General features: G+C 67.6%; 47 protein-coding genes (1 of these 47 running past the window's edge). 19 read left to right on the top strand and 28 right to left on the bottom strand.

What is annotated here, in order from left to right:
* From A9G05_RS00235 to tssA, 16 genes are all read right to left on the bottom strand, one after another.
* Nucleotides 1-399 carry the 5' portion of a PP2C family serine/threonine-protein phosphatase gene (locus A9G05_RS00235; RefSeq protein WP_069559234.1) on the bottom strand. It extends 327 nt beyond the left edge of the window, so 399 of the gene's 726 nt are visible here — the first part of the coding sequence; the start codon lies at nt 397-399; the stop codon falls past the left edge of the window.
* Entirely contained in the window at nt 396-3911 is a 3516-nt protein-coding gene (gene tssM, locus A9G05_RS00230; RefSeq protein WP_069559065.1) for a type VI secretion system membrane subunit TssM, read from the bottom strand. The genes A9G05_RS00235 and tssM overlap by 4 nt, the downstream gene beginning before the upstream one ends.
* A gap of 15 nt (nt 3912-3926) precedes the next feature.
* Complete coding sequence (gene icmH, locus A9G05_RS00225; RefSeq protein WP_069559064.1) at nt 3927-4796, bottom strand: type IVB secretion system protein IcmH/DotU; 870 nt, start codon at nt 4794-4796, stop codon at nt 3927-3929.
* A gap of 4 nt (nt 4797-4800) precedes the next feature.
* Entirely contained in the window at nt 4801-6132 is a 1332-nt protein-coding gene (tssK, locus tag A9G05_RS00220) for a type VI secretion system baseplate subunit TssK (RefSeq protein ID WP_069559063.1), read from the bottom strand.
* Between the two features lies 1 nt (nt 6133).
* On the bottom strand, nt 6134-6619 hold the full coding sequence (gene tssJ, locus A9G05_RS00215; RefSeq protein WP_069559062.1) for a type VI secretion system lipoprotein TssJ: 486 nt from the start codon (nt 6617-6619) through the stop codon (nt 6134-6136).
* Nucleotides 6620-6624: 5 nt separating this feature from the next.
* The gene (gene tagH / locus A9G05_RS00210) at nt 6625-7812 is read right to left on the bottom strand and encodes a type VI secretion system-associated FHA domain protein TagH (RefSeq protein WP_069559061.1); all 1188 of its coding nucleotides are present in this window, start codon (nt 7810-7812) and stop codon (nt 6625-6627) included.
* A gap of 20 nt (nt 7813-7832) precedes the next feature.
* On the bottom strand, nt 7833-7970 hold the full coding sequence (locus A9G05_RS00205) for a type VI secretion protein (protein WP_069559060.1): 138 nt from the start codon (nt 7968-7970) through the stop codon (nt 7833-7835).
* Between the two features lie 56 nt (nt 7971-8026).
* Nucleotides 8027-9538, bottom strand: a complete 1512-nt coding sequence (locus A9G05_RS00200; RefSeq protein ID WP_069559059.1) for a sigma-54-dependent Fis family transcriptional regulator — start codon at nt 9536-9538, stop codon at nt 8027-8029.
* Nucleotides 9539-9548: 10 nt separating this feature from the next.
* A complete protein-coding gene (gene tssH, locus A9G05_RS00195; protein WP_069559058.1) occupies nt 9549-12143 on the bottom strand; it encodes a type VI secretion system ATPase TssH in 2595 nt (864 codons plus the stop codon).
* A gap of 14 nt (nt 12144-12157) precedes the next feature.
* Nucleotides 12158-13174, bottom strand: coding sequence for a type VI secretion system baseplate subunit TssG (gene tssG / locus A9G05_RS00190; RefSeq protein ID WP_069559057.1), 1017 nt, complete (start codon nt 13172-13174; stop codon nt 12158-12160).
* Nucleotides 13138-14925, bottom strand: a complete 1788-nt coding sequence (tssF, locus tag A9G05_RS00185; RefSeq protein WP_069559056.1) for a type VI secretion system baseplate subunit TssF — start codon at nt 14923-14925, stop codon at nt 13138-13140. Before tssF ends, tssG begins: the two co-directional genes overlap by 37 nt.
* Before the next feature lie 63 nt (nt 14926-14988).
* On the bottom strand, nt 14989-15261 hold the full coding sequence (locus A9G05_RS00180) for a PAAR domain-containing protein (RefSeq protein ID WP_044412074.1): 273 nt from the start codon (nt 15259-15261) through the stop codon (nt 14989-14991).
* Nucleotides 15262-15273: 12 nt separating this feature from the next.
* Nucleotides 15274-15681, bottom strand: coding sequence for a type VI secretion system baseplate subunit TssE (tssE, locus tag A9G05_RS00175; protein WP_069559055.1), 408 nt, complete (start codon nt 15679-15681; stop codon nt 15274-15276).
* 10 nt (nt 15682-15691) lie between these two features.
* On the bottom strand, nt 15692-17167 hold the full coding sequence (gene tssC, locus A9G05_RS00170; RefSeq protein WP_044411975.1) for a type VI secretion system contractile sheath large subunit: 1476 nt from the start codon (nt 17165-17167) through the stop codon (nt 15692-15694).
* 30 nt (nt 17168-17197) lie between these two features.
* A complete protein-coding gene (gene tssB, locus A9G05_RS00165) occupies nt 17198-17698 on the bottom strand; it encodes a type VI secretion system contractile sheath small subunit (RefSeq protein ID WP_069559054.1) in 501 nt (166 codons plus the stop codon).
* Nucleotides 17699-17730: 32 nt separating this feature from the next.
* Entirely contained in the window at nt 17731-19287 is a 1557-nt protein-coding gene (gene tssA / locus A9G05_RS00160) for a type VI secretion system protein TssA (protein WP_069559053.1), read from the bottom strand.
* Nucleotides 19288-19746: 459 nt separating this feature from the next.
* On the opposite strand from tssA, the gene A9G05_RS00155 reads away from it, so the two are divergent.
* Nucleotides 19747-20265: an Hcp family type VI secretion system effector gene (locus tag A9G05_RS00155; RefSeq protein ID WP_069559052.1), complete on the top strand. Its 519-nt coding sequence runs from the start codon at nt 19747-19749 to the stop codon at nt 20263-20265.
* A gap of 53 nt (nt 20266-20318) precedes the next feature.
* On the opposite strand, the gene A9G05_RS00150 is transcribed toward A9G05_RS00155, so the two are convergent.
* The gene (locus A9G05_RS00150; RefSeq protein ID WP_069559051.1) at nt 20319-20975 is read right to left on the bottom strand and encodes an endonuclease I family protein; all 657 of its coding nucleotides are present in this window, start codon (nt 20973-20975) and stop codon (nt 20319-20321) included.
* A 376-nt stretch (nt 20976-21351) separates the two neighbouring features.
* Entirely contained in the window at nt 21352-22251 is a 900-nt protein-coding gene (locus A9G05_RS00145; protein WP_069559050.1) for a LysR substrate-binding domain-containing protein, read from the bottom strand.
* Between the two features lie 103 nt (nt 22252-22354).
* Here A9G05_RS00145 and A9G05_RS00140 point away from each other — a divergent pair, with 103 nt between their 5' ends.
* From A9G05_RS00140 to A9G05_RS00125, 4 genes are read left to right on the top strand one after another with little or no spacing between them, the layout of a single operon-like run.
* Nucleotides 22355-23053 carry an MOSC domain-containing protein gene (locus A9G05_RS00140; protein ID WP_069559049.1) on the top strand — a complete coding sequence of 233 codons (699 nt, stop codon included), beginning with the start codon at nt 22355-22357 and terminating at the stop codon, nt 23051-23053.
* Complete coding sequence (locus tag A9G05_RS00135) at nt 23050-23289, top strand: hypothetical protein (RefSeq protein ID WP_044411998.1); 240 nt, start codon at nt 23050-23052, stop codon at nt 23287-23289. The genes A9G05_RS00140 and A9G05_RS00135 overlap by 4 nt, the downstream gene beginning before the upstream one ends.
* Nucleotides 23282-24478 carry an acetylornithine transaminase gene (locus tag A9G05_RS00130; RefSeq protein ID WP_069559048.1) on the top strand — a complete coding sequence of 399 codons (1197 nt, stop codon included), beginning with the start codon at nt 23282-23284 and terminating at the stop codon, nt 24476-24478. Before A9G05_RS00135 ends, A9G05_RS00130 begins: the two co-directional genes overlap by 8 nt.
* A gap of 1 nt (nt 24479) precedes the next feature.
* Nucleotides 24480-25184 (top strand): type 1 glutamine amidotransferase, encoded by a 705-nt coding sequence (locus A9G05_RS00125; RefSeq protein ID WP_069559047.1) that lies wholly within the window; start codon nt 24480-24482, stop codon nt 25182-25184.
* 296 nt (nt 25185-25480) lie between these two features.
* Here A9G05_RS00125 and A9G05_RS00120 read toward each other — a convergent pair whose 3' ends face one another.
* Both A9G05_RS00120 and A9G05_RS00115 read right to left on the bottom strand, forming a co-directional pair.
* Nucleotides 25481-26275: a carbon-nitrogen hydrolase family protein gene (locus A9G05_RS00120; protein WP_069559046.1), complete on the bottom strand. Its 795-nt coding sequence runs from the start codon at nt 26273-26275 to the stop codon at nt 25481-25483.
* A gap of 12 nt (nt 26276-26287) precedes the next feature.
* Nucleotides 26288-27970: an NAD(P)/FAD-dependent oxidoreductase gene (locus A9G05_RS00115; RefSeq protein WP_069559045.1), complete on the bottom strand. Its 1683-nt coding sequence runs from the start codon at nt 27968-27970 to the stop codon at nt 26288-26290.
* 400 nt (nt 27971-28370) lie between these two features.
* Between A9G05_RS00115 and A9G05_RS00110 the strand changes: the two genes are divergently transcribed.
* Nucleotides 28371-29261, top strand: a complete 891-nt coding sequence (locus tag A9G05_RS00110) for a fimbrial protein (RefSeq protein ID WP_165666055.1) — start codon at nt 28371-28373, stop codon at nt 29259-29261.
* A 4-nt stretch (nt 29262-29265) separates the two neighbouring features.
* Here the strand turns inward: A9G05_RS00110 and A9G05_RS00105 are convergent, their stop codons facing one another.
* Together A9G05_RS00105 and A9G05_RS00100 are read right to left on the bottom strand one after the other, a co-directional pair.
* Nucleotides 29266-29736, bottom strand: a complete 471-nt coding sequence (locus A9G05_RS00105) for an Lrp/AsnC family transcriptional regulator (RefSeq protein ID WP_069559043.1) — start codon at nt 29734-29736, stop codon at nt 29266-29268.
* A gap of 73 nt (nt 29737-29809) precedes the next feature.
* Nucleotides 29810-30784, bottom strand: a complete 975-nt coding sequence (locus A9G05_RS00100; RefSeq protein ID WP_165666053.1) for a fimbrial protein — start codon at nt 30782-30784, stop codon at nt 29810-29812.
* Nucleotides 30785-30991: 207 nt separating this feature from the next.
* On the opposite strand from A9G05_RS00100, the gene A9G05_RS00095 reads away from it, so the two are divergent.
* A complete protein-coding gene (locus tag A9G05_RS00095; RefSeq protein ID WP_083272473.1) occupies nt 30992-31990 on the top strand; it encodes a fimbrial protein in 999 nt (332 codons plus the stop codon).
* Between the two features lie 122 nt (nt 31991-32112).
* Nucleotides 32113-33081 carry a fimbrial protein gene (locus A9G05_RS00090; protein ID WP_165668206.1) on the top strand — a complete coding sequence of 323 codons (969 nt, stop codon included), beginning with the start codon at nt 32113-32115 and terminating at the stop codon, nt 33079-33081.
* Between the two features lie 6 nt (nt 33082-33087).
* Here the strand turns inward: A9G05_RS00090 and A9G05_RS00085 are convergent, their stop codons facing one another.
* Both A9G05_RS00085 and A9G05_RS00080 read right to left on the bottom strand, forming a co-directional pair.
* Nucleotides 33088-34122, bottom strand: coding sequence for an AraC family transcriptional regulator (locus A9G05_RS00085; RefSeq protein ID WP_069559039.1), 1035 nt, complete (start codon nt 34120-34122; stop codon nt 33088-33090).
* 8 nt (nt 34123-34130) lie between these two features.
* Complete coding sequence (locus tag A9G05_RS00080) at nt 34131-35048, bottom strand: GGDEF domain-containing protein (protein WP_069559038.1); 918 nt, start codon at nt 35046-35048, stop codon at nt 34131-34133.
* Between the two features lie 892 nt (nt 35049-35940).
* On the opposite strand from A9G05_RS00080, the gene A9G05_RS00075 reads away from it, so the two are divergent.
* The 6 genes from A9G05_RS00075 to A9G05_RS00050 all read left to right on the top strand — a co-directional run bounded on the left by A9G05_RS00075 (nt 35941) and on the right by A9G05_RS00050 (nt 44498).
* Nucleotides 35941-38469, top strand: a complete 2529-nt coding sequence (locus A9G05_RS00075; protein WP_069559037.1) for a TonB-dependent receptor — start codon at nt 35941-35943, stop codon at nt 38467-38469.
* A 54-nt stretch (nt 38470-38523) separates the two neighbouring features.
* Nucleotides 38524-40452, top strand: coding sequence for a phytase (locus A9G05_RS00070; protein WP_069559036.1), 1929 nt, complete (start codon nt 38524-38526; stop codon nt 40450-40452).
* A gap of 72 nt (nt 40453-40524) precedes the next feature.
* A complete protein-coding gene (gene tolQ / locus A9G05_RS00065) occupies nt 40525-41229 on the top strand; it encodes a protein TolQ (RefSeq protein ID WP_069559035.1) in 705 nt (234 codons plus the stop codon).
* 8 nt (nt 41230-41237) lie between these two features.
* A complete protein-coding gene (gene tolR / locus A9G05_RS00060) occupies nt 41238-41684 on the top strand; it encodes a protein TolR (protein WP_044412031.1) in 447 nt (148 codons plus the stop codon).
* Nucleotides 41681-42502, top strand: coding sequence for an energy transducer TonB (locus tag A9G05_RS00055; RefSeq protein ID WP_069559034.1), 822 nt, complete (start codon nt 41681-41683; stop codon nt 42500-42502). Before tolR ends, A9G05_RS00055 begins: the two co-directional genes overlap by 4 nt.
* 37 nt (nt 42503-42539) lie before the next feature.
* Complete coding sequence (locus A9G05_RS00050) at nt 42540-44498, top strand: PhoX family phosphatase (protein ID WP_069559033.1); 1959 nt, start codon at nt 42540-42542, stop codon at nt 44496-44498.
* Nucleotides 44499-44581: 83 nt separating this feature from the next.
* Here the strand turns inward: A9G05_RS00050 and A9G05_RS00045 are convergent, their stop codons facing one another.
* A complete protein-coding gene (locus tag A9G05_RS00045) occupies nt 44582-45118 on the bottom strand; it encodes a tetratricopeptide repeat protein (protein WP_069559032.1) in 537 nt (178 codons plus the stop codon).
* Between the two features lie 205 nt (nt 45119-45323).
* Between A9G05_RS00045 and A9G05_RS00040 the strand changes: the two genes are divergently transcribed.
* From A9G05_RS00040 to A9G05_RS00030, 3 genes are read left to right on the top strand one after another with little or no spacing between them, the layout of a single operon-like run.
* Complete coding sequence (locus A9G05_RS00040; protein WP_069559031.1) at nt 45324-46613, top strand: FAD-binding oxidoreductase; 1290 nt, start codon at nt 45324-45326, stop codon at nt 46611-46613.
* 43 nt (nt 46614-46656) lie between these two features.
* Nucleotides 46657-47214 (top strand): helix-turn-helix domain-containing protein, encoded by a 558-nt coding sequence (locus A9G05_RS00035; RefSeq protein ID WP_069559030.1) that lies wholly within the window; start codon nt 46657-46659, stop codon nt 47212-47214.
* 51 nt (nt 47215-47265) lie between these two features.
* Nucleotides 47266-48615: a glutamine synthetase family protein gene (locus A9G05_RS00030; protein WP_171902693.1), complete on the top strand. Its 1350-nt coding sequence runs from the start codon at nt 47266-47268 to the stop codon at nt 48613-48615.
* 234 nt (nt 48616-48849) lie between these two features.
* Here A9G05_RS00030 and A9G05_RS00025 read toward each other — a convergent pair whose 3' ends face one another.
* Nucleotides 48850-49758, bottom strand: coding sequence for a LysR family transcriptional regulator (locus A9G05_RS00025; RefSeq protein ID WP_069559028.1), 909 nt, complete (start codon nt 49756-49758; stop codon nt 48850-48852).
* Between the two features lie 110 nt (nt 49759-49868).
* Between A9G05_RS00025 and A9G05_RS00020 the strand changes: the two genes are divergently transcribed.
* Both A9G05_RS00020 and speB read left to right on the top strand, forming a co-directional pair.
* On the top strand, nt 49869-50942 hold the full coding sequence (locus tag A9G05_RS00020) for a polyamine ABC transporter substrate-binding protein (protein WP_069559027.1): 1074 nt from the start codon (nt 49869-49871) through the stop codon (nt 50940-50942).
* 43 nt (nt 50943-50985) lie between these two features.
* Entirely contained in the window at nt 50986-51948 is a 963-nt protein-coding gene (gene speB / locus A9G05_RS00015) for an agmatinase (RefSeq protein WP_069559026.1), read from the top strand.
* A gap of 763 nt (nt 51949-52711) precedes the next feature.
* Here the strand turns inward: speB and A9G05_RS00010 are convergent.
* Together A9G05_RS00010 and A9G05_RS00005 are read right to left on the bottom strand one after the other, a co-directional pair.
* Nucleotides 52712-54274: an acyl CoA:acetate/3-ketoacid CoA transferase gene (locus tag A9G05_RS00010; protein WP_069559025.1), complete on the bottom strand. Its 1563-nt coding sequence runs from the start codon at nt 54272-54274 to the stop codon at nt 52712-52714.
* A gap of 136 nt (nt 54275-54410) precedes the next feature.
* Complete coding sequence (locus A9G05_RS00005) at nt 54411-55796, bottom strand: GntP family permease (protein ID WP_069559024.1); 1386 nt, start codon at nt 55794-55796, stop codon at nt 54411-54413.
* Nucleotides 55797-56273 lie beyond the last annotated feature (477 nt).

Genomic DNA, 56273 nt, shown 5'->3' with positions numbered 1-56273 from the left:
CTGGTAGAGGCAGCCCCAGCGCCACAGGTAGCAGCGGCTGTCGCCGGCCCACACGCAGGCGGCGCGACTGCCCTCCACCAGCAGGGCGGCCACTGTGCTGCCCATGATCCGCCGCTGGCCGTCGGTGACGGTGAGTTCGTCCGCCAGCCTGCGGTTCAGCCAGTGCAGATGGCGGCGCAATTGCTGCAAGCGGTTGGCGAAGTCGCCCGTGGCAGGCAACTCGGCCAGGCTCTCCACCACCAGGCGGCTGGCGCGGTCGCCTGCGTGGTGGCCGCCCATGCCGTCAGCCACCACCCACAGGCCCTGGTCCGGGCTGTCCAGGAAGGCGTCCTCGTTGCGTGCCCGCACCTTGCCAGGGTGGGTGCGGGCAGCGCTGGTCCAGGTTGCGCCTGGCATCAGAGGCTCACCGGCAGGCGGAAGGCACGCAGCATGCCCAGGTCGAAGGGGTTCGGTGAACGCTGGCTCTGCACCAGGTAGTGAGCCCGCAGCCCGTCCACTTCCGCCTTGAGCATCAGCACGTCGCGGCCGCTGTGGTACTCGGTCTGCATCTGGTCGAAGAGGCGGAACAGCGACCAGGGGCCGGTGTTGCGCTCGACGCCGATGCGCCGCCCACTGAGCTCCTCCAGCACCAGGCTGCTGCGCCCTTCCTCGGCCTCGGTGGGCCACTTGAAGGACATGGGCACGATGGGCCCATGGCGGTACTCCATGAGCCGGTCGCCAAAGCGGAACTCCGCGCGGCTCAGGGCCGGATCGATGGAGTAAGGCTCCAGGCGGAATCGCACCTGCGGCTCGTTGGGGTTGTCGGCGAAGAAGCTCAGGCGGATGGCCTGGGCGTTGGCCATCTGGTCGAGGAAACCGCGGGCGATGGGCAGGCTGCCGCCGTCCACCGAGCGCACGCGGTACTCACCGGGCGTACCGATCACGAAGGGCTTGAGGTAGGTGTCGAAGAAGCGATCCGCCAGGCCCTGGGTCTTGAAGAACTCGCGGAAGTCGCTCAGGGCGACGTCGCTGTGGCTGCGCGGGTTGAACGGATAGCGCTTGTCCAGGGCCTTCAGGTAGAAGCCGTACAGCTCGCTCTGGTAGCGCTGGTTGAGGTACTGGTGGGCGCCGCTGAGGATCAGGTGCCAGCTTTCCCCCGCCATCATCGCCAGCCAGCCGCCAATCGGCTGGGGCAGCCGCGAGGCGCTGCTGCGCAGGTTGGCCAGGGCATCGCTCTGGCCGCCCATGCGGTTGCGCGCGAGGTCGAAGGCGGCCTGCTCCGGCTGGCTGGAGCGGGCCAGCGTTGCCAATTGCAGCTGCAGCTCGTTGAGCGCCCGCATGACCGGGACCAGGTCGGCTGCGGCACCGCCGTTGTCGTCCAGCAACAGGTGCAGGGCTTCGAAGCGGCGCTCCATGGTCAGTCGCGCGGTGTCCGGCAGGTTGCTGGCCAGGGCGTCCCGGGCCTTCTCCGCGACGGCGGCGACCTTGCCCAGGGCGCCGTCGGCCTTGGCCCCGTCGGCAGGTGCCTCGGCGGTGGCGTCGGCGATGCCGGGCAGGCGGGTGTGCTCGCGCACCTCCACCAGCAGTTGCAGCAGCGGCGAGTTGGCTGCGGTCAGCCCGGCCAGTTGCTCGGCGCCCTGGTAGGTGTCCAGCAGGGGCTCCAGCTTCAGGCGGTTGATCGCCTCGCTCCAGTGGTTGGCGTAGTCGCGGAAGTACAGCTGCTGCAGCTCGACCATCAGGCGACCGAGGTCCTGCACGCTGAGGTTGCCGCCTTCGCCCATCACCCAGTTGTCCCGCAGCAGCTCACGCACCGTGGGTAGGCCCTTGGCGGAGAAGAACTGCTGGTAGCCCTGGCGGGTGTAGAACCCCGGGATGCGGTAGTCGGTGCCGGAGAACAGCGCGCCCTGTGGCCCCAGGCGCTGGGCGAAGCTGTACTCCGGCAGGCTGCGGGCCTGGTCGCGGAGTACGCGGTAGACCACGGCTGCCAGGGATTCGCTGCGCAGGCGTTGCCGGGCCTGGGCCACCAGGGGCTCGTTCAGCGGGTGGACGAAGGGGCGCGCCAGCAGGCGGTCGAGGTGCTCGGTCAGCGCGGCCTGGGTCGCGGCATCGCCGCCGTAGCGCAGCGACCATTCGGCCTGCAGCTGGCTCTTGAGGAAGGCGGCGTCGCGCCGCTCCGGCAGGTTCAGCATGAGGTAGGCACGCAGGCTGGCCAGCAGGCGTTCGCGGTTGCCCAGGCTGGCGCGTACCTGGCCCTCCAGGCTGGTGGCGATGCGCGGCAGCAACTGCTGCTCCAGGGCGCGGCCGTAGGCGTCGTCGAGTACGGGTTGGCTGCGTCCGCCCTGGTAGAGCCCGTTGTGTTCCAGCAGCGAGCGCTCGGCGGCACTGGGGAAGACGCGGGTGGCAGCGAAGCTGTGGTCCAGCAGCGTGAGGACGGCGCGGGCGTCTTCGCGAGGGTCGAGCAGGGCCTGTTGGGTCTCGATCACCCGACCATGGTCGCGCACGGCCTCCAGGCGCTGGTGGTTGCTGCTGAAGCCCGCCGCCCAGGCCAGGCCGAACAGCGCCACGCAGCCGAACGCGCTGGCGTAGAGCCCGCGCTGGCCCCAGTCGATGCGGCGCTTTTCGCGCGGATCAAGCCCGGCCAGGTCGGCCTCCGGGAAGATCACCTGGCTGAACAGTTGGTGGATGAAGCGCGCACGCCCCCCGCGCAGGGTGGGCAGGGCACTGCTGCGCAGGCCCAGGTTGGCGCCGACCCGGGCGGTGCTTTCGTCCAGCTCCTGGAGCAGATGCGGCGCGCTGGTGAAGTAGAAACCGCGCAGCAGGCTGGCGCGCTGGTAGCGGTTGCCGGTGAAGGCCATGTCGATGAACACGCACAGCGGCTCGCCGATCCGCCCGAGCTGGGTGGGGAAGTCGAGGATGCGCCCCCGGCGGCCGGTGTCCCGCTCCTGGTGCATGCGGGTGATGACCTGGCTGGTGAGGCGCCGCAGCAGGGCTTCGAACTCCTGGCGCACCACCTGGCCGCTGGTGCCGTTCTGCCCCTCGCGGAAGGTGGCGCCGAGGACCTGGTCGCTTTCCTCGCGGGAGAGGTGGTCGAAGAACTCTTCGAAGCCGGGCAGGGTATCGGCTTTGCCGAGCACCAGGTAGACGGGCACTTCCGCATGCAGGCGCTGGTGGATCTCCTGGAGGCGCTTGCGGACCTGCCGTGCCAGGTCGTCCAGGGCCTGCTCGTCGCCGCTCGTCAGCAGGTCGATGGGCAGGTTGACGATCACGCCATTGAGCGGGCGGGTGCGACGGCGCTTGCGCAACAGGGCCAGCAGACTGTTCCAGGCGCCGCCGTCCACCTCCGGGTCGCCCTGGGTGAGGTAGCGCCCGGGGCTGTCGATCAGCACGCCCTGCTCGGCGAAGTACCACTCGCAGTAGCGGGTGCCGTGGGTGTCGCGGGTGAGGGTGCGGTCGTTCTGGTTGAGCGGCAGGTCCAGGCCGGAGAAGTCCAGCAGGGTGGTCTTGCCACTGCCCTGGGGGCCCAGTACCAGGTACCAGGGCAGGTCGCGGCGGCGCTGTTCGCCCTGGCCCTTGTACAGGCTGGAGCGCTGCACGGTACGCAGTGCGTCCTTGAAGCGGGCGGTGAGTTCGCGTTGTTCCTCGCTGGCCTCCTCCTCACGGCGCAGTTGCTCCTGGCCGTCCTCGGTGGCTTGCTGCGCCTCGCGCTTGCGGGTACCCCGCCAGGTGCTGAAGACGATGAACAGCCCCCAGCAGAGGAACAGCACGGCGATGCTCAGCAGTCGGCTGCCGGCGTCTTCCCACGGCTTGTGATCGGCGATGCCGAGCAGGGGCCCGGCGAACCACACCAGCAGGGCCAGCATCAGCACCAGCAGCAGGCTCCAGACCCAGGTCCGGCGCAACACGGCGCCGAGCTTTTTGAAGAAATCTTTCATGACACGGTCCCTGTGTTACGGCGTGAGGTCCAGCGGGCCGGAGGCGGCCGGGAGGAAGGGCTGCAGCACGGCTTCGCGCTGATCGTCGAGCACCCAGGCGAAGCCGGCGTAGATGGCCAGCAGGCAGGCCAGGGTGAGGGCCACCACCAGCCAGGCCGGGACGCTGTGTACCAGTCCGCGCCCAGGCTCCTGCATGCCCTGCCACTGGGGCGACAGCTCGCGGGGCACGTCGCCGCGCAGGTGGCGGATCTGTCGGTAAAGGCTGTCGCGGATGGCCTCCAGCTCGAGCATGCCGCGGGCCGCTACCCGGTACTTGCCCTCGAAGCCCAGGGCCAGGCAGAGGTACATCAGCTCCAGCATGGCCAGGTGCTTGACCGGGTTGCGGGTCAGGCGGTCCAGCAACTGGAAGAACTTCTCGCCGCCGAAGGTTTCGTTGTGGAACTGGCTGAGCAGGCTTATCTGTGCCCAGGTGCTCTGGTCGCCCCAGGCGGTGGTGACCACGGCTTCATCCAGCACGGTGCAGAGCACGTAACGGGCGGCCATCACATCGCCGTTCTCCAGGCCTTCCTGCAGGGCGTGCTGCTCGAACTGGCGGACGCCGTCGGCCAGTGCCTGGTTGAGGACGGCGAGGTCCTCCCCCTGCTGGCTGTGCTTGAGCCGCACGATCTCCGACAGCAGGCTGGCGGCGGCGGAGACCAGCGGGTTGAGGCTGATGTTGAAGGCCTCCGCCGGTCGCAGCCGGGCGGCATGCACCATGCGGCTTTCCAGCTGTTCGAGGCGCGGGGCGTCGGCCAGGTCGGTGAGGGGGCCGCGATGAGGGGCGTCGCTGCGGCGGTCGAGCAGGACGGTGCGGTCGTCCTGTGGATAGTCCATTTCCTTTTGCATGCGCTCAGTTCCTGATGGCCCAGAACTTCAGGTCCAACCCGGCGAATTCGCCGGATACGTGGAAGGCGAAGCCGCCGGAACGCTCCAGTTGGCTGCGCTCCTCCGCGGTGATTTCCAGGACGAAGTAGGTCTTGTTGGCGTGGAAGGGGATCTGCCGGGGCGCCACGGGCAGCGGGCGCACGCGGATGCCCGGCAGGTGCAGGTTGACCAGTTGGCGGATCTGCTCCACCGCGCCGGCCTTGAGGTGCGAGGGCAGGTTCTGGCGCAGTTCCTCGGGCTCGCATTGCGCGCTGGCGGCGAGCACGAAGGAGGAGGTGGAGAGCAGCGTGTGGTCCTTCAGCGGCGACACGAGGATGCCGTACTGGCGCTGCTGCAGGCCCAGTTCGATGGCGTGCTGCTCCAGCACCATGGACAGGGCCTGGCGCAGGGCATCCATCAGGGCGCGGAAGCTGGCGCCCTGGTCGTTGTGCTGGTAGCGGCTGTCGAGGCGGGCACGCTTGCTGTCGCTGGAGAAGGTGGTGATCTCGCCCAGCATGGCCAGCAGGGTGCGGTACAGCTCCTCCGGGTGCACGTGCTCCTGCTCGAGGTAGTGCCGGAGCAGCAGGTCGGTGCGGTTGATCAGCTGCAGCATCATGAAGTCGCCGACCTCGGCACCGGCCACCTGGCCGTTGGAGCGGATGCGCTCGGCGAGGGTGTCGCCCCGGTGGCCGAGCATGCCGATGACTTCCTTCAGGCAGGACAGCAGGTAGGCGGAGCCGGCCAGGTGCAGGTGGCTGGGGATGAAGGCCGGGTCCAGGGTGATGCGCCCTTCCGGGGAGGTGTCGAGCACGTCGCAGAGTTTCAGCCTTACGTAGGCTTCGTCGTTGCGCTGTTCACCGAGGAGCAGGCGGAAGTCCGGGCGGGCGCAGGTGATCTGGGTGCTGGAGTCCTCGCCGGCGTTGGAGTCGGCCACGTCGAGGTCATGGCCGGTGTAGCGCGCCAGGACGTCGGCCTGGTCGCTGCGGCGGGCCTCGATGTGGTTGCCGGTGACCAGCGGCAGGGCCAGGTACACCGGGGTCTGGTTGGTGTTGGGCGGGATGTCCAGCGCCAGCGGCTCGCTGCGGCTGCGCAGGTCGAACAGGCTGCCGTCGGGCATCACGCCGGCGGCCTGGCTCAGCACCAGCTTGCCGGTGGCGAGGAACTGCGGGTCGATCTCCAGGTGGAAGAAGCCCCAGCAGTAGCGGCTGAGCAGGCGCGTGCGCTGGCGGATCTGGTTGTCGTGGTAGCGGTCGTTCTGCTGGAAGTGCTGGGGGCGCAGGAGCATGCCTTCGCGCCAGATGACCTTGTGGGTGTGCATATCAGCGCACCTCGCGGTTGGGCAGGTCGTGGGGTTCGAACAGGCCGCTGCGCTCCAGGTGCAGGGTGACCCGGGTGCGCTCTTGCGGCGGCACGGCGATCACGTAGCGCCAGCGGGTCTCCGGCAGGTCGCGGTAGGCCGCGAGCAGGGCCACGTAGCGGCTGTCCTTGTCGATGCTGAGCTTCAGTTCGCGGCGCTCGCCGGGGCGGATCTCCAGTTCTTCGCTGGCCACTATGTCGAGGGCGAGGGTTTCCCGGGCGCGCTCGTAGAGGCTGAAGAAGTCGGCGTTCTCGAAGGCTACCGGGTGCTTGAGTTCCAGCAGACGCAGCACCACGGGGGAGGGGCGGCCGTCGAGGTCGGGGTTCAATTGGTCGCTGGCCTGCAGGTCGAGGTCCAGCTTGGTCAGCTCGGAGTAGGGCGACAGGGCCGAGCAGGCGCTGAGAAGCGCCAGCACGGCCAGGAGGGTGAAGGATTTGAAGCGGGTCATGGCGATCATTCCCTTGGGTTGCCGTGAAGGGTGGCGATGAGGCGGACCTGTTCCTCGTAGGCCTGCGCGAAGTCGCGGGCCAGCAGGCGCTCGGTCCAGTCGTCGTCGTGGCGCAGGCGCTGGTGGTAGCGCTGGTAGGCACGCCAGCGCCCGCCAGCTCCGCTCAGCCGCGAGAGGCGTCCGTCCCGCTCCAGGCGCAGGGCCAGCGGCTCGGGTGCGAAGTGGTCGAGGGTGGCGCGGACGGCTGCGCGACTGGCGCTGAGCAGGGCCACCTGGTGGGCCTGCAGGTCGCGGAAGGCCCGTGCCACCGCCAGCCGTGCGTTGGGCGCGCCGGTCTGGCCGGGGGCGAGCAGGGCGCCGAGGCTGTCGCGGCCGTCGAGGGGCGTGCGCAGGGGGCCGAGGTCGGTGTTCTGCACCGAGGTGAGGGGTAGGCGCAGTTCGTTCTTGATCTCCGCACGGGTCCTCAGGCTCTGCTGCAGGCCCTGGACGCACTGGCGCAGCAGGTGGGCGGCCTCCAGGGCCATGGCTTCGCGCTCGACCGCGTCGAGCCGGGCGAGGTCGACACCCAGGGCATCGCCCAGGCGCTCCCAGAAGCTGACCGGCACCTCGGCTGCAGCAATGGGCGCTGCAGGGGGCTCGGTTGGGGGCACCAGCTCCGGCAGGGGCAGGCTATCCCGCTCGATGGGCGCATGGTCGTGGGGCTGGCGCAGGGGCTCGGGGGGGGCCTGGAGCAGGCCGTGGAGGTCGTCCCGGTCTGCTTCTTCTTCCTGGTCGAGGCTCGCCAGGGGGTCGAGCTCGAGGAAGGAGTCGTCGGGGATGATGCTGCCGGCCGGGGTCGGCCGCCCGATGTCCTCCAGTGGAACGTCCTGGGTGGCCACCAGACGGGCCTGGATGTCGAAGCTGCCCATGCAGAACACGGTGCCGTTCTCGATGGGGTGCGCCTCACCCTTGGGCAGGTGGGCCCCTGACGCTTTGAGGCGGATGCCGTTGCTGCTGGTGTCGGTGAGGAAGTAGCGCCCGTCGCGGTAGGTCACCCGGGCGTGGCGGTTGGACAGGTGGCGCTGCTGGTCGGGGATCACCCAGTCGCAGTCCTCGGCACGGCCGAGGCTGCCGCCTGCGCGGAGGAAGCGTCGCCGACCGGAGGTGGTCGGGACGAACTGCTGGGCGCCAACGATTTCTAGAACCAGTTCCATGGCGTGTCGCTCCCTGGCGGTCAGTTGCCGCGGTTGAGGATCTGCGGGGTGCCGAGCGGGCGGTAGTCGCCGTCGTCGAACTTGTAGTTGCCGCCGCAGCCGGCCAGGGCGATGCACAGCGCGAGGCCTGCGAGGGCACGTAGGGTGAGGGGGAACATCGGGCATCCTCCTTCGGAAGTCGGGGGTGAGTGGGGTGTGGGCATGGCCGGGCTCGTCACAGGTCCGCTGTGCCGATGCCGAGGCGCTCCATGCGGTAAAGCAGGGTGCGGCGGGGCAGGCCCAGTTCGCGGGCGGCCTGTGCACGGTTGCCATCGTGGTGACGCAGGGCCTCGATCAGTTGGCCGCGTTCGTAGTGGTCGAGGCGTTCGCGCAGGCTCAGGGGCTGCCCGCTGGGCAGGGGCGTGCCACGCAGGCTGAAGTGGGACGGCAGCAATTCGCCGTCGCAGAGCAGCACGGCGCGCTCCACCAGGGCCTTCAGCTCGCGCACGTTGCCGGGGAAGGGGTGCCGGGCCAGCCGCTCCAGCGCCTCCTCCGACCACAGGCAGGGCGAGCGCTGGAGAAAGCGGCAGGCCTGGTTGGCGAAGTGGCGGGCGAGGTGGGGGATGTCGTCGCCCCGCTGGCGCAGCGGCGGCAGTTCGATGGGGAACTGGCAGAGCCGGTAGAACAGGTCTTCGCGAAATTCGCCGGCGGCGATCATGGCCTGCAGGTCGCGGTGGGTGGCCGCGATGATGCGCACGTCGATCCGGTGCGGATGGGGCGTGCCCAGCGGGCGGACTTCGCCTTCCTGCAGCACCCGCAGCAGCTTGGCCTGGAGCGCCAGGGGCATGTCGCCGATCTCGTCGAGGAACAGCGTGCCGCCGTTCGCCGCATCCAGCAGCCCTTCGCGGTCCGCGTCGGCGCCGGTGAAGGCGCCCTTGCGGTAGCCGAACAGTTCACTTTCCAGCAACTGCTCCGGTAGGGCCGAGCAGTTCTGCACGATGAAGGGGGCCTCTCGCCGGGGGCCGTGGTCGTGGATCGCCCGGGCCACCAGTTCCTTGCCGGTGCCGGTCTCGCCGTGGATGAGTACGGTGTAGGGGCTGTGCAGAACCTTGCCGATCAGGCGGTAGGTCTGGCGCATCACCTTGCTCTCACCGATCAGACCGAAACCGCGCGCGCAGGGGCGGGGCGTTGCACTGCGAGAGCCGTCGCCACGGGCGGTGGGCTGCAACCGCTGGAACAGGTCGAGCTGGGCCAGCATGAGGCGGCCCATGCGCTCCAGCGAGCCGGTGAAGGCCGCCAGGTCGCGGGCCTGGCGGGTGGCGCAGAGCAGCAGTCCGCGTATGGCGCCCTGGTGCGCCCGCAAGGGCAGGCACAGCAGCGCCCGCCAGGGGCCGCCTTCCTCGGGGAGGAAGCTGGTGTCGTGCAGGCCGGGGTTGAGTTCGGTCAGGGCCAGGGGCTGGCCCTGGCACAGGCTGTACTGCAGCAGCTGCTGGTCGTGGTAGTCGGCGGGCAGGGTGGCGCGGTCCCGGGGCTGGAGGCGGGGTTCGAGGTATTCCGCCGTCAGCCCCAGGTGCGTACGCGCCGCGTCCAGCAGGTAGAGCTGCGCCAGTTCGCAGCCGCTCAGTTCGGCGGCGGCACCGACGAAGCTGCCCAGCAGTTCGTCGCTGTCGCTCAGCCCGACGAGTCGGTCGTACTGCCCGAGCAGGGTTTCGGCGTAGTCGAGCGGCTGCGGCATCTGCGCGAACATGCCCATCTCCTCAGCACAGCTCGCAGACGATGGCACCGTGCTCGCCCAGGCGGGCGTGGGCGCGGCTGACCGGGGTGCCGGTGGCCATGGCTGCGAGCAACTGGTCGGCCACCTGGGGCAGCAGGCGGGACTCCACCACCTGGTCGATCAGCCGGGCGCCGCTCTCGGCCTGCTGGCAGAGGCTGGCGATGTGCGCGACCAGATCCGGGCAGTGGCTGAATTCCAGTTGGCGGCGCTGCAGGCGGGTGCCCAGGCGTTCGAGCTTGAGACCCACCAGTTCTTCCAGCAGCGCACCGCTGATGGGGTAGTAGGGAACGACCCGCATGCGGGCCAGCAGTGCCGGCTTGAAATGCCGCACGAGCTGCGGGCGGATGGCCTCTTCCAGCGCCTCGGGCGTGGGCTGTTGACCGTCGGCGCAAAGGCTGTCGATGCGCTCGCTGGCCAGGTTGGAGGTCATCAGGATGAGGGTGTTGCGAAAGTCGATCTCGCGCCCCTCGCCGTCGTTGGCGATGCCCTTGTCGAAGATCTGATAGAAGAGGTTCAGCACGTCGGGGTCGGCCTTTTCCACTTCATCGAGCAACACGACGGAGTAGGGTTTCTGGCGCACCGCCTCGGTGAGCATGCCGCCTTCGCCATAGCCGACGTAGCCGGGCGGGGAGCCGATCAGGCGCGAGACGGTGTGCTTCTCCTGGAACTCGGACATGTTGATGGTGGTGAGGAAGCGCTCGCCGCCATACAGCAGGTCGGCCAGGGCCAGTGCTGTCTCGGTCTTGCCCACCCCGCTTGGGCCCACCAGGAGGAACACGCCGACCGGGGCGTCGTGCCGGTTCAGGCCGGCTGCGGTGGCGCGCACGGCGCGGTCCAGGGCCTGCACGGCCTGGTCCTGGCCGCGAATGCGCTGGCGCAGGTCGTCGGCGAAGCTCAATACCCGGGCGTTGTGCTCGCGGGCCAGTTGGGCGAGGGGGATGCCCGTCCAGTGGCTGATCACTTCGGCCACCAGCCGCGGACAGACCTCGAAACTGACGAGCGACTCGGTGGTCTGCAGGTCCCGCAGGGCGCTGTGGGTATCCTGCAACTGTGCCTCCAGTTCAGCCAGGCCCGGCGCTTCGGCGGGTACCGTCTCGTCACCCTGGCGCAGCCGGGCGATGCGCTGGCGCAGGTCGAGCAGTTGCTCGGCGAGGGTGCGCTGGTGGTTCCAGCGGGCCTCGAGGGTTTGCAGTTCGTCCTCACGCTGGTGGAGGCGTGTGGCCAGGTCGTCGAGGGTTGTGCCGTCCACCGGCAGTCCGGCGTCCAGGTCGCGGCGCAGGGCCTGGTGCTGTCGGGTGTCCTCGGCCTGCTCGCCGCGCAGGCGTTCGAGGGCCTCGGGGGCGGCCGCGAGGCTGATGCGGACACGGGCGCAGGCCGTGTCGAGGACGTCCACGGCCTTGTCCGGCAATTGGCGGCCGGCGAGGTAGCGGGCGGAGAGCTCGGCGGCGGCGACCACGGCGTCATCACGCAGGTAGATGCCGTGGCTGCGCTCGTAGACGCGGGCGAGCCCGCGCAGGATGGTCACCGCTTCGGGCACGGTGGGCTCGTGGAGCTGTACGGGTTGGAAGCGTCGGGCCAGTGCCGGGTCCTTCTCGAAGTACTTCTTGTACTCGGCCCAGGTGGTGGCGGCGATGGTGCGCAGCTCGCCCCGCGCCAGGGCCGGTTTGAGCAGGTTGGCCGCGTCGGAGCTGCCCGCTTGGCCGCCCGCGCCGATCAGGGTGTGGGCTTCGTCGACGAACAGGATGATGGGCATCGGGGCGTTGCGGACCTCGTCGATGACGCCCTTCAGGCGTCGTTCGAACTCGCCCTTCACGCTGGCGCCGGCCTGCAGCAGGCCGAGGTCGAGGGACAGCAGCTCGACATCCTTGAGGGCGTCCGGCACTTCGCCATTGGCGATGCGGCCGGCCAGGCCCTCGACCACGGCGGTCTTGCCCACGCCGGCCTCGCCGACCACGATCGGGTTGTTCTTCCGGCGCCGGGCGAGGATGTCGATCATCTGGCGGATGGCGGAGTCCCGGCACAGCACCGGGTCCAGCTTTCCTTCCCGGGCCTGCTGGGTCAGGTTGTGGGTGAAACGCTTGAGCAGCGATTCCCCCGTGGACGGGGCACTGGCCGTGCCCGGCTCCGCCTGCTGGGCGCGGGCGAAGTCCCGCAGCCGTTCGGCGCTGATGTGGCCGAGCAGGGCGTGGTAGCGCGTTCCAGCGTGGCGCAGCGGGTTCTGCAACAGCGCCAGGAGCAGTGCAGCCTGGTCGATCAGGCTGCGGTGCAGTTCCAGATTGGCCACCAGCAGGGCGTCCTGCAGCCACTGCACCAGCTCGGTGGCGAACACCGGATTGCGCGAAGCGCTGTGCTCCGGGTTGGCTTGGAGCGCGGCGACCAGCTCGGCCGTGTCGACCTCGCCGTCCTGCAGGGCGCGGTGGATGAGGCTGCCGGTACGCTCCAGCATGGCCAGCAGAAGGTCCTCCACCAGGATGCGGCTGCCGCCCCGGCCGACGCAGCGCTCGGCGGCGATCTCCAGGTCACGGCGGGTGTCGGCGTCCAGGGCCTGGACGAGTTGTTGCAGGTCGATATTGATCATGGGCTCATCGGTCCTTAATGAGTGCGGCTGCGCAGCGAGACGATGCCGTCGGCACGTTCGCGGCCCAACCAACTGGTCCAGCCGAGGCGGCAGGGGTTATCGGCGCCGACCCGCAGCTCGCGGATGGCGTCGTGGCGCAGTTCCAGGCGGAGGTCGTAGTCCAGCGGGTCGCGCAGGGTGAAGCGCACCAGGGCACAGAGGGGCTGGTAGCCGGTGCCGATGGGCAGGAATTCGTGGAAGCGTTCCCAGTCCAGTTGGCGGATGTGGATGCGGAACTTGCCACCGCGATCGCGCACCCGTTCCCCCAATACCAGGTCTTCACCCAGTTGGCTGTTGGCCTGGCCCAGGCGGTTGAGCTGCTCCTGGAGGATGTCGACGCTGCGTTCGATGCATTGCTCGATGAACAGCTCGGCATGCTTGAAGTAGTAGCGCAACACGGCCTCGATCAGCGCGGCCGAGTGGGCGCGCAGGCTGAGCAGCCCGAGGTAGGGCAGCAGGCGCTTCCAGTTCAGCTCCTCGGCGCTGCGCAGTTCCTCGCTGCCGAGGCCGATCAGGGCGAACAGCCGCTCGGAAAAGGCATCCCGGGCACCACTCTGGAAGCGTGCCCGGTAGCGGTACTTGCGCCAGATCGGTAGCAGCAGCCGCTGCAGACGGTGATGGAACAGGTCGAGGAAGTCCCGGGTGGGGTTGTCGTCGTCACCCTCGTCCAGTACCTGCTCGGCATAGAAGGCAGGCAGTGGCGAGCCCGAGCCGGAGAGGCGGACGAGGTTCAGGCAGATACGCGCTCGCGTTTCGCCCCCTTCTTCGAAGAAGGTCAGGCTGTGGATGTCGGTGCCGGGGAAGCCCAGGCTCGGGTTGGCCTGGAACTCGATGCGATCGTAGAGGCGCTCCTCGTCGATCTCCTCGTCCGTGCCATCGGCCTGGTGCAGGTGTTCCATTGCCAGGAGCACGGCTTGGAACAGCGCGTATTCCCGGATGCCCTGGCTCAGGCGGCTCAGAGCAAGGGTTGCTGGCCCATGCGTGGTGTCCATTGGTACACCTCTCCCTGTGTGCTGCAGACCCGTAGCTCGTGGTACGAGTTGAGGCTTGCGTAGAGTGCGAAGAATTCGTTGAGCACCGAGGCGAAGACGAACAGGTCGCCGTCGCAGATGTAGCCCTCGGGATCGATGCTCATTTCGGTGCGCAGGCCTCGGACCGGCAGGCCGCGGTGGAGCCTGTCCACATGCTGGTGGCGGATCGACTTGAGGCCGTTGAGCAGGCGTTTGCTGACCTTTTCCGCGTGCTGGTCGTAGTAGCGCGGCAGGTCGTAGGTTTCGAGGATCACCTTCAGCGCGTCGACGTTGGCCAGCGAGAGGTAGTTCAGTGACATGTTGCTGATCAGCTTCCAGAGGAACTCGCGGTTGATCGGCGGGGCGTAGCTGGCGGTCACGGCGGTGATGTTGCGGAAGGTGAGGAAGTCAGGCGCCCCCTCTCCCGGATGGCAGATGTCTCCCAGGCGCAGGCGGCGCGGCAGGTTCTGGTTGGTGCAGGTCAGCTCCACGGAGAGGGTTTCCTGCTCCTGGCCGCTGCGCGCACCGAAGCTGAGGTAGGTGTCCAGTCCGTCGTGCAGCAGGGAGCTGCGCTGGCGCACGCTGTAGTGCGGCCGGGGCATCGGCACGTCGAAGCTGGCGTCGTGCTCGAAGGATTCGAACTGTACGTAGTCGCGATGGCCGACCCCGCCGGGCAGCCAGCCGCTGACGGTATCGACGGAGAACACGCCGCAGTGCTGTGGGTCGTACTCGGCCGGGAGGATCAGGTATTCGTCCTGCTTGCTGTCGAGACGGATGGGTAGGGCGTCGTGGCGGAACAGGTTGGCTACCGGGGTGCAGTAGAGCCTCAGGTTGTCCAGGGTCGGGCGCAGGCGCTGGATGCCGCTGCGGCGGATGTCGAAACGCAGCTCCAGGCCCTTGGTCTGCTCCAGCTGCTCCTTGGGCAGGCCGCCGAGGCAGGCCAGGCCGGTGAGGTCGACGAAGAGGAACTTGTCCTGGAAGGCGAAGTACTCCTGCAGGTAGCGGTAGCCGCGGAAGGTGTTCAGCGGGTAGGGGATCAGCGCTTCTTCCTCGGCGAAGCCCACGGGGTGAATGCTGGTGGATGGCAGGCGCAGGCCGATGGGCTGGCCGCGCTCGTCCTGTAAGGCAACGTTGTTCGCATCCAGCGGCACCAACTCGATGTTGTCCAGGTCATGTACCAGCCCGAGGTAGAGCGTCTGGCTGATGTAGCGCTCGCCCGCCAGGTGCAGGCGCAGCCGGTCGAAGGGGGGGGTGCCCAGGTGGCCGTCGTCGATCAGCACCAGGCGCAGGCTGAGCAAGGCGCCATCCCCGGTGATGGAGTAGCTCAGGCCATCGGCCCGCAGGGGCAGGATCTCGGTGGGGAAGCAGGTCTGGAAGCGGCAGCGCACACCATCCACCGGGTTGCTAGCCACGCAGGTCTCACGGGGCACCACCAGCGATTCACCCGCGCTGGCATATGGATCGAACTGCAGGATGCTGAACGCTGGCAGGGGGCGCATGTAGTTCGGCCACAGCAGGTGCATCAGCGAATGGGTCAGCTCGGGCAGTTCGTCGTCGAGCTTCTGCCGCAGCCGGCCGGTGAGGAAGGCGAAGCCCTCCAGCAGGCGCTCCACATCCGGGTCTCGCCCCGCCTGGGCGAGGAAGGGCGCCAATGCCGGGCTGCGCTCGGCGAAGCGGCGCCCGAGCTGGCGCAGGGCGGTCAGCTCGCTTTGGTAGTAGTGGTTGAAGGACATGGAGGACTGTGTTCCCGGTGTTCCTGGGCGAAGACTGGCGAAAGGGCCAGGGCGCTGTATTCGTCAGCCGATCAGTACGGTTCCCGAACCGCTGAGGACGACGTTGCCGTGACTGCCGATGCTTCCCACGGTGGCGGCAGGGCGCCCATTGATCAGTACGGTGGCGGAAAGGTTGGCCGCCATGGCCCCGCCGCAGGCCGACGGGTCGCCCTGGCGTGCGGCGGGCAGGCCGTCGAACAGCACGTCGGGTGATCCAACGGCGATCGGGTTGATCAGGTGGAACGGGATGGGACATGCCGTCGGGTCGGACAGGCGTGCGGCGGGTTTGCCGGACATGGGGGTATCTCCTTACTGGACTTTGACCTTGCCGCTGCCGTCGAGGTGGGCGGCGAAGCTGACCTGCCGCCGGGTGCCGTCGATGTTCAGCGTACCTTCGATGGAGAAGGACAGGTTGAGTGGGTCGTGCCGACGCGGCAGTGCTACCACGCGGACGCCTTGCAGTCGGGGTTCATAGGCCTCGATGAAACGCTCGATGGCGGCACGGGCCTGGTTGAGGGCGTCGTGCAGGCTCATGCGCATGTCGTTGAGGTCGGGCAACCCGTAGTCGGGCAGCGTTTGCACGCTGCCCGCTCGGGTGCTGAGCATTTTGGCCAGATGGTCGGCCACGGACGACATGACGGCGACTTCGCGGCTCAGCCCGACACGTTCGTGTGCCTTGCCGCCCAGTCGTTCGAACAGGCTGCCGTAACCGTCCATCTGCCGCCCCTTACTCCTTGTCCAGCTTGCCGACCAGGGACAGGGTGAAATCCGCCCCCATGTACTTGAAGTGCGGTCGGATGCTGAGGCTCACGCGGTACCAGCCCGGTTCGCCTTCGACATCGGTGACCAGCACCTGGGCTCCACGCAGCGGACGGCGGCTACGGACTTCGGAGCTGGGGTTCTCCTGGTCGGCCACGTACTGGCGAATCCACTTGTTCAGCTCCAGCTCCAGGTCGGAGCGCTCCTTCCAGGAGCCGATCTGCTCGCGCTGCAGCACTTTCAGGTAGTGGGCCAGGCGGTTGACGATGAACAGGTAGGGCAACTGGGTGCCGAGCTTGTAGTTGAGTTCGGCGGTGCGGCCTTCTTCGCTGATGCCGAAGAACTTCGGCTTCTGGGTGGAGTTGGCGGAGAAGAATGCGGCGTTGTCGCTGCCCTTGCGCATGGTCAGGGCGATGAAGCCTTCTTCGGCCAGTTCGTACTCGCGGCGGTCGGAAACCAGGACCTCGGTGGGGATCTTGGTTTCGATCTCGCCCATGCTCTCGAAGTGGTGCAGCGGCAGGTCCTCGACGGCGCCACCGCTCTGCGGACCGATGATGTTCGGGCACCAGCGGAACTTGGCGAAGCTGTCGGTGAGGCGGCTGGCGAAGGTGTACGCGGTGTTGCCCCAGAGGTAGTGCTCGTGGTCGTTGGCGACGTTCTCCCGGTAGACGAAGGTCTTCACCGGGTTCTCTTCCGGGTCGTAGGGGTTGCGCAGCAGGAAGCGCGGCAGGGTCAGGCCGACGTAACGGGCGTCTTCCTGTTCACGGAAGCTCTGCCACTTGGCGAACTGCGGGCCCTCGAAGTGGTCCTTCAGGTCCTTGAGGTCGGGCAGGCCGGTGAAACTCTCGATGCCGAAGAACTTCGGCCCGGCGGCGGCGATGAAGGGCGCATGGGACATGCAGGCGACGCTGGCGACGTACTGCATCGTCTTGATGTCGGGGGCGCTGGGGTTCATGTAGTAGTTGGCGATGATCGCGCCGACCGGCTGGCCACCGAACTGGCCGTATTCCGCGGTGTAGATGTGCTTGTAGAGGCCGGACTGGACCACTTCCGGGGAGTCCTCGAAGTCATCCAGCAGGTCCTGCTTGGAGACGTTGAGGATTTCGATCTTGATGTTCTCGCGGAAGTTGGTGCGGTCGATCAGCAGCTTGAGGCCGCGCCAGGAGGATTCCAGTGCCTGGAACTCCGGGTGGTGGAGGATCTCGTCCATCTGGCGGCTGAGCTTGGTGTCGATCTCCGCGATCATGCGGTCCACCAGGGCCTTCTTGACCGGCTCGCCCTGATTCTGCGGCTTCAGCAGTTCTTCGATGAAGGCAGAGACGCCTCGTTTGGCGATGCCGTAGGCTTCGTCCTCCGGGGTCAGGCTGGTTTCGGCGATGATTCGGTCGAGGATCCCGTGTTCGGCGGCCTTCGCCGACTGTTCCTGTGCTGCGCTGATACTCATGGTTCGCGTCCTTTCAATCTGTTCCGGTTGTTACTCGTCCTGGCTGGTATCGAGACCCAGCTCACCCAATACGCGGGTGCGGGACTCTTCGTCGGCCAGCACGCCTTCGATCGCCTTGCGGAAGGTGGGGGCGTTGCCCAGCGGGCCCTTGAGGGCGACCAGGGCGTCGCGCAGCTCCATCAGTTTCTTCAGCTCGGGCACCTGTTCGACCAGGTTGGCGGGGTTGAAGTCCTTCATGGAGTTGACCGCCAGGCTGATGCCCAGCTCGTCGTCTTCCTTGTCCTCCTGGAGGCGGTTCGGCACGTTCAGCGTGAGGCTCAGCTCCTGCTTGGCGAGCACTTCGTCGAAGCTGTTCTTGTCGATGCCGATCGGTTTGCGGTCCTCGACCTTGCGGTCGTCTGCGCGCTGGGTGAAATCCCCCAGCACGAGCAGCTTGAGGGGCAGCTCGATTTCTTCCTGGGCGTTGCCCGTGGCGGGTTTGAAGGTGATGTTGATGCGTTCCTTGGGGGCGACCGAGCCTTCTTTGGCCATGGTATGTCTCCTTTGCGTGGGGGCCCGAGGGCCTAGTCGAGTACCACCTCGAGATCGAGGTGGCACAGCCTGCGGTGAACCTCGTCCTTGCGTTCGCGCACACTGTGGTTCTGTGGCAGCAGCTCGCAGCAGCTATGCAGGAGGTTGAGCACCCGCAGGACGAGGTCGGGTTCCCAGGCGTGCAGGCCACTGTCCTGCAGGTCCTGGTCGAGGTTTTCGAGCTGGATACGGGCCAGCTCGTATTTCTTGGCGTGGTAGCAGAGCCGGGCCATGGCCAGTTGCCAGAAGAAGCGCTGGCGGCCGCCATGGGCTGATTGCAGGCCGTGCTTGAGGCGCTGGGTGGCGGCCTTGAGGCCGTCCTTGCGCAGGATGGCCTGGGCCTCCTGCAGGGCCTGCTCCCAGGCAGGCGCATCGTGGCCGCTGGTGGGCGTCGGGGCGGCATCGACGGTCTGCAGGTGAGGCAGGACGTGTGCGCTGATCCAACTGCGGGTAGCGGGATCGGCGAACGGGCTGCCATCGTGGAAGCGCAGTTCGACGATGCCCGGCAAACGGTGCAGGAACAGTGCGCACTGCAGTTCGACTTCGAGCATGGCGGCCTCCGCCCCCAGGCCCTGAAGGCATTCCCACGCCATGTGCTGGCCGTCCAGCCAGAAAGGCGCGCGGGCGATGCTGCCTTCCAGTTCGGCGAGCAGGTCGGCGTACTCGCCCTTGGCCAGCCGATCCCGGTAGTTCTCCAGCTTGTCCTTGGGCAGGTTGCGCAGGGGCGTGATCTGTTCGGTGTTGCGCTCCGGGAGGCTGTCGATCGCCAGCCAGAGCAGCGTGCGGTTAAGGCGCAGGGCGCGGATGTCGGTGGTGTTCTGGCGCAACCACCAGGTATTCAGGGGGCGGGCGGCGTCCTGCAGGGCGCGCAGGTTCTTCTGTGCGTCCCGCTCGTTCTCCACGGCGCTGGGTGAGGACAGCAGTTGGCTGGCCACCTGCTTGACCTGGGCCACGGTGGCGCTGACTGCGTTGTTCTCCGGTTGGCCTTTCGCAGCTTGGTTCACCCGCTCGTCGAGCCGGCGGCACAGGGGCAGGAGCAAAGGAGCATCCGCTTCCAGGCGCTTGCTCAGGCAATGGTCCAGGCGGGTGAGGGCGCTCGCCAGGTCGCGGAACAGGGGGAGTTGCTCCTTGATCGGCACAGCTTCGTCGAAAACCGGCTCCAGGCGTGTGGTCAGCCAAGCCAGGGCCGCCGAGCGAGTGCGCGGTTTGCGCGGGTGGAGGCCGTCCCAGCGCTCTTCACAGAGATGCAGCAGCAGGAGCAGTCCGGCATGGAGGCCCTGGAAGGATTCACATTGATAGAGGGCCCATGCCAGCCAGGCGGCTGGGCGCAGATCCTTCGACTGGGTGCGGAGCAACGCTTCGCTCTGTTCCCGGATCATCTGCCAGTCGATGGGCGCGCTGGTATGCAGGGAGGCTGCCTTGGCCAGCTCGTTTTCCAGGGCTTCGAATTCCGGCGAATAGCGGACGTCTTCACCCGCAAAGCTCTCCGCCGAGATAGGCGTGGCAGCCAGTTCCTGATAGTGCGCGCTGAGTTTGCCGGAGTAGCTCATCCTTGCTGGACTCCAATTGAAGGGGACTTCCTGTGGGGCAGTTAAGTGTCGCTGGGATTGCAATACCGATGGATAGACGCTCGGTCGTAGCCAATTGCCATCTTCAAGGGCGATCGATTATGGAGGGGCTTGGAAGAAGTGTGTTCGACATTGTTTGTAGGAAATAGAGACAGGTATTGAGCGTAGCGTCTCTGTAACTTCTTGACTGTTTGTAAGTGCTTGAACGGCTGGGAATATTGTTTGCTTTTTTTAAGCTTTAACTGTGCAAGAAGTTGCGTATTGAACGTATGGAAAGTGGCCGGAAGTGGTTTTATTTTTTATGTGCTTATCGCGAGGGAATGGAGCTTTATTTTGTAACTTGTTGGTTTAAAAGAAGTTTGCAGAGTTGGCATGTGACTTGTTTGTGAGTGGGGGCCTGAATTTACCGGGCCAATTATCAATCACGGCAAGGAGACCACCATGCCAACTCCCGCGTACCTGTCCCTCGAAGGCACCAAACAGGGCCTTCTCACCGCCGGCACCTTCACCGAAGACTCCGTCGGCAACATCTTCCAGGAAGGCCACGAGGACCAGATCCTCGTTCAGGCATTCAACCACCAGGTGATCATTCCTCGTGATCCCCAGTCCGGCCAGCCCACCGGCCAGCGTGTCCACAAGCCGCTGATGATCACCAAGGTCTTCGACAAGTCCTCGCCGCTGATCTTCAACGCCCTGACGTCCGGAGAGCGCCTGTCCAAGTGCCGGCTGGAGTGGTATCGCACTTCTTCCACCGGTACTCAGGAGCACTACTTCACCATCGAGCTGGAAGACGCAGTGATCGTCGATGTGCAGTCGCGCATGCCGAACTGCCAGGACCCGAACATGGCGCACTTCACCCACCTGGAAGACGTGTACTTCACCTACCGCAAGATCGTCTGGACCCATGAGGTCTCCGGCACGTCCGGCTCGGATGACTGGCGTACGCCGATCTCCGCCTGACCCTTCGGCCGGGGTTCCCCGGCCGAACTCCTTCCGCCCCGTCCGGGGCGGACCTACTCCGGAATCAGTTTGTCCACAAGCGTCGGGTCATCGATGAAGCGATTGCGCGTGCCCTGCAGGGCGGCGATGCGGTCGTTGCGGGCGCGTTCGGCGTCGTCGGGCGGGTCCTGGCGGTGCCACTGCTTGAAGACCTGCACCTGGCCGACGATGGGCAGACCGTACTCCACATGCATATAGAAGATGGCGCGGGCGACATTGCCCTTGGCCTCGTCCCTCGGCTCCATCAGCTGGAAGCTGCTCTTCAGCGGGCAGTCATCGATGGTGCGCGCGGAGGCGGCGTCACCCACCACGCCGAACAGCGCGTTGCGTCGTGCCAGTTCCACCCGTGCCAGTTCGGGGTAGAGGTTGTGCAGGTCGGCCAGCATGTAGGGGTATTGGGGGTTCGTCTCGCGGCACTGGTTGTCGGTGATGCAGCGCAAGGCGCTCTTGATCTGCTTGATGGAGTAGACCGGGCTTGCTGCCAGCAGGCCGCTCTCGCCCTGGAAGAGCTTGCCGCAATAGAGAGTGGTGTCAGCGCCGGCGTAGAGCTGTTTCCAGAAGGCCTCGCGGATCGCGGCCTTGGGATCTGGCAAGCGATTCTGGCCACCGGCAAGCAGTGGGGTGGAGGCGGCGAGGGCCGCAAGAGAAAGGGCTATCGCAACGACGCGCATGGTGATGACCCAGTAGGACGCCCCTTGGAGGGCTTGTTGTTATTCGGGACAGGCGGAGTCTAGCAACTGGGTTTTGCCAAGACAAAACCAAGCGACCGCTTGCTTGGGCTTGCAAATGGCCGTGTATGAATCGGCGCCGTGTGATGGGCATATCGTTTGTAGGGTCATGTAAGAGAATGCTTACAAGAACTGGCGGCTATAGCTGCTATCGCTGCTTGGCGGGCCTCACTAATCTACACGCCATAGGACGCCGCGCAGGAAGCGCACTGAAAAACACGGATGCAGTGGATTCTCCGCCAGGATGGCGGTTGATCAGGGATGTCAGGGAAACAAGTCTGCAGAAACCCCGCTTCGGCGGGGTTTTTCTTTTGCGCATTCAAACGCCTTCCCAGGGCGGTGCCGGGACTTTCTCCAGCAGGCTGTGCAGCAGCTCCAGGGTGGCCTGCTGGCGCTGGGCATCGCGGAACACCAGCCCCACCTTCAGCGGTACGCGCGGTTCGCTCAGGGGCTTCCACAGCAGGTACTGGTTGGCGTGCATCTGCCGCGCCCGTCCGGGCAGCACGGTGGCCAGCTGGGTATGGGGCAGGCTGTCGAGGATGCCGGCCATCTGGTTCAGCTCCGCCTGCACATTGGGCCTGCGGCCGAGCAAGGCCAATTGCTCCTGCCAGATCTGCCGCACGCGGAATTCCTCGCCCAACAGCAGCATCGGCAGTTCCGCTGCCTGGCTCAGCGACACCTTCTTGAACTCCCGCAGGGGATGTTCTTTGGGGATCACCAGTTGCAGCTCGTCCTCGTAGAGCTGCCGGCTGTGCAGGCCGGGCTGTCGCGGTGGCAGGAAGCCGATGCCGATGTCCAGGGTGCCGGTCAGCAACCGCCGCTCGATGTCCAGTCCCGACAGCTCATAGATTTGCACCACCAACTGTGGCTGGGCCTCCCGCAGCCGCTCCAGCAGCAGCGGCACCAGGCTGGCGTTGACGGTCTGCAGCACGCCGATGGCCAGGCTGCGCGGTGCCTGGCCGCGGAACCCGCGCAGCGCTTCGCGGGCACGTTCCAGGCCATCCAGCAGCGGCAGTGCGTGGCTGTACAGCGTGTGGGCGGCGAGGGTCGGCAGCAGGCGCTTGCCGCTGCGCTGGAACAGGCTCACGTCCAGCCCCTGTTCCAGTTGGCGGATATGCTGGGAAAGCGCCGGCTGGGACAGGCTCAGGCGCTCGGCAGCCCGGCCCACATGGCCTTCTTCATAGAGCGCGACGAAATAGCGAAGCTGGCGAAAATCCATAAGTTCTGCTTATCGATAAAGCTTGAAAATCGAAATGGCCCGACAACCCCGAAGCCCCTAGCCTAAGCAGCACAGAGACTGTATCTCGCGCTGGAGAGGGCGAATGTCCGGGATCGTAGTGCAAGGCGTTTTCATAGGTAAAGCCGAAGATATCGGTGGTGGGCTCAGCAGCGCAGTGGACAAGCAGGCGGTGAAGCACCGGCTGTGGCTGTGGCCCCAGGGACTTGGCAGCGACGAGCAGGGCGACCAGCGTTTCCACGGCGGCCCCGAGCGCGCCCTGCATCATTACCCGGCCGAACATTACCGCTACTGGCGCAAGCATTACCGCCACCTGGCCTGGAAGGCGCCGAGCTTTGGCGAGAACCTTTCCACCTATGGCCTCACAGAGGACCAGGTGTGCATCGGCGACATCTTCCGCTGGGGCGGCGCCCTGCTGCAGGTCAGCCAACCGCGCTCACCGTGCTATCGCCTGAGCCGCCGCTGGGGCATCCCGGCGCTGCCGGAGCAGGTGCAGGAGACCGGCCGTTGCGGCTGGTTCTACCGCGTGCTGCGTCCTGGCTTCGTCAGCCTCGACAGCACCCTGGAACTGGTCCAGCGCTCCTACCCGGGCCTGACCGTCGCCCACGCCATCCAGAGCTACTTCCACTACCCGCTGGAGCACGCCGGCCTGCAGCAGTTGCAGCAATGTTCGGCGCTCTCCTCCCGCTGGCGCGACACCGCCGCCCGACGCCTCGCCACCGGCGTGGTGGAGGACTGGAGTGCCCGCCTGCAAGGGTTGCCGCTGGAGGGGATGCGGGCATGAGCGACTACCGCATCGGCCTGCGTCGCGACCAGGTGCTGCTGGCGGAGCTGTCGGTCAACCAGGCCCGCTATGTCGAAGTGACCCGCGAACTGCGCGCCCGTTTCCCCCGGGAGGAGGGCTTCAGCCTGCACATCGAGCGCCGCCGCGAGCTGCGCCGCATCCTCGAACAGGGCCCGGAAGGGTTGCGCCTGCTGGGCATCGAATACCGCCATGAAGAGGTACCCGACCATGCGTGACCCGCTTGCCGGCATGCGCCTGATGAAGACCGTGGAGCGTCCCGAGCAGGTCTTCGTCCGTGGCCAGGGCTCCTGGCTCTGGGATACCGACGGCCGGGCCTACCTGGATTTCACCCAGGGCTGGGCGGTGAACAGCCTGGGTCACAGCCCCAGCGCCGTGGTAGACGCCCTGAGACGACAGGCCGAAGCCGTTATCAACCCCGGCCCAGCCTATTACAGCCGCAGCTTGCTCAAGCTCGCCTCGCGCCTCTGCCAGGCCACCGACAGCGACCAGGTCTACTTCCTCAACAGCGGCGCCGAAGCCAACGAAGGCGCCATCAAGCTGGCGCGCAAATGGGGCCAGGTGCACCGGGGCGGCGCGTACCGCATCGTCACCGCCTGCAACAGCTTCCACGGCCGCACCCTGGCCACCATGTCGGCCTCCGGCAAGCCGGCCTTCGAGCACCTGTTCGAGCCCAAGCTGCCGGGCTTCACCAAGGTGCCCTACAACGACCTGGAGGCCCTCGAAGCCGCCGTCGACGACGAGACCGTGGCCGTCATGCTGGAGCCGGTCCAGGGCGAGGCCGGGGTCATCCCCGCCACCCTCGACTACCTGCAGGGCGCCGAGCGCCTGTGTCGTGCCAGGGGCGTGCTGCTGATCCTCGACGAGGTGCAGACCGGCATTGGCCGCTGCGGCACCCTGCTGGCCGAGGAGCTGTATGGCATTCGTGCCGACATCATCACCCTCGGCAAGGGGCTGGGCGGCGGCGTGCCCCTGGCCGCGCTGCTGGCCCGTGGCAATGCCTGCTGCTTCGAACCCGGCGAGCAGGGTGGCACCTACCACGGCAATGCCTTGATGACCGCTGCGGGGCTGGCGGTGCTGAAGACCGTGCTGGAACCCGGTTTCCTCGAACAGGTGCGCGAGGTGTCCCGGCACCTGCGCGACGGGCTCGCCCGGGTGGCGCGCCGCCACGGCCACGGCCCCCTGCGTGGCCACGGGCTGATGGTCGGCATGCCGCTGATTCGCCAGTCGGCCACGCGGGTGGCCCGCCAGGCGCTGGAGGACGGGCTGCTGATCAACGCCCCCCAGGCCGACTGCCTGCGCTTCACCCCCGCGTTGAACGTCAGCCTCGCCAACGTCGACGAAATGCTCAAACGCCTCAACCGCGCGCTGTCCCTGGCTCGCAGCAAAGAACCGGAGATCGCCTGACATGCGTGTCGCCATTCTTCAGCACGTCCCCTTCGAAGGCCCCGGGCGTATCGCCCAGTGGCTGGAGCTGCGCGCCACACAGGCGCGGATCTACCCTCTCCACGCGGGTGGCAGCCTGCCCGTGCCGGAAGACTTCGACCTGCTGGTGGTGCTCGGTGGCCCGATGAGCGTGCACGACGAGGCGCTCTACCCCTGGCTCCGCGAGGAGAAGGCGCTGATCCGTGCGGCGCTGGAGGGGGAGAAACGTGTCCTGGGCATTTGCCTGGGTGGCCAGTTGCTGGCCGAAGCACTGGGCGCCGAGGTACGCCCCGGGGAGGCCGAGATCGGCTGGTGGCCGCTGGAGAAGAACCCCCTGGCCGACCGCTCTCCGCTCGGGCGAATGCTGCCCCAGCGCCTGCTGGCCCTGCACTGGCACGGCGAGACCTTCGAACTGCCGGATGGCGCGATTCCGCTCTACGGCTCTGCCGCCTGTGCCAACCAGGGGTTCGTCTGGCGCGAGCACGCCATCGCCCTGCAATGCCACCTGGAAAGCACCCCGGAGAGCATCGAAGCCTTGTTGCAGGCCTGCCCGGAGGATTTGGCTCGACCGGGTTCGGTGGAGGATGCCGCCGCGATCCGTGACGGCTACCCCCAGTGCAGTGCCTTGGCGCCGACGCTGTTCCGCCTGCTGGACTACCTCACCGGCCCCCACGCCGTGCTGACCTGATTCCCTTCTCGAGTCCTTTTTCTCAACCGCCCGGCGGCCCTGTCTTTTGCCCCGGGCGGTTTTTCTTGGTGAGGATCTGATGCGGTTCGCGGAGCTCACCGCATCCTACGGACGTGACCGCAGCGGAGGGTGGAACGCGATTCATCGATCCAGCGGGAGGCCATGCAGAACGCCACTGGTGGATGGAAAGAGCGCCATCCACCCTGCGCCGTGGCCATCGCAGCGCGCTTCGGGGAATGCTGCGGAGTCGCCGTAGGATGGGCTTCGCTGTGCGAAGCCCATCATCCCGGCTCGCTTCAGGCCAGGGGGCCGTAGAGGGCGGCGCGGCGGTCGTTGAGGTAGGTCAGGGCCTGGCGGGAGCGCTCCAGCAGGTCCTGGTGCAGGTCGGCGAATGCCAGGGTTTCCTCACGGCCACACAGGGCGGCCAGGCTGCCGTCCGGGGCGCTGACGCTGGAGAGGCCGCAATAGCGGATCTCGCCTTCGGCGCCGCAGTAGTTGGCGTAGGCCAGGTAGCACTGGCTTTCGTAGGCACGGGCGCGTACCAGCACCTCGCAGACGAAGTCGAAGGGCGCCATGTTCGCCGTGGGCACCAGCACCGCGTCTGCCCCGGCCAGGGCCAGGCGGCGCACGTTCTCGGGGAACTCCACGTCGTAGCAGACCAGCAGCCCCAGCTTCCAACCCTCCAGTTCCACCAGCGGGGACAGGTCCTCGCCTGCGCTGAACATGCCCCGGTCCAGCTCGCCGAACAGGTGGGTCTTGCGGTAGTGGCCGAGGCGTGCGCCCCGGGCATCGATCAGTTGCACCGCGTTGTACAGCGCGCCGTTCCCGTCTCGCTCCGGGTAGCCGTAGAGCACGGCGATGCCGTGCTCCCGGGCGATGCCGGCGATGCGTGCAGCCCAGTCGCCATCGCAGGGTTGGGCCAGGCGCTGTACGGCCTCCAGGCCGATGTCGTAGCCGCTGAGGAACATCTCCGGCGTGACCAGCAGCCGCGCCCCGCGCCGGGCTGCTTCGGCCGCCCTTTGGCGCAGGCGCTCAAGGTTGGCCTCCGGCTCCAGCGGCAGTGGCGGGCATTGGTAGAGGGCGATGCGCATGGGGTTCTCCTGTCAGTCCGGCAGGGCGATGGGGCCGAGTTCGGCGAAGCAGTCGCCCGGGCCGGGGTTGTCTGCGGGGGTGCTGCCGCCGAAGTGGTGCATGATGCCCCACACCGCATTGAGTGAGGTCTGCACCGCGCCCTCGACCCAGGCCGGCGTCCACGACACATCGTCGCCGGCGATGAAGATGCCGCGCTGCTCGGCGGGCATGTCGTCCTGCATGAAGTGCGCGTACATGCGCTGGTTGTAGCGGTAGTGGCCCGGCAGCGCGCCCTTGAAGGCGCCGAGGAAGTGCGGGTCGGCCTCCCAGGACACGGTGATCGGGTCACCGATGATGTGGCTGGCGATGTCCACGTCCGGGTAGATCTTCTTCAGCGCGTCCAGGGCCAGCTTCACGCGCTTCTCCACCGGGTGCGGCAGCATCTTCAGCGCATCGCTCATCCACGAATAGGACAGGCAGATCACCCCCGGCCTGTCGTCGCCGTTGTCGAACAGGTAGGTGCCACGGGTCAGGCGGTCGGTGAGGGTCATGCTCAGGGTGTCGCGGCCGGTCTGTGGGTCCTTGTCCTTCCAGAACGGCCGGTCGACCATCACGAAGGTCTTCGAGGACTGCATGTAGCGGGTGCGGTCCAGGGCCATCCACAGCTTCTGCGAGAACAGCGATTCCTCGCACTCGATCTGGGTGGTCAGCAGCCAGGTCTGGCAGGTGGCTAGCACGGCAGCGTAATGGCGAGTGTCGCCCCAGGTGTCGGTGACCGCCAGGCGACCATCAGCGGCGCGGACGATGCGCTTGACCCCCGGCCGCGCTGCACCGTTGTGCAGGGACGCCAGGCAGGTGCCCGCCGGCCAGTGCACGCAGCGCTCCGGGGCGTGGCGCCAGATGCCCAGGGGCACCCGCTGCACACCGCCGACGATCAGGTGCTGGTTGTCGTCGCAGGCGGTCATCACCACGCGGAAGATCTCCAGCATGGAATTGGGGAAATCCGAGTCCCAGCCGCCGGTGCCGAAGCCCACCTGGCCGAACACCTCGCGGTGGTGGAAGGAGAGCTGGGCGAACGCCTTGGAGCTGGCGACGAAGTCATAGAAGGTGCGGTCGTCCCAGAGCGGCACCAGGGTGTTCCACAGCGCCTTCAGGCGCTTCACGTCGCGGTCGCGGATGGCCTGCTGGATCTCGCCGAACTGCGCGCCGTCCTCCAGGGCATCGGCCCAGGCATCAGCCACTTCCTGGAACAGCGCCGGCAGGTCTGCCAGCTTCTCGGCGTAGTAGGTCTTGCCCTCGATGTCGATCACCGTGCTGCCGGAAGCCGGGGTGAGCGGGTTGGGGAAGGGCTGGGTCTTGAGGCCGAGCATGTCCACGTAGTGGTAGAAGGCCGTGGACGAGGCCGGGAAGCGCATGCCACCCAGCTCGGCGATGATTCCGTCGGTGCCTTCGAAGGTCTGCGAGCGCAGGCGCCCGCCCATTTTCGAGGCCTCGTAGACCACCGGCTTCAAGCCCATCTTCATCAGCTCGTAGGCCGCCACCAACCCGGCGATGCCGGCACCGACGATGGCCACCTCGGCGCCGTGGTGCTCGGCCGGGATGCTGCCCAGACCGGCGGGGTGACGGATCCAGTCGTCGAAGGCGAAGGGGAAGTCCGGGCCGAAGATGGTGATGGGGTTCTTGCCGTCGGCGGGGTGGCGATTGTTGTTGTGCATGGCGACCTGCGAGGAATGCTTGAGGGGCTGTCTGTGCAGCGTTGGCACCATTCTAGGGAGGCTGAATTTCGTCTATAAGACGATTTATGTCGTCATTAATATGGATATAAATACAGAATGACGATATTTTTTAGCGAAATGTCGAATTCTTGTGTGCAGGTGATAAGTTCCTAGGAAATTTCCCTTGTGTCGTAGGTTGTTGGCTTTCGTGATGAAGGGAGGCGCCTCGGATCGTCCAGGCAGGGTGATCAGCCATCATGCGGGCCTTCGTATCCAGGACACAGGGAGATGGCTCATGCGTACATGGGTTGGCCGTTCGCTCGTTCTTTTCTGCACGGTGCTTGGGCTGCATGAGCAGGAGGCATGGGCGTTCCCTGCGACGTGCAAGGGATCGCCTGCGATGACCACCTACACCTTGCCTTCAAGCTTGACGGTTCGCCGCGACATGAGTGTTGGCGATGTGCTGTTCGACACCCAGGGCTGGGTCGGTGGAGGCCAGGCATACATCACCTGTGGCGGCTTCCTGCAGCACGGTGACCTGTGGCTCGATCGGGGCTTTACTGGAAGCCCTGCGGCTGTCCCCGGATTGCCTTATGTCTACGCCACGGGAGTCCCTGGGGTGGGGATTCGCGTCGCTTGGTCGCGAAATACGTCCACCCCGGCGCAGATGTCGGGTGGGCAGTACATGACTAGTCCGCGCATCAGTAACGAGTTGCTCGCATGGGGCCGCTACACTCCGGCCAACCTCTGGTGGATTCAACTGATCAAGACCGGCCCCATACGCAGCGGCACCTACTCAATCCCGACGGTCGAGGTCTTCTATCACAACCAGCTTTCCAATCGCCTGGCCTTTTCCGGGGTGAATCTGGCTGTGCAGACCCAGGGCTGTCGCCTGCTCAATCCCTCGCAGAACGTGCTGCTCGGCAAGTCCTGGATGAAGGATTTCAAGGGTGTGGGCAGCACCGCTTGGCCCAAGGACTTTGACATCGATCTTCAATGCGAGCCTGATATCGCAGTCTCCTACCGAATCGATGGGCTCAAGGTTGACGACTCCACCCTGAAGAACAGCGAAGGCCGTGACATGGCTAAAGGAGTCGGTGTTCAGCTGCTTAGCCGACATGGATTTGTGGGACCGCTGGCCATGGGCAGAGAGGTGCTCCTTGGGCGCACCGCCGCGTCAGGTACTTCCGTGGTGCGCATCCCGCTGACGGCTCGCTACCGTCAGGTCGACAGTGCGGTCGGCCCGGGTCAAGTGGTGACCTCAGCCACCATCACCCTGTTCTACCGCTGACCCCTCAGGCCGGCCCCGGAAGGGGCTGGCCCCGGTCGATCTTGCAACTGAGGATGATGGAGGTGGTGGTGCGCTCCACCCCTTCCACGTTGCCGATCTCGTCCAGCAACTGGTCCAGCCGCTCCGGCGACTCGGCTCGCAGCCAGGCCACATAGTCGAATTCCCCGCTCACCGTGCACAGCAACTGCACCTCCGCCATGCCGGTCAGGCGGCGCAGCACGTCCTTGCCGCTGCGTGGCCGCACGGTGATGCCCACGTAGGCCTGCAGCCCGCCTTCGGATACCCGCTGGCCCAGGCGCACGCCGTAGCCGCTGATCACCCCACTGCGCTCCAGCCGTGCCAGGCGCGAGTTCACCGTGGTACGGGCGATGCCCAGGCGGCGGGCGAGGGTGGCGATGCTTTCCCGGGCGTTGATCTGCAGCGCGGCAATCAACTGGCGGTCGGTTTCGTCGAGGAAGGCGAGGGCGTCTGACATGGCATGGATTCGGCGTCCAGGGGAGTACAAGGCTACCCGAATGGCAGGCCATGTCACGGTGCCGACGTTCGCATCACTCGTAGTACAGCGTCAGTTGCACCAGCGCCTCCACCGTCCCCGGCACCAACCGGGTGTCGTACTGGTAATAGCGAGCCGTCAGCGGGATGTTCACGAAGGCCTCCTGGCCCGACGGTAGCAAGGCATGGAAGACCTTCTCGCCGAAGACCACCGGCATACCGCCAGGCTCCCGCAGCAACTGCATGCCTACGCCCCTCGCAGTGGCACGGGTGTCGCTGTTCTTCACCACCGACGGCGAGGCCTTCAGTGGCGCATCGAGGCTGTAGGAGACGCGCAGCTCCGGATCGCACTCCAGGGGAATCTGGAAAGTGTGCGGGCGGGCCGTCGAGCCCGGTCCGCTGAAGTCACGAAGGTTCGCCTTGGCCAGACGTACCTCCATGTTCGCTTCAAGCAGTCGACACCCCTGCTTCTGGAACACCAGTTGGCTGGCGGAGAACTCCAACTCATTGGTCAGGAGGTCGTGGTAGTAGATACGGATCGGCGAGATGCGGAACGTGCCCGATGCCATGGGGCCGGTCTTGATCAACTGAATCCACCAGCGCTGGGCCGGGACGTAGTCATCACGGGCGATCTCGATGTTTGAGCGCGGCGATGTCATGAAGGCGCCGGCGTTCATGCTGCCAGGGGTCTGCTTGGCATTGTTGTACCAGGCCACCTTGATGCCGATGCCCGGCACCCCGGTCTCGTAAACGTACTTCAGCGAGGTCGACGCCATGTTGTTCGCATAGCCCTGGCTCAGCCAGAACGAGCCCCATCCCCGACAGCGGGCCGAGGCCTGGCCGTTACCGATCCAGCCGCCCGTGTCGTACAGCACGGTGCCAATGGGGGCATCCCGGGGCACGGTGAGGGTAGCGGGCAGGGTGTGGGCAGTCTTCAGGCCCGAGCCGGTGCAACTGGCGCCCATCACAAGACTCGGCGCCAGCAGAAGAGCGAACGCATGAACGAAGGTAATGCACAGCTTGGTAGACATCGTCGGCACCGTGGGCGAGGGACGGGACATCCACAGAAGGGCGACCTACGGGCCTGCTGCCTTTAAACCAGCGGAGAGAGCCGGACGCGCTCTGCAGGTCTTTTTGACTACGCCCTGCGCGCTATCTGCTTACCTGACGGGTGGCTTCTTGTAGGTCATGCCGCACGGTGGCGGGCTTTTGAGGCCGTTAGAATCTCGGCCCATTTCATGTCCTGGATCATCAGCATGAACCGTAACGCATACAGCAAGCTGGCAGGTGCTTTGGCATCCCTGTTTGCCTCGGGCATTACCTGGGGCGCCAGTTGCAGTGGAGGGGATGCTCTGCGAACCAACTACACGCTCCCTGCAATCATCACTCTGCAGCGGGATGCCCCCATTGGCACCGTGCTGTACGACACCAACGGTTGGGTCGGCGGCGGAAGGGCCCTGAGTGTCTCCTGCAAAGGACCCGGCACGATCTGGCTAACCGACGGCTTTCGTGGCGGGGCGGTCAAGACCGCTCTGGAGCACGTCTACGAGACCGGGGTGCCGGGCGTCGGCATCAAGGTGGCGTGGAGCAACAATGGGCGTAACCCACCTACGTCCATGGGCGGCGGTCGCTACATGAACGACCCGCCGGCCGAAGTGCAGATCTCTGCTAACGACTACGTACCCGCCCAGCAGTGGTGGATTCAACTGATCAAGACCGGCCCTATCGAGTCAGGTACCTTCCAGATCAAGCCAGCGCGGGTGTTCTACCACAACCTGCTGTCCAACGAGCTGACGTTCACGCCGTCCCAGCTCGTGTTCAACAAGCAAGGCTGTCGGTTGCAGACCCCGAATATCACCGTGGCGTTGCCCGTGGCCAATCTCCACCACTTTCAGGGCGTTGGCAGCTCAGCCTGGCAAAGTCCGTTCAATGTTTCCCTGGAATGTGATCCGGATATCCGCATTTCCTACCGGATTGACGGGCAGCAGGTGGCGGATTCGGTGCTCAGGAATGGCGAGGGTGCCGAGATGGCCACGGGGGTGGGCGTTCAACTGCTCAAGGGGGGTGGGGATGGCGGCACCCCGCTGGTGCTGGGGGCCAAGGCTTACCACATGGACATGGGCGCCGTCGGCGGGCTCAGCAAGATTCTACTGATAGCCCGCTACTACCAGACCGAACCCCGCATTGTGCCCGGTGCGGTAATGGCCACGGCCACCCTGACCCTGTTCTACGAGTAGTGCGCCTGATCGTCCTGCGGCGATGGCCTACAGACGTGGCGGTCATACCGGAAGCCTGTCCGACAGAGCGCAGGGGGGCTAGCCGTTAGAGTTTCTCCCCGTTTTTTTCTTCGGTCATGCCCATGAACCTGCCTCCCCGCCTGTTCGCCAGCGCCCTGATGCTCCTGCTCACGTCCGGCACGGTCTGGGGAGCTAACTGCACCGGGTCTGCAAAAACCAATCAGTTACCTCTTCCCTCCACCCTGACTGTCCACCGCGATGCGCCGATCGGCACTGTGCTGTATGACACCAGCCGCTGGATTGGCGGCGGCAGCGCCAGCGTCACCTGCACGGGGCCCGGCGAGCCGTGGATGGACCATGGCTACCGCGGGGCCATGACGCCAACGTCCCTGCAACACGTCTACGAAAGCGGCGTGCCGGGCGTCGGCATCAAGGTGGCCTGGGCCAACAACAGTAGCCGCCCGCCCGCCACCATGGGTGGCGGCATTTTCATGGACTACCCGCGCAGGGGGATGCCGATTCTCGCCACCTCCTACTCACCGGCTCAGTTGTGGTGGTTCCAGTTGATCAAGACCGGTCCCATCGAGTCAGGCACCTTCGGCATCAATCCGATCCAGGTCTACTACCACAACATGCTGACCAACGAGCTCACCTTCCCGCCGACCCGCCTGGTGTTCAACAAGACCGGCTGCCGGCTGCTCAACCCCGCCGTGACCGTGCACCTGCCCACCGCCAACCACCACCATTTCAAGGGTGTCGGCAGTTCCGCCTGGGAGCGTGCATTCGACATCCACCTGGAGTGCGACCCGGACGTCAGCATCTCCTACCGCGTGGATGGGACGCAGGCGGCGGATTCGGTGCTCAAGAACAGCGAAGGGCCCGGCATGGCCACCGGCGTCGGGGTTCAGTTGCTCAAGGGCGCGGGCGGTGGCACACCGCTGGTCTTAGGGGCCAAGGCGTATCACCAGACCAGCGGCCCCAGCGGCGGGCCGAGCCCCATTCCGCTGATTGCCCGTTATCACCAGCACGAACCGGACATCACCCCCGGCGCGGTGGTGACCACGGCCACGCTGACACTGTTCTACGAATGACGCCCCTCAAGCCCCGAACAACTGGCGCAGCGCGCTGGGGGAGAGCCCCGTCCAGCGCCTGAGCGAGCGGCGGAAGTTGGTGCTGTCGTGGAAGTGCAGGTACGCCGCCACCTCGTCGTTGCCGTAGCCCTTGATGCGGTAGAGGTAGAGCGCCACGTGCTTGCGCACCAGGTCGCGCTGCTCCTGGTAGTGCGTGCCGTGCTTGGCCAGCTTGCGCTTGAAGGTGGCCGGGCTCATGGCGAAGGCCTGGGCCGCATCCTCCAGCACCGGCGCCTCGCGCACCCGCTCCAGCAGCCAGCCGTAGAGCCTGTCCAGCAGGCTGGCGCGATGGCCCAGCGCCGCCAGGTGGCGCGCGCATTCCTGGCGTGCCACCTGGCCGGCGGTCTGCGACGCCTCCGGCAGCGCCCGGGTCAGCCAGGCGCGCGGCACCTGCATGGCGTCCACGTGCTGGTCGAAGCGCACCTCCTCCCCCAGGTGCACCCAGTACTGCTCGATGCAGCGCGGCTGGGCATGGGCGAAGTGGTAGCGCCACGGCAGCCGCTCCCCGCCCAGGCGCCGGCACAGTGCCGCCACCGCCGTCATGCTCGCCTCCAGCAGGAAGCGCCGGTGTTCCCCCGCCCCGCAGGCGTCCACCCAGTACAGCCAGGCGTCCTGCTCGTCCAGCACCAGCCGGGGCGCCAGCAACGGCGTCAACAGCGCCCGCTGGCGGATCAGTTGTCCCAGCGCATCCTGCAGGTGCTCGGCATGCAGCAGGGTGTGGCTGGCGGCGCCGTAGTGGCCGGGCAAAAGCCGCTGGCCGAAGAGAAAGGCCGTGTCATCGGCGGCCAGCAGGCGCCGGGCATTGCCGATCAGCCCGAGGAACTGCTGCGGGCTGACCAGTTGCCCGCCGGCGAGGATGTCCTCGTAGAACAGCCCGGTGCCCCGCAGCAGGCGGTGGCTGTCGATCCCCCGCGAGAGCGCCAGGTCGATCAGCACCGCCGGCTGGCCGTGGGCCGGGATGAAGCGGCTGTCGCGCTCGTACCAGTCACCCCTGATGGTCATCGCGCACCTCAGGCACTGTGGGCCAGGCGCGGCGAGCGGGCCTTCGCCAGGGCCAGGTTGAGCCGTTGCAGCAGCGCCTCGGGGCTCTCGTCCAGGGCCATCGCCACCGCCGTGCTGGCGTGCAGTTGCAGGCGCTCGCCGTGCTGGCGGGTGCGGTGGGCGAAGTGCGCCACCGCCTCGCCCAGCTCCGTGGCCAGTTGGTGCGCCTGGCGCTCGCCGGTGTTCGGCAGCAGCACCACGAAGCGGTCGCCGGCCAGGCGGCAGAGCAGGTCCTGGCGGCGCAGGTTGAGCAGCAGCAACTGGGTCAGGGCCAGCAGCAGGTGGTCGCCCTCGGCATGGCCGAAACGGTCGTTGACCTGGCTGAAGTCATCGATGTCGAGGATCACCAGTGACAGCGGCTGGCCGTTCGCGGTGGCCTCGCCCAGGCCCAGCTCCAGTTGGCGGCGCAGGTAGTCGGCGTCGCCCAGCGGGGTGAGCGTGTCGAACTGGCGGTGCTCGCGGAACAGCCGCTCGCGCTTCTCCATCTGCGCGCTGATGGCCAACTGCTCGCGGTGCCAGTGGTAGATGCCCAGGGTCAGCAGCACCAGGCCGATGGGCATCGGCACCGACTCCAGCCAGTGGTCCCAGTGCACCGTGTCGGGTATGCGGATGAACTCGTCGAGGCTGTCGATCCACCAGGAGAAGAACACCCCCGCCAGCCCCAGCACCAGCAGGTTGGTCACCCGCCCGGCGGGCCGGCTTTTCAGCACCAGGCCGATCCACACCAGCGCCAGCAGCGCCGAGCCGCCCTCGCCGAGGATGTCCAGCCAGACCCACTCCGACGCCGCCTTCAGATCGCCCACCGCCAGGTGCAGCAGCAACCCGGCATTGGCAGCCAGGAACAGCGCGGTGAGCTTGAGGCGGTGCAGCTTCAGCAGGGAGGTCATGGGCAGGTCCGGCGGGTTAGACCGGGCCAGCAGAGCAGATGATTGTGACGGCGAGGTTGCAGCGCCGGAGCGGGGTGGGAGGGTCGAATCGGCTCAGGGCACATGGGCAGATTTTCAGGTGCCCGGGTCGCATTCCGTAGGGGCGAACTCATTCGCCAAGCAGCCCGCAGGGCTGCCCCAGCGTGGCCTGGACGCTGCGTCGCCCCTGCGGGTCGGTGGGCGAATGAATTGGCTCTGTCTGCGTTAAGTGTTGCTAGAGGATTTGAGTCCAGCTGATTGCCGAGCTCTGGTGATGATTCTGGTTTCGCCCTCCCGGGCGAGTCCCTTTTTTCAATCGCCAAAAAAGGAACCAAAAACGCTTGCCCCATCATCCGGCCCCGGCTTCGCCGGGGTTCCCTCACTCCATCGTCGCTCTGGGGGCCGGCGCGATGGGCCATCCATGGCCTGGCGCGCCTCTCGCGGCATCCATGCCGCTCGTCCCCCGGCGCAACGACTGCGTTCGGCCTCCTGGAGGGGCGTTGGCGGCTGCTCCAACTTTCTTCGTCCAGCGCATCGCCACGTGGTGCGCACAGGCTTTCGTAGGATGGTGTAGAGCGAAGCGAAACCCATGCGGTGGCGGTGGCACGACCCCTTGGGCGCCCGGAAATGGCCGTGCTTGAGCCCTTGCATTAAAACCACAACAGCTAACGCCGACAGAGCCAATGAGTTCGCCCCTACGGCGGCTCTGGAGGGTCCTATCAGCTCAAAACCCCAGGGTTACCCCCGCAAAACCCTGCCATTGCGGCCCGGTGCCGTTGGCCTGTCACAGAAGCTTCATCCGTGCTGCCTAGCGTCCGCTCCCACATTGCCGGGCCATTTGCTCGGCCTGGATTCCATCCTGGGGAGAGCATTCATGTACAAGCGCAGCACCGCCGCCCGGCTCGCGGGCTTCACCTTCAGCGCGCTGACCCTGGCCATGGCCGGCGTCGCGCTGGCCGCCGACGATGGCGCCGCCGGCGCCACCGAGCACGTCGAGGTGGTCGGCCAGGCCGTGAGCATCGACAAGGCGCTGAAGGAGCAGCGCGCCTCCGACAGCGTCGAGAGCGTGGTGCATGCCGATGGCGTGGCCCAGTTGCCGGACCAGAACGCCGCCGAAGCGGTGCAGCGCCTGCCCGGCGTTTCGGTGGAGCGCGACCAGGGCGAAGGCCGCTTCGTCAGCGTGCGCGGCCTGGGCCCGGACCTGAACAGCGTCACCATCAACGGCACCCTGGTGCCGGCCCCGGAAAGCGACCGCCGTGCCGTGGCCCTGGATGTGCTGCCCGCCGAGCTGGTGCAGTCGCTCACCGTGGTCAAGACCCTCACCCCGGACATGGACGCCAACTCCCTCGGCGGCACCGTCGAGGTGGAGAGCCTCTCCGCCTTCGACCACGAGGGGCTGTTCTACACCGGCAGCACCGAGGCCAGCTACGACGAGAACACCGACAAGACCAGCCCCAAGTTCTCCGGCGCCATCAGCGACCGCTTCAGCCTCGGCGACGGCATCGACAACTTCGGCGTGGCCGCCGCCCTGAGCTGGCAGGAGCGCAAGTTCGGCTCCGACAACGTCGAGACCGGCGGCGCCTGGGACTTCGAAAACGGCGCCCGCCTGGAGGAGCTGGAGCAGCGCGACTACGCCATCACCCGCGAGCGCGCCGGCGGTGGCCTCAACTTCGACTACAAGCCCGACGACGTCTCCAGCTACTACCTGCGCACCCTCTACAGCCGCTACAAGGACAGCGAGACGCGCAACGCCGCCGGCATGGAGTTCGACGATGCGCGCCTGCCGGGCGAGACCGGCGATGGCGAGGGCTACCGCGAGCTGAAGGACCGCGAGGAAACCCAGGAGATCCAGTCCTACGTCTTCGGCGGCGAACGCATGATGGGCCTCTGGACCCTGAGCGGGCAGGCCGGCTACAGCCGCTCCAGCGAAGACAGCCCCGGCCACATCGCCGGCGCCACCTTCAAGGGCACCCGCGACTTCACCGGCACCGGCTTCGACAACAGCAGGAAGCCCCGCCTCAACGTCGAGGACGGCTTCTACGACCCGGCCAACTTCGCCCTCGACCAGGTCGACTGGGAAAAGCAGAACACCAAGGACACCGAGAAGAACATCCGCCTCGACCTCGCCCGCGACTACGACCTCTCCGGCTACGCCGCCCAGGCCAAGTTCGGTGGCAAGCTCAGCCGCCGCGACAAGACCAACGACCTGGAGGCCTGGACCTACGAGGACCTGGACACCTTCTTCAGCGACGAACAGCTCAACCTCGGCCAGTTCCAGAAGGGCACCGTGCACTACGCCCTCGACCGCTTCGGCCCCGGCATCAGCGCCAGCGCCGTCAAGGGGCTGATCGGCCAGCTCAACGCCGCCGACTTCTACAACGAGGAAGAGTCGCGGGTGAACGACTTCGACATGAGCGAAGACATCAACGCCGCCTACCTCATGAACACCCTGGACGTGGACGACTGGCGCTTCATCGCCGGCATGCGCTACGAGGGCACCGAGTTCGAGGCCAAGGGCACCGGCATCCGCGACGGCGACTTCGAGAGCATCGAGCGCAAGCGCGACTACCACCACTGGCTGCCCGGCCTGCACGCCCGTTACCAGATCGACAAGGACACCCAGTTGCGCGCCGCCTGGACCAAGTCCGTGGTGCGCCCGACCTTCGGCCAACTGGCCCCGGGCTTCGTCATCGACGGCGACGAGGCCAGCTTCGGCAACCCCGACCTGTCGCCGCTGGAGTCGAGCAACTTCGACCTGGGCATCGAGCACTACCTGGGCCGCGCCGGCGTGGTCTCCGCCTTCGTCTTCTACAAGGACATCGACAACTTCATCTACAACACCGACCTCGCCGGCAGCGGCGCCTGGGCGACCTTCGACGAAGCCAACACCTTCGCCAACGGCGACAGCGCCAAGCTCTACGGCCTGGAACTGGCCTACTCGCAGAAGTTCGACTGGCTGCCCGCCCCCTGGAACGGCCTGCTGCTGGGCGCCAACGCCACCTTCAGCCGTTCCGACGCCAGCATCGAGGGCTTCGACCAGGCCAGCGGCCGCCCCCTCGAGCGCGACATCGACCTGCCCAACCAGTCCGACACCGTCGGCAACCTGATCCTGGGCTGGGAGAACGACAAACTCAGCCTGCGCCTCTCGGCCAACTACAAGTCCGACTACCTCTACGAAGTGGCCCCGGTGGGCGACCGCCAGCACGACCTGCACGTGGATGCGCAGACCTTCGTCGACTTCAGCGCCCGCTACTTCCTGACGAAGGAGCTGCAACTGTCCTTCGAGGCGCAGAACCTCACCGACGAGCACTACTACGTCTACACCGGCAGCCGCAGCTACAACGCCCAGTACGAGGAATACGGCCCCACCTACAGCCTCGGCCTGACCTTCACCCACTTCTGATCGCCGCGCCCTCCCATGGGGAGGGCGCTCCCCCGCATCGCCTGGAACCGCCCGATGACCCACACCCGCACCCGCAACCCCCTGCTGCTCGCCGCCCTGCTCGGCCTGGCCGCCTGCCAGCCGCAGCCGGCCGCCGAAGCCCAGGCCCTGCAACTGGCCCTCAGCCCCTGGGGCGCCTCGGCCAAGGTCAGGGCCGACGACCTGCGCCCGCTGCCCGGCTCCGCCCTGCGCCTGGCCGCCAGCGAGCGCAACGGCCTGCTCCTGCTGGACGGCGAAGGCCGCGAGCTGGCGCGCCTGCCCGGCTCCTACTCCGGCCTCGACCTGCGCAGCGCCGGCCCCAAGGGCGTGATCGTTGCCAGCCTCGACAACGCCACCCAGCAGGCCACCCTGGTGAGCCTGGACACCGACACCCATCGCTGGGGCCGCCCGCTGCAACTGCCGGCCCGCGACTACGCCGTGGCCGGGCTCTGCCTGTACCGCGACGACGCCCGCAACCTCTACCTGTTCCTGGTGGGCGAGGACGGCCATGGCGAGCAGTGGCTGGTGGGCGCAGGCCCGCGCCTGAATGCCGAGGCCCGGCGCGTGCGCGGCCTGGCCCTGCCGCCGGCCGCCGAGTACTGCCAGGTGGACGACGCCGCCAACCGCCTGTTCGTCAACGAAGAGCACGTCGGCCTCTGGGCCTACCCGGCCCACCCGGAAGCCGACAGCGCCCGCGTGCCGGTGGACCTGGTCGCCCCCTTCGGCGGCCTGGCGAAAAGCGCCGGGGCCCTGGCCGTGGTCCCCGGCGGCCTGCTGGCGCTGGACCCTGCCGCCGCCCGCCTGCACCTCTACCAGCAGCAGGGCGAGGCCTGGAACGCAGTGGCCAGCCTGGCGCTACCCGGCCTGGACGAGCCCGAGCGCATCGCCGTCGCCGCCAGCGCCCAGGGCACCGACCTGCTGTTGCAGGACGACGCCAGCGGGCGCCTCTACCAGGGCCGCCTGGACTGGCAGGCGCAGCCCGTGGCCCTGCCGCCGGTGCTGCCCAGCGTCGCCGCCCTGCGCCAGAGCGAGCCGGTGGGCCGCCAGGGCGACGCGGCGGACGACCCGGCCATCTGGGTCAACCCCAACGACCCGGCCGCCAGCCGCGTGCTCGGCACCAACAAGAAGCAGGGCCTGCTGGTCTACGGCCTCGACGGCCAACTGCTGCAGGAGCTGCCGGTGGGCCGCCTGAACAACGTCGACGTGCGCCCCGGTTTCGCCCTCGGCGGCCAGCGGGTCGACCTGGCGGTGGCCAGCAACCGCGACCGCAACAGCCTCAGCCTGTTCGCCATCGACCGCACCACCGGCGAGGTGAAGCCGGCCGGCGAGGTGCGCACCCCGCTCAAGGAGATCTACGGCATCTGCCTGTTCCAGCCGGCCTCCGGCGAGCTCTACGCCTTCGCCAACGGCAAGGACGGGCGCTTCCTGCAGTACCGCCTGGACGGCGCCAGCGGCGAGGCGAGCGGGCAACTGGTGCGCGAGTTCCGCGTCGAGAGCCAGCCCGAGGGCTGCGTCGCCGACGACCAGCGCCAGCGCCTGTTCATCGGCGAGGAGGACGTCGGCGTCTGGGCCCTGGACGCCCGCGCCGACGCCCCCGCCGACCTCAAGTCGGTGATGAAGGTGGGCGAGACGCTGCACGCCGACGTCGAGGGCCTGGGCCTGTACCAGAGCGAGGCCCGCGACTACCTGGTGATCTCCAGCCAGGGCAACGACAGCTACGTGGTGCTCGACGCCGAGCCGCCCTTCGCCCTGCGCGGTGCCTTCCGCGTCGGCCTCAACGCCGCCGCCGGCATCGACGGCGCCTCGGAGACCGACGGCCTGGACGTCACCTCCGCCAACCTCGGCGGCCCCTGGAACCAGGGAATGCTGGTGGTGCAGGACGGCCGCAAGCGCATGCCCGAGCAGACCCAGAACTTCAAGTTCGTGCCCTGGGCCGAGGTGGCCCGGACCCTGGGTCTGCACTGAGCTGTCATCAATCCGTCATCGCCGCGTAATCGAATAGGGCCCTGCGGGGCCCGGCCACACGAGGAACCAACCATGCACGCAACACTGGAACAGATGACCGTCTGGGGCCTGATCAGCGACGCCAGCCTGCTGGTGAAAGGGGTGATGGCGATCCTGCTGCTCGCCTCCCTGTTCAGTTGGTACCTGATCGTCCAGCGCGGCACCCTGCTGGCGCGCGTCGAGCGGCAGGCCAAGGCCTTCCAGGCGCGCTTCCGTGGTACCGCCGACCTCAACCTATTGCAGCGCAAGGACGGCGAGCCGGACGAGGACGCCGCCCTGGAGCGCATCTTCCAGGCCGGCTACCAGGAATTCGCCCAACTGCGCCGCGAGCCGGGCATCGCCCCGGAGAGGGTGGTGGACGGTGTCGAGCGCAGCCTTTACGTCGCCATCGCCGAGGAGGAAGAGCGCCTGGAGAAGGGCCTCACCTTCCTCGCCACCGTCGGCTCGGTCAGCCCCTACATCGGCCTGTTCGGCACCGTGTGGGGGATCATGAATTCCTTCATCGGCCTGTCCCAGGTGCAGCAGGCGACCCTCTCCACCGTCGCCCCGGGCATCGCCGAAGCGCTGATCGCCACCGCCATCGGCCTGTTCGCCGCCATCCCCGCGGTGATCGCCTACAATCGCTTCTCGGCCCGCGCCCAGGGCCTGGTGGCGCGCTACTACGCCTTCGGCAACGAACTGCAGGGCCGCCTGCAACGTCGCCTGGCCGGTGCCAACCCCGTCGCCGCCGCAGCCTGAGGTGCAGCATGCTCGTCCGCCCCCAGCGCAAGCACGGCCCCAAGGCCGAAATGAACGTGGTGCCCTACATCGACGTGATGCTGGTGCTGCTGGTGATCTTCATGGTCACCGCACCGATGCTCACCCAGGGCGTGAAGATCGAACTGCCCAAGGTGGCCAGCGAGGCGCTGCCCCGTGACAGCCAGCAACGCATCCTCACCCTCTCGGTGCAGGCCGACGGCGGCTACTACTGGAACCTCGGCACCGAGCTGGACACCGAAAACCGGACCGACAGCGCCGTGGCCCTGGAGGAAATGACCGCCAAGGTGGGCGCGCTGATCGCCGAGCGCGGTGACACCCAGGTGTACATCCGCGCCGACCAGGACGCCGGCTACGGCAAGGTGGTGGCCGCCATGGCCGCGCTGCAGCAGGGCGGGGTGGCCAACCTCGGGTTGATCACCGAGGCGCCGCAATGAGCGTGATGGTCATGAGCGATGCGCCTCTCTTCCGCCTGCCGCTGCCCGGCGCCCGCACCTGGCGTACCGTCTTCGCCGCCGGCTGCGCCCTCGCCCTGCACCTGGGCGTGCTGGCGCTGCTGATGGCCGGCTGGGCCCCCGAGCGCCCCGCCGAGCCCGTGCAGCGGGTGCTCACCACCCAGCTCATCAGCCTGCCCGCGCCGACGCCCGAACCGGCCCCCGCGCCCCCGGTGCCGGCGCAGCCGGCCGTGGCCGAGCCCGCCCCGGTGGAGCCGCCGCCGGCGCCGCTCGAACCGCCGAAGCCGCAGGTGGACCCGCGAATCGAGCAGCGCAAGCTGGAGCAGGCCGCCCTGGCCCGCAAGCGCGTGGAAGAACAGCAGCGCCAGGAGCAGGTGCAGCGGGAAACCCGGCGCCGCGAACAGCAGCGCCTGGAGGCCGAGCGCGCCGCCGAGCAGCAGCGCCAGCAGGAGCTGGCCCGCCAGGCGGAGCAGCAACGCCAGGCTGCCGAGCGTGCCCGCCAGGCCGCTGCCGAAGCCGCCGCCAACAGCCGCCAGTACCTGCCGATCGCCAAGGAAGCGCCGGACTACCCCCAGCGCGCCCTCGACAAGGGCATCCAGGGCGACTGCACGGTGGAGTACCGGGTCAACCCGCAAGGCCGCGTCGAGGACCCGCAGGTGGTGGGCGACTGTCACCCGCTGTTCATCCGCCCGTCACTGGCCGCAGCGCAGACTTTCCGTTACCAGCCGCGCCTCGAAAACGGCCAGCCCGTGGCCGTGCCCGGCGTGCGCAACACCTTCCACTACCGCATCGAACGCTGAGCACGCAGCGCCGGCGCATAACCAGAAGAGAGACGTGATGAACCGGGACTACGACGCTTTCCACGCCGCACTGGCCGCCCACGACGACGTGGCCATCAACCCCAGCGGCAACCGCCCCCTGGACCAGATGGTCGATGCCGGCCGCCGCAACGTCCTCAAGGGCGGCCTGGCCCTCGCGGCTCTGGGCTTCTTCGGCGGCGGCATCAGCGCCTGCCGCACCCTGGCCGAGACCCCGCTGCTGGGCTTCAAGGGCGTGCCCCAGCAGTTCGATGCGAAATTCGACCAGGTCATCGTCGCCGAGGGCTACAGCGCCCGGCCGTTCTTCTCCTGGGGCGATGCCGTGCTCGCCGATGCCCCGGCCTTCAAGGGCGACGCCAGCGAAACCTGGGAAGACCAGCTCAAGCAGGCCGGCGACAACCACGACGGCATGCACTTCTTCCCCTTTCCGGAGGCGCCCAACGACCACGGCCTGCTGGTGATCAACCACGAGTACATCAACCCCACCCTGCACGCCGCCGGCATCGTCTACGTCGATGGCAAGCGCAAGGTGGAGGACGTGAAGAAGGAGCAGGCCGCCCACGGCGTCAGCGTCATCGAGGTGAAGAAGGACGGCAGCGGCCACTGGCAGCGGGTCGCCGGCTCGCGCTACAACCGCCGCATCTCCACCCTCACCCCCATGCAGCTCAGCGGCCCGCTGGCCGGCAACGCCGCCATGAAGACCGCCTCCGACCCCAGCGGGCGGGAGGTGATCGGCACCCTCAACAACTGCTCCATGGGCGTCACCCCCTGGGGCACCTACCTCGCCTGCGAGGAGAACTGGCACAACTACTTCATCAACCGCGACGCGGCCGACCATGCCCAGCGCGTGTCGCACAAGCGCTACGGCATCGCCAAGGAAGGGCTGAGCAAGAACTACGGCTGGGAGACCGCCGACCCCCGCTTTGACGCCACGCCCTACCGCGACCAGCCCCACGACGGCCATGTGCAGGAGCCCAACCGCTTCGGCTGGGTGGTGGAGATCGACCCCTTCGACCCCACCAGCAAACCGAAGAAGCGCACCGCCGTCGGCCGCTTCTGCCGCGAGTGCTCCACCCTGTCACTCGGCAAGGATGGGCGCATGGCCTACTACTACGGCGACGACACCAAGGGCGAGTACATCTACAAGTTCGTACCCAGTGGCCGCTTCGACGCCGCCAACCCCAGGGCCGCCCGCGACCTGCTGGACGACGGCACCCTCTACGTCGCCCGCTTCGACGACGACGGCAAGGGCCAGTGGCTGGCCCTGGTGCACGGGCAGAACGACCTCACCGCCGAGAACGGCTTCCCCAGCCAGGCCGAGGTGCTGCTCAATGCTCGTGCCGCCGGTGACGTTCTCGGCGCCACGCCCATGGACCGCCCCGAGTGGGTGGCCGCGCACCCGGAGACCCGCGAGGTCTACGTCACCCTCACCAACAACGACGAGCGCGGCACCAAGAAGCCGGTGAACGCCGCCAACCCGCGCCCGCACAACCTGCACGGGCAGATCCTGCGCTGGAACGAGGCGGGCGGCGACCCCACCGCCACCACCTTCGAATGGGAGATCTTCCTGCTCGCCGGCGAGCCCCAGGGCGCCAGGGACGACAAGGGCCAGCCGGTGCCGGCCAACCTCATCGGCACCATCAACGGCGACGCCTTCTCCTCCCCGGATGGCCTGGCCTTCGACCCCGCCGGCCGCCTGTGGATCGAGACCGACTTCGACGACATCGAGCCGGCCATGGCGCGCATCGGCTGCAACCAGTTGCTCTGCGCCGACCCCAGGACCCGCGAGGTGCGCCGCTTCCTCGTCGGCCCGCGTGGCTGCGAGCTGACCGGCATCACCTTCACCCCGGACGGCCGCAGCATGTGGGTCAACATCCAGCACCCCGGCATCAGCTACCCCGCCAGCGACGGCAAGAGCCGCCCGCGCTCCACCACCGTGCTCATCACCAAGAACGACGGCGGCGTGATCGGCAGTTGAAGGGCCTCAGGTCCCCGGCATAGCTCGGCAACGAACTGGCAAGCCATGCAACGGCAAGCGCCATTTGCACATCCTGCTTGCCCTCAATCGCCCGGCAGCGCCTGCACCGCCTTGCAACTGGCCTCGTAGTGCTGGGCGCAGGCCGCCCGGTACAGGCGGCGGGCCTGGTCCGGGTCGCGCGGTACGCCTTCGCCCCGCAGGTACAGGCTGCCGAGCACGTGCTGGGCCATGGGGTTGCCGGCGGCAGCGGACTGATTCAGGTAGCGCAGCATCTCCGGCTGGTTGGCCAGGGCTGGGTCGTTGCGGCCGGTGTAGAGAAAGGCCAGGCTCACCGCCGCCATGGCGTGGCCCTGGTCGGCGGCGCGGGCCCACCAGTACTGGGCCTGGCGGTAGTCCTTGGCCACGAAGAAGTGGCTGCCCAGCTTGAACTGGCTCTCCGGGTCGCCGCGCTGGGCCTGCACCTGCAGCACCTCTTGCTCGCTGGGCGGCGTCTCGCGGATGACGTTGGCCGGTGCCTGCGGCTCGGCAGGGCGCTCCGGTGTCTTGGCGGTGTGGGTGCAGCCGGCCAGCAGGACGGCGGCCAGCAGCGGGACGGACAGGCGGGACAGTGACGGACGCATGGAGGCTCCTCGGCCAGGGCAGGGATGGGCGGCGGCGCCGGGCGTACAGGGTGATCGGCTTCCGGCCGTGCTTCAAGGTGTTGCCGCCAGTGGGACCGGCCCCGCGTGAAAGGGTTCTCGTCGGTTGCCGGCTCGGGGTTGGCTTTGTGAAATTTATTGGATAGATTTTCATGAAATTAAATCTACAAAATTTCACGAGGCCCCCATGTTCAAGCAATCCGCCCAGCATGTCGGTACCTGGTACGCCGCCGCCTTCCCCGGCTCCATTCCGCTGCGCCCGCGCCTGCAGGCGAGCCAGGACTGTGACGTGGTGGTGGTCGGCGGCGGCTTCAGCGGCCTGCACACCGCCCTGCGCCTGGCCCTGGCCGGCAAGCGCGTGGTGCTGCTGGAAGCCAGCCGGCTGGCCTGGGCGGCCTCCGGGCGCAACGGCGGGCAGGCCTTGCTGGGCTGGTCCTGCGACATGCCCCCGCTGGAGAAGGCGCTCGGCGTCGACGGCGCCCGCCAGTTGTGGGACAGCATGCGCTGGGCCGCCGAGGAGATCCGCGAGCTGCCCACCCGCCACGGCTTCGAGGTGGACTACCGCAGCGGCAGCCTGTGGGCGGCCGTGCTGCCGCGCCGGGTCGGCCAGTTGCACGAGGCCCAGCGCGAGGCCGAAGCGAAGTGGGGCTACGACGCCTTGCGCGTCATCGAACGCGACGAACTGCCCGAATGGATCGGCAGCCCGCGCTACCAGGCCGCCCTCTACGACCCCGAGGCCGGCCACCTCGACCCGCTGAAGCTGGCCCACGGCCTGGCCAATGCCCTGGAAGCGGCTGGCGGGCGCATCTTCGAACAGACCCAGGCCCTGGAGTACCGCGCCCGCGGCGAGGGCTACAGCGTGCGAACCCCAGAGGGCGAAGTGCGCGCCGACGTGCTGGTGCTGGCCTGCAACGCCTACATCGATCGCCTCGACCCGGCCCTGGCCCGGCGCGTGCTGCCGGTGGGCTCCTACCAGGTCGCCACCGAGCCGCTGGACCCGGCGCTGGCGCGCTCCCTGCTGCCGCGCAACAGTTGCGTGATCGACAACCAGTTCGTCCCCGACTATTTCCGCCTCACCCCCGACAACCGCCTGCTCTTCGGCGGTGGCTGCACCTACCTGGGCGGCCTGCCCAGGGACGTAGCGGCCGCCACCCGGCCGCACCTGGAGCGGGTCTTCCCGCAGTTGCGTGGCGTGGGCATCGAGTACGGCTGGGGCGGGCACCTGGACTGCAGCATGAAGCGCACCCCCGACATCGGCCGCACGGGCCAGCGCTACTGGCTGCAGGGCTTCTCCGGGCACGGCGTGCTGCCGACCCTGGCCGGTGCCCGCGCCGTGGCCGACGCCATCCTCGGTGACGACCGCCTGCTGGGGCTCTACCAGCGCCTGAACAACCCCGGCTTCCCCGGTGGCGCATTGCTGGCGCCACCGCTGGAGGCCATCGGCAAGGCGTACTACCGCCTGCGCGACCTGATCTGAAGGGCTGCCTGCCGGCACCCGGCGGGCACCACGGAGATTCCAGATGGACAAGCAAGACGAAATCGAAGGCCTCGCGATCCTCATCCGCGACCTGCGCAAGCACAAGAACGTGACCCTGGGCGACCTGGCCACCCGCATCGACCGCTCGGTGGGCTTCCTCTCCCAGGTCGAGCGCGGCCTCTCGCGCCCCACGGTGGCCGACCTCACCGCCATCAGCGAAGCGCTGGGGGTGCCGACCACCTACTTCTACAGCCTCAGCAAGCCCCGCGAGATCCCCTGGATCACCCGCCCCGACGAGCGCCGCACCCTCTACTACGCCGGCGGCATCACCGACGTGCTGGCCTCGCCGACCATGTCCGGCGGCTTCTCCATGCTCGAAAGCCACCTGGAGCCCGGCGCCACCAGTGGCGAAGGGCACCTGGACGACAGCTCCGAGCAGGGTGGTTTCGTCCTCGAAGGCGAGCTGACGCTCTGGTACGGCGACGACGCCGAGCCGGTGACCCTCCAGGCCAACGACAGCTTCCAGCTACCGCCCCATGCGCAGTTCCGCTACGCCAACCTCACCGAACGGCCGACGCGGGTGCTCTGGGTCTTCACCTGACACCCGGCGGCTTCTCCCCTGAACACCTCTTTCCCATGCAGGACCGCAGTGATGACAACAACAAGACACCCCGATCTGCTCAGCGAAGTCCGCGCCTTCCGCGAACGTCACCCGGACATCCGCTACGTCGACCTCATCTGCCTGGACATCCCCGGGCACTTCTACGGCAAGCGCTACCCCATCGACATGCTGGAGAAGGTGGCCGCCGGCGGCCCGCTGAAGGTCCCGCAGAACTGCGTGCTGCTGGGCACCCAGGGCGGGCTGTACCCCATCGGCGATTACTGCTTCGCCGACGGCGACCCGGACGCCCCGCGCCGCCTGGTGCCGGGCACCCTGGTGCCGGTGCGCTGGGAGAAGGAGCCCCTGGGGCAGATGCTGATCACCTCCGACGGCACCGAAGCACCCATCGAATTCGAACCCCGTGAAGTGCTCGCCCGCGTGCTGCAGCGCCTGGAACGGCGCGGCATCCGCCCGGTGGTGGCCTTCGAGCTGGAGTTCTACCTGTTCGACCGCAAGCTCGACGCCGGCCTGCCGCGCTTCCCCCGTGACCCGCTGTGCGAGGACGAGGACGATCAGCCGAACATGCACATCGAGCGCCTCTCGCGCTTCTCCAGCGTGCTCCACGAAATGGTCGACGCCGCCAACGAACAGGGCGTGGCCGCCAACGTCATCACCGCCGAGCTCGGCCCCGGCCAGTTCGAGATCAACTTCGGCCACTGCGACGACGGCCTCCAGGCCGCCGACTGGGCCGCCCTGTTCTGCCGCAGCACCCGTGGCGTGGCCCTCAAGCACGGCCTGCGCGCCAGCTTCATGAGCAAGCCCTACCTGCAGGCGCCGGGCAGTGGCATGCACGTACACGTCAGCCTCTACGACCGCGACGGCCACAACCTGCTGGACGCCCAGGGCCAGCGCCCGCTGCGTCACGCCGTGGCCGGCTGCCTGGACCTGCTGCCCCACTGCATGCCGATCTTCGCCGCCAACCACAACGCCTTCCGTCGCTACGGCGCCATGGTCAACGCCGCCAGCCGCGCCAGTTGGGGCTTCGAAGACCGCGACGCATGCATCCGCATCCCCGAATCAGACGGCCGCAACCTGCGCATCGAACACCGCCTGGCCGGCGCCGACGCCAACCCCTACCTGGTGCTGGCGGCCATCCTCACCGGCATGGAGCACGGCCTCGACGCCGCCCGCGACCCCATCGCACCGCTCAACGAAGACCGCTCCAGCGGCATCGACTTCCCCACGGACATGCTCACCGCCGTCGCCGCCATGCGCGACCACCCCGTGGTCAACCAGGGCCTGGGCAGCGAATTCGTCATGGTCTATTGCGAGAACAAGCGCCAGGAGTACCTCGACTTCATGAACGAAGTCAGCGCCCGGGAATACCGCTGGTACCTGTAGCGGGACGCGCCGGGTGCGGGGTGGGTGGCGCGCTTCCCATCCATCCATGGCGCTCGCCATGACCCCGCACGGTGGACCGGTGAAGCGTGGTCCAACCCTACGTCTTTCGCGAGCAGAGCTCGCCCCTACACGCCGGCACGTCGCTGGTCGGGGCGTAGGGTGGATGGCGCTCTTTCCATCCACCAGCGGCGCTCGCCATGGCCCCGAATGGTGGGCCGATGCAGCGTGGTTCCCCTACGCCCGGTCCACCCCGCCAAAGGCGGCCAGCAGGTCTTCGACGAACGCCTGCTGCGCTTCGCTGGGTTCACGGCCGCGGTGGTGGGTGAGGCGGAATTCCACGTCGAAGCCCAGACGCTCGGGGAGCAGGGCGCGGAGTTGCCCGCGTGTCTCCCAGGGCGCGGCGATGTGGCGGGGCAGGTAGCCGATGTGGGCACCGGAGAGGATCAGCGCCAGGGTGCCTTCCACCTGCTCGGTGACCGCGCTGCTGGCGGCGGACTGGAAGGGCTCGGCCTCGCCGATGAAGCGGTAGGGGTGCAGCACCCGGTCGCAGTGGCGCAGGTCGCTCTCGGTCACGCGCGTGCGGTCGAACAGCGGGTGCCCGGCGCCGCAGAACAGCAGCTGCTCCTCGACGAACAGCGGCCGGTGCTCCAGCGCCTGCTGGTTGCCGGAGAAGTAGCCGATGGCCAGGTGCAACTGGTCCTGCAGCAGGCGCCGCTCCAGTTCGGCGGGCATGGCGCTGAGCAGCTCGATGCGCACTGCCTGGCGGCGCGAGCGGAAGCGCCGGATGGCGTCGGCCAGGCGCTGCATCACGGCATCGTCGAGGGCTTCGGAGAGGCCGATGCGCAGCTCGCCCAGGAGCATGTCGGCCATGCCCCGCGCCTCGCCCTTGAAGGTCTCGATGGCGCCGAACAGCCGCCGTGTGGCCGCCAGCACCTGCTCGCCCTTGGGCGTCAGGCGGAAGCCGGCCTTGCCGCGCTCGCACAGGCGAAAGCCCAGGCGCGTCTCCAGCTTGGCCATCTGCGTGCTGATGGTGGACTGGCCCACCCCCAGCGCGCCCTGGGCGGCGCTGAAGCCGCCGCTTTCGACCACGGTGACGAACAGCCTGAGCAGTTGCAGGTCCAGATCCTGGAGTTGGGCGAGCATGGGATTCTCCAAACATCGATGGCGAGCGATGCCAAAGTAGAACACTTCATATTTATCCGAAGCAAAGCCCGGCGCAGGATCGCCCCATCACCGCTCCGGGAGCTTTCGCCATGCGCCTTTCCCTGTTGTTCGCCCTGCTCGCCGCCTGCGTCCTGCCCGCCCAGGGGCAGGACCGGGAGCTGAACCTCTACAGTTGGTCCGCCTACATCCCGCCCCAGGCGCTGGAGCGCTTCAAGGCCGAGACCGGCATCCGGGTGAAGTACGACATCTTCGACAGCGCCGAAGCCCTCGACGCCAAGCTGATGACCGGCGGCAGCGGCTATGACGTGGTGTTCCCCGCCAGCAGCGGCCTGGCGCGGGCGATCAAGGCCAATGCGGTGCAGCGCGGGCAATTGCAGCACTACGCCAACCTCGACCCGCAGCTGCTGGCCAAGCTCGCCAGCGTCGACCCCGGCAACCGCTTCGGCGTGCCCTACACCTGGGGCACCATCGGCCTGGGGCTGAACCGCGACGCGGTGCAGAAGCGCATCCCCGACGCACCGCTGAACAGCCTCGAACTGCTGTTCAAGCCCGAGTACGCCAGCCGCCTGAAGGACTGCGGCATCGCCGTGATCGACTCGCCCCAGGAGGTCATCAGCGTGGCCCTGCACTACCTCGGCAAGGACCCCTACAGCTCCGCCAAGGCCGACCTCGCGGCGGTCCATGAGCTGCTCACCGCGCTGCAGCCGAACCTGCGCTACGTCGGCACCGGCAAGCACATCAACGACCTGGCCAATGGCGAGATCTGCCTGGCGCTGACCTACAGCGGCGACGCCATCATCGCCGCCGGGCAGGCCCGCGAGACGAAGATGCCCTTCGAGGTGGTCTACCGCATCCCCCGCGAGGGTACGCTGATCTGGTTCGACACCCTGGCCATCCCCGCCGACGCGCCGCACCCCAAGGCGGCCCATGCCTTCATCGACTGGATGCTGCGCCCCGAGGCCATCGCCGAGCTGACCAACAGCCAGTTCTTCGCCAACGCCAACCAGGCCGCCACGCCGCTGCTGGACCCGGCGGTGGCCAACGACCCGGACATCTACCCGCCCCAGGCCGTGCGCGACCGCCTGTTCGGCGAGCAGGAACTGACCCTCAAGCAGCAGCGCGAGCGCACCCGCCTCTGGACGCGCTTCCGCACCCAGTACTGAACCCGCGCAGACGGGAAACACCCCACCGATGGAGCCCGATGACATGGAACACGCCTACGACAACGACCAGGCCATCACCCGGCCGAGCCTGCTGGGCACGGCCGCCGAAGCCACCTACGCCGGCATCACCAGCTTCATGCGCCGGCGCTACAGCCGCGACCTTGCCGGCGTCGACCTGGTGGTGAGCGGGGTGCCCTTCGACACCGCCACCACCAACCGCCCCGGCAGCCGCTTCGGGCCCCGCGCCATCCGCGCCGCCTCGGTGCAGATGGCCTGGGCGCGGCATTTTCCCTGGGAGTTCGACCCCTTCGACCACCTGGCGGTGATCGACTACGGCGACTGCGCCTTCGACCACGGCACGCCGCAGCACACGCCGGAGGCGATCCAGGCCCACGCCGCGCACATCCTCGAGGCCGGCGCGGCGATGCTCACCCTGGGCGGCGACCACTTCATCAGCTACCCGCTGCTCAAGGCCCACGCCGCCAAGCACGGGCCGCTGTCGCTGATCCACTTCGACGCCCACAGCGACACCTGGCCGGACGAAGAGGGCCAGCGCATCGACCACGGGACGATGTTCTTCCACGCCGCCCGCGAGGGCCTGGTGGACCCGGCGCGCTCGGTGCAGATCGGCCTGCGCACCACCAACGACGACGTGATGGGCTTCCAGGTGCTGGACGCCCGCGAGGTGCACCGCCACACCCCGGAGCAGATCGCCGAGCGCATCCGCGCGCGAGTGGGAGACAACCCGGTGTACCTGACCTTCGACATCGACTGCCTCGACCCGGCCTTCGCCCCCGGCACAGGCACCCCGGTGTGCGGCGGGCTCTCCAGCCACCAGGCGCTGGAAATCCTCCGTGGCCTGCGCGGCATCAATCTGGTGGGCATGGACGTGGTGGAAGTGGCGCCGCCCTACGACAACGCCGAAGTCACCGCCCTGGCCGGCGCCACCCTGGCGATGGAGATGATCTGCCTGTATGCCGCGCGGCATAAGGTGGGCGAGCGATAGGCGCGGCACTGAGGGAGCGAGTTCATTCGCGAACGAGGTAAAGCAAGAGCATCGCGGCTGAAGCCGCTCCCACAGGGTGGCCACCTGTAGCCCGGACTTCAGTCCGGGGACGGCGGTGGTGCCGGGGATGGGCGTTCGCGAGCAGAGCTCGCTCCTGCGGGGTTGGTGCCAGCCGGTGGGATTCCCGGGCTGAAGCCCGGGCTACGGAGTGCCCTGGCACGGTGTGAGCGAATTCATTCGCGAACGAGGTAAAGCAAGAGCATCGCGGCTGAAGCCGCTCCCACAGGGTGGCCGCCTGTAGCCCGGACTTCAGTCCGGGGACGGCGGTGGTGCCGGGGATGGGCGTTCGCGAGCAGAGCTCGCTCCTGCGGGGTTGGTGCCAGCCGGTGGGATTCCCGGGCTGAAGCCCGGGCTACGGAGTGCCCTGGCTCGGTGTGAGCGAATTCATTCGCGAACGAGGTGAAGCAAGAGCATCGCGGCTGAAGCTGCTCCCTCAGGGTGGCCACCTGTAGCCCGGACTTCAGTCCGGGACCGGCGGTGCTGCCTGGGGTGGGCGTTCGCGAGCAGAGCTCGCTCCTACGAGGTTGGTACCAGCCGGAGGGATTCCCGGGCTGAAGCCCGGGCTACGGAGCGCTCTGGCTCGGTGGGTGCGAATTCAGTCGCGAACGAGGTGAAGCACGAGCATCGCGGCTGAAGCCGCTCCCACGGGGTGTTACGGGATGCACCTGAAAAAAGCCACGGGCCCAAGGGTGGGCCCGTGGTTTCACGCACAACTGTCGATCATGGCGCGCAGGCCCAGGCGGGGGTCCTGGAACAGACGCGCATCCATCAGTTGGGGTTTGTCGACGAGGGGGCGGAAGTCCATGCGGGCAAGGATGTCGCGCTCGATGTCCACGCCCGGCGCGACCTCGATCAACTCCAGGCCCTCGGTGGTCAGGCGGAACACGCAGCGCTCGGTGACGTAGAGCACCGGCTTGCCGGCTTCGGCGGCGAGGCGGCCGGCGAAGGTGCGGTGCTCAACCTCGCGCACGAACTTGCGCAGCGCGCCGTCCTGCACGATGCGCAGGGCGCCGTTCTCGATGCGGATGTCCTGCGGGCCGGCGGTGAAGGTGCCGACGAAGACCACCGCCTTGGCGTTCTGGCTGATGTTGATGAAGCCTCCGGCGCCGGCCAGCCGCGTGCCGAACTTCGACACGTTGAGGTTGCCCGCCGCATCCGCCTGGGCCAGGCCGAGGAAGGCGAGGTCCAGGCCGCCGCCGTCGTAGAAGTCGAACTGGTAGGGCTGGTCGATCAGCGCGCTGTGGTTGCAGGCCGCGCCGAAGTCCAGGCCCGAGGCCGGCACGCCGCCGATCACCCCGGGCTCGGCGGTGAGGGTGAGCAGGTCGATCACCCCTTCTTCCGCCGCTACCGCCGCCACGCCCTCGGGCATGCCGATACCCAGGTTCACCACCGCGCCGGGCTTGAGTTCCAGCGCGGCGCGGCGGGCGATCAGCTTGCGCAGGTCCAGCGGCATCGGCTGCAGGCTACCCTCGGGCACCCGCACCTCGGCGGCGAAGGCCGGGTTGTAGGCGGTGGCGAAGGTCTGCTGGTGGTGCTCCGGCGCGGCCACCACCACGCAGTCGACGAGGATGCCGGGAATCTTCACCTGGCGCGGGTTGAGCGAGCCACGGGCGACAACCCGCTCCACCTGGGCGATCACCAGCCCGCCGGAATTGCGTGCGGCCATGGCGATGGCCAGGCTCTCGATGGTCAGCGCCTCGCGCTCCATGGTCAGGTTGCCGTCCTCGTCCGCGCTGGTGGCGCGCACCACCCCGACGTGGATGGGGAAGGTCTTGTAGAAGAGGTAGTCCTCGCCGTCGAGGGGCATGCGGCGCACCAGCTCCTCGGTGGTGCGCGCGTTGAGCTTGCCGCCGCCGTGCTCGGGGTCGACGAAGGTGCCCAGGCCCACCCGCGACAACTGCCCCGGCTTGCCGGCGGCGATGTCGCGGAACAGCTGGGAGATCACCCCCTGGGGCAGGTTGTAGGCCTCGATGCGGTTCTCCACCGCCAGCTTCTGCAACCCCGGCACCAGCCCCCAGTGGCCACCGATCACGCGGCGCACCAGCCCTTCGTGGGCCAGGTGGTTGAGGCCCCGGCCCTTGCCGTCACCCTGGCCGGCGGCGTAGACCAGGGTCAGGTCGCGCGGCGCCTGCTCGGCCTGGAAGCGCTGCTCCAGGGCGATGGCGATGGCCTCGGCGAAACCGATGCCGACGAAGCCGCCGGTGGCCAGGTGGGCGTTGTCGGGGATACGCGCCACCGCCTCGGCGGCGCTCATCACTTTGCTCATGTCGTACCTCGAGCGTGGAATTGGGGGCTGCCTGCTTCACCCGTGGGAGCGGCTTCAGCCGCGAAGGGTCGCGCAGCGGACCCGGGGCGCCCCTGCGGGCCGCATCGCGAATGAATTCGCTCCCACGGGCTACTCATCAGAAGCTGCCGAACAGGCTGCCGAGGGTGATCACCACCACCAGGGCCAGCAGGGGGAAGATCACCGTGTTCATGAAGATGAATCTGTAGGAATCGCGGTGGGTCAGCTTGCAGATGGCCAGCAGCGAGATCACCGCGCCGTTGTGGGGCAGGGTGTCCATGCAGCCGGAAGCCATGGCGGCGACCCGGTGCAGCAGCTCGGGGCTGATGCCGGCGGCGTTGGCCATCTCCAGGTACTGCGCGCCAAGGGTCTTGAGGGCGATGGACATGCCGCCTGAGGCGGAGCCGGTGATGCCGGCGAGGATGTTCACCGCCACCGCCTCGGACACCAGCGGGTTGCCCGGCACGCTCAGCACCAGGTCGCGGATCACCACGAAGCCGGCCAGGGAGGCGATCACCGTGCCGTAGCCCACCTCGGAGGCGGTGTTGAGGATCGGCAGCATGGAGCCGAAGGTGCCGTCGTTGAGGCTTTGCTTCAGGTCCGCCCAGCGCCGCCAGTGCAGGCCGATGAGCAGCAGCACCGCCGCGCTGAGGGCGACGATGATCGACCAGATGCCGATCACCGACTTGGCGTCCTGCAGGCCGCCGAACTCGGGCTTGGCCAGGTAGCTGGTGTCGAGGTTGGGCAGCACCTGCTTGGCCATCAGGAAGTTCAGCGCGATCACCAGCAGGATCGGCAGCAGCGCCAGCCAGAAGCCGGTCACCGGCAGGCCGCTCTGCTCGGTGGGGTCGTCCTTGTGGCTGCCGTAGCCTTCGCCGGCGGCCATCAGCTTGCGGGCCTGGGCGGCGAGCCACCAACTGCCGAGGCCGAGCATGAGCAGCCCGCCGATCAGCCCGAGGATGGGCGCGGCGAAGGCGTCGGTGCCGAAGAAGGGGCTGGGGATGGCGTTCTGGATCGCCGGTGTGCCGGGCAGGGCGGTCATGGTGAAGGTGAAGGCACCCAGGGCGATCGCGCCGGGCAGCAGGCGCTTGGGAATGCCCGCCTCGCGGAACAGCGCGGTGCCGATGGGGTACACGGCGAAGGCCACCACGAACAGCGACACGCCGCCGTAGGTCAGCAGCCCGCAGGCCAGCACGATGGCGAGGATGGCCCGCTCGCGCCCCAGCCGGGTGACGATGCCCTGGGCAATGGCGCGGGCCGAGCCGGAGTCGTCCATCAACTTGCCGAAGATGGCGCCGAGCAGGAACAGTGGGAAGAACTGGATCAGGTAGCCGCCCAGGGACTTCATGAACACCTGGGTGTAGGTGGGCAGCATCAACGCTGCATCACCGGCGAACAGCACCGCCAGCAGCGCCATCAGCGGCGCCAGGATCAACACGTTGTAGCCGCGGTAGGCCAGGAACATCAGCAGTGCGAGGGACAGCAGGATTCCGAGGGTACCCATGGGATTTCCTTCTTGTTGTTGTTTTGAACCGCCGCAGCGGCCGGGCCTGGGTCGGCCCTTTGCCGGTATAGAGCGAAAGCTGTGCCAGGTGGGCTGAAAAGCCCTGGGGAAGGCGCTGGTAGTGGGTTTGAGCCGTTAGCAGGAAGGGGAGCGAAGCGATTCAGGTGTCCACATGAGTGGACGGTGTCCTGTTTGTTGGACGCCTATTTCGAGTGATGTCCAAAAATATGGACGCCCCTTGACCCGAGCCCCCGGGTTGTAGGGGGGATGGCGCTTTACCCATCCACCACCGCGCCCGCCCCCAAACACCGTGGCCGCAGGTAAATGCACGCCCTGCCCGTCGACCAACCCCGCACCGCGTGGATCGATGAAGCGCGATCCACCCTACGTCGGCCTGTGAGTTTCGTGAGGTGGATGCCACTTCTCCATCCACCGACGTACTGACCCGTAGCCCGGGCTTCAGCCCGGGGCACCACC

Origin of the sequence: Pseudomonas sp. ENNP23 (assembly GCF_001728945.1) — a bacterium.
Taxonomy (GTDB): domain Bacteria; phylum Pseudomonadota; class Gammaproteobacteria; order Pseudomonadales; family Pseudomonadaceae; genus Metapseudomonas; species Metapseudomonas otitidis.
Note: the sequence above shows the minus strand (reverse complement) of the source record. Positions and strands in the feature narration are given on the sequence as shown.

What these genes read in the sequence shown, in the direction of transcription:
- A9G05_RS00155 (WP_069559052.1), top strand. Translation starts at nt 19,747, where the DNA reads ATGCCAACTCCCGCGTACCTGTCCCTCGAAGGCACCAAACAGGGCCTT.
- A9G05_RS00125 (WP_069559047.1), top strand. Translation starts at nt 24,480, where the DNA reads ATGCGTGTCGCCATTCTTCAGCACGTCCCCTTCGAAGGCCCCGGGCGT.
- A9G05_RS00180 (WP_044412074.1), bottom strand. Translation starts at nt 15,261, where the DNA reads ATGTCCGGCAAACCCGCCGCACGCCTGTCCGACCCGACGGCATGTCCC.
- tssH (WP_069559058.1), bottom strand. Translation starts at nt 12,143, where the DNA reads ATGATCAATATCGACCTGCAACAACTCGTCCAGGCCCTGGACGCCGAC.
- A9G05_RS00010 (WP_069559025.1), bottom strand. Translation starts at nt 54,274, where the DNA reads ATGAGCAAAGTGATGAGCGCCGCCGAGGCGGTGGCGCGTATCCCCGAC.
- tssE (WP_069559055.1), bottom strand. Translation starts at nt 15,681, where the DNA reads ATGGACGGTTACGGCAGCCTGTTCGAACGACTGGGCGGCAAGGCACAC.
- A9G05_RS00005 (WP_069559024.1), bottom strand. Translation starts at nt 55,796, where the DNA reads ATGGGTACCCTCGGAATCCTGCTGTCCCTCGCACTGCTGATGTTCCTG.
- A9G05_RS00040 (WP_069559031.1), top strand. Translation starts at nt 45,324, where the DNA reads ATGTTCAAGCAATCCGCCCAGCATGTCGGTACCTGGTACGCCGCCGCC.
- tagH (WP_069559061.1), bottom strand. Translation starts at nt 7,812, where the DNA reads ATGGAACTGGTTCTAGAAATCGTTGGCGCCCAGCAGTTCGTCCCGACC.
- A9G05_RS00085 (WP_069559039.1), bottom strand. Translation starts at nt 34,122, where the DNA reads ATGACCATCAGGGGTGACTGGTACGAGCGCGACAGCCGCTTCATCCCG.
- A9G05_RS00050 (WP_069559033.1), top strand. Translation starts at nt 42,540, where the DNA reads ATGAACCGGGACTACGACGCTTTCCACGCCGCACTGGCCGCCCACGAC.
- A9G05_RS00095 (WP_083272473.1), top strand. Translation starts at nt 30,992, where the DNA reads ATGTCCTGGATCATCAGCATGAACCGTAACGCATACAGCAAGCTGGCA.
- tolQ (WP_069559035.1), top strand. Translation starts at nt 40,525, where the DNA reads ATGCACGCAACACTGGAACAGATGACCGTCTGGGGCCTGATCAGCGAC.
- A9G05_RS00130 (WP_069559048.1), top strand. Translation starts at nt 23,282, where the DNA reads ATGCGTGACCCGCTTGCCGGCATGCGCCTGATGAAGACCGTGGAGCGT.
- A9G05_RS00045 (WP_069559032.1), bottom strand. Translation starts at nt 45,118, where the DNA reads ATGCGTCCGTCACTGTCCCGCCTGTCCGTCCCGCTGCTGGCCGCCGTC.
- A9G05_RS00070 (WP_069559036.1), top strand. Translation starts at nt 38,524, where the DNA reads ATGACCCACACCCGCACCCGCAACCCCCTGCTGCTCGCCGCCCTGCTC.
- A9G05_RS00140 (WP_069559049.1), top strand. Translation starts at nt 22,355, where the DNA reads ATGTCCGGGATCGTAGTGCAAGGCGTTTTCATAGGTAAAGCCGAAGAT.
- tssM (WP_069559065.1), bottom strand. Translation starts at nt 3,911, where the DNA reads ATGAAAGATTTCTTCAAAAAGCTCGGCGCCGTGTTGCGCCGGACCTGG.
- A9G05_RS00120 (WP_069559046.1), bottom strand. Translation starts at nt 26,275, where the DNA reads ATGCGCATCGCCCTCTACCAATGCCCGCCACTGCCGCTGGAGCCGGAG.
- tssA (WP_069559053.1), bottom strand. Translation starts at nt 19,287, where the DNA reads ATGAGCTACTCCGGCAAACTCAGCGCGCACTATCAGGAACTGGCTGCC.
- icmH (WP_069559064.1), bottom strand. Translation starts at nt 4,796, where the DNA reads ATGCAAAAGGAAATGGACTATCCACAGGACGACCGCACCGTCCTGCTC.
- A9G05_RS00205 (WP_069559060.1), bottom strand. Translation starts at nt 7,970, where the DNA reads ATGTTCCCCCTCACCCTACGTGCCCTCGCAGGCCTCGCGCTGTGCATC.
- A9G05_RS00025 (WP_069559028.1), bottom strand. Translation starts at nt 49,758, where the DNA reads ATGCTCGCCCAACTCCAGGATCTGGACCTGCAACTGCTCAGGCTGTTC.
- A9G05_RS00110 (WP_165666055.1), top strand. Translation starts at nt 28,371, where the DNA reads ATGACCACCTACACCTTGCCTTCAAGCTTGACGGTTCGCCGCGACATG.
- A9G05_RS00200 (WP_069559059.1), bottom strand. Translation starts at nt 9,538, where the DNA reads ATGTTCGCGCAGATGCCGCAGCCGCTCGACTACGCCGAAACCCTGCTC.
- A9G05_RS00055 (WP_069559034.1), top strand. Translation starts at nt 41,681, where the DNA reads ATGAGCGTGATGGTCATGAGCGATGCGCCTCTCTTCCGCCTGCCGCTG.
- A9G05_RS00030 (WP_171902693.1), top strand. Translation starts at nt 47,266, where the DNA reads ATGACAACAACAAGACACCCCGATCTGCTCAGCGAAGTCCGCGCCTTC.
- A9G05_RS00100 (WP_165666053.1), bottom strand. Translation starts at nt 30,784, where the DNA reads ATGTCTACCAAGCTGTGCATTACCTTCGTTCATGCGTTCGCTCTTCTG.
- A9G05_RS00020 (WP_069559027.1), top strand. Translation starts at nt 49,869, where the DNA reads ATGCGCCTTTCCCTGTTGTTCGCCCTGCTCGCCGCCTGCGTCCTGCCC.
- A9G05_RS00135 (WP_044411998.1), top strand. Translation starts at nt 23,050, where the DNA reads ATGAGCGACTACCGCATCGGCCTGCGTCGCGACCAGGTGCTGCTGGCG.
- A9G05_RS00075 (WP_069559037.1), top strand. Translation starts at nt 35,941, where the DNA reads ATGTACAAGCGCAGCACCGCCGCCCGGCTCGCGGGCTTCACCTTCAGC.
- A9G05_RS00090 (WP_165668206.1), top strand. Translation starts at nt 32,113, where the DNA reads ATGAACCTGCCTCCCCGCCTGTTCGCCAGCGCCCTGATGCTCCTGCTC.
- tssJ (WP_069559062.1), bottom strand. Translation starts at nt 6,619, where the DNA reads ATGACCCGCTTCAAATCCTTCACCCTCCTGGCCGTGCTGGCGCTTCTC.
- A9G05_RS00105 (WP_069559043.1), bottom strand. Translation starts at nt 29,736, where the DNA reads ATGTCAGACGCCCTCGCCTTCCTCGACGAAACCGACCGCCAGTTGATT.
- tssC (WP_044411975.1), bottom strand. Translation starts at nt 17,167, where the DNA reads ATGAGTATCAGCGCAGCACAGGAACAGTCGGCGAAGGCCGCCGAACAC.
- A9G05_RS00115 (WP_069559045.1), bottom strand. Translation starts at nt 27,970, where the DNA reads ATGCACAACAACAATCGCCACCCCGCCGACGGCAAGAACCCCATCACC.
- tssK (WP_069559063.1), bottom strand. Translation starts at nt 6,132, where the DNA reads ATGCACACCCACAAGGTCATCTGGCGCGAAGGCATGCTCCTGCGCCCC.
- A9G05_RS00080 (WP_069559038.1), bottom strand. Translation starts at nt 35,048, where the DNA reads ATGACCTCCCTGCTGAAGCTGCACCGCCTCAAGCTCACCGCGCTGTTC.
- tssG (WP_069559057.1), bottom strand. Translation starts at nt 13,174, where the DNA reads ATGGACACCACGCATGGGCCAGCAACCCTTGCTCTGAGCCGCCTGAGC.
- speB (WP_069559026.1), top strand. Translation starts at nt 50,986, where the DNA reads ATGGAACACGCCTACGACAACGACCAGGCCATCACCCGGCCGAGCCTG.
- A9G05_RS00145 (WP_069559050.1), bottom strand. Translation starts at nt 22,251, where the DNA reads ATGGATTTTCGCCAGCTTCGCTATTTCGTCGCGCTCTATGAAGAAGGC.
- tssF (WP_069559056.1), bottom strand. Translation starts at nt 14,925, where the DNA reads ATGTCCTTCAACCACTACTACCAAAGCGAGCTGACCGCCCTGCGCCAG.
- tolR (WP_044412031.1), top strand. Translation starts at nt 41,238, where the DNA reads ATGCTCGTCCGCCCCCAGCGCAAGCACGGCCCCAAGGCCGAAATGAAC.
- tssB (WP_069559054.1), bottom strand. Translation starts at nt 17,698, where the DNA reads ATGGCCAAAGAAGGCTCGGTCGCCCCCAAGGAACGCATCAACATCACC.
- A9G05_RS00035 (WP_069559030.1), top strand. Translation starts at nt 46,657, where the DNA reads ATGGACAAGCAAGACGAAATCGAAGGCCTCGCGATCCTCATCCGCGAC.
- A9G05_RS00150 (WP_069559051.1), bottom strand. Translation starts at nt 20,975, where the DNA reads ATGCGCGTCGTTGCGATAGCCCTTTCTCTTGCGGCCCTCGCCGCCTCC.